The sequence below is a fragment of the Campylobacter portucalensis genome, assembly GCF_009690845.1.
Classification (GTDB): Bacteria; Campylobacterota; Campylobacteria; order Campylobacterales; family Campylobacteraceae; genus Campylobacter_B; species Campylobacter_B portucalensis.
This window is the reverse complement of record NZ_VWSJ01000006.1, coordinates 57,672-112,099: the sequence shown is the minus strand read 5'-3', so window position 1 is coordinate 112,099 and position 54,428 is coordinate 57,672. Positions and strand designations below refer to the sequence as shown.

The following is a 54,428-nucleotide window of genomic DNA, read 5'->3' as shown; positions in this document are numbered from 1 at the left end:
GGGTTGGATAAAGTGGATTTTTTGTAAATCTACTTTTTATTATTATTTTAAAAATTTTTCTATAAAAATTTATCATCTTTTACCTAAACGTAAGATATTTAATGAAGTTAAAAATTTATTCTAACTGCCAAAATTATATAACATCAACAAGCTTTATAAAATAATCTTACGTTCTGACTAATTTCATAAAAGCAAATATATGGTTTAATCCAACATTAAATTTTATAAACTATTTTTCTTACATTAAATAAAATTTCACTATTCTAATTTTATACTTCAATCTCATTTAAATTTAGTTTTTTAGTCATAAATAGAGAATAAATAAATTAAAAACTGTTTTACTGGTATTATTATACTTATCAATCATAAAAATTTTAATAAAATACTCTCTGCTTTAACAAAAATGCAGTTTCTATAATAATAAAATAATCTTACGGATGTATTTAAGACTAAGATAGCTTACAAAAAATGCTTTTGTGTAATTTTATTCCTTAAACGCATTATCAACTGCTTGACAAAGCGTGTGTTCTATTAAAATATGCATCTCTTGAATCCTAGCTGTATCATTTGATGGAACAACTAAATTAAAATCACACATCTCATTCATCGCTCCACCTCCTTTTCCACTTAGTCCAAGAGTTTTTATCTTAGCAGCTTTAGCATATTCTAAAGCTTTTAAAACATTTTTACTATTTCCACTAGTTGAAATGGCTATTAAAAGATCGCCTTTTTTAGCAAGACCCTCAAGTTGCCTAACAAAAACATACTCATACCCATAGTCATTACCAATAGCTGTTAAGGCTGAAGTATCAGTTGTAAGTGCAATTCCAGCAAGTGGCTTTCTTTCAGTTTTATATCTACCCGTTAGTTCAGCTGCAACGTGCTGAGCATCAGCTGCACTTCCACCATTTCCACATAAAAAAACAGTTTTACCATTTTTTAAGCACTCAACTACCATTTCGCAAGCTGTTTTTATATCATCAACCAACTCATTTTGAACTTTTAAAACTGTTTTTAAATGTTCATTTATCTCATTTTCTATCATATTTTTCATTTTGATTCCTTAATTTTATCTATTAAATTTGTTGTGCTAAATCCATCTTCAAACTCTATCAATCTAACATCTTTTACAACATCGCTTCCAACGACATCTTTACCTAAATAATCGGCCCCTTTTACCAAAATATCAGGATTTATTTTTTTAATTAATTCATAAGGTGTATCTTCATCAAAAATAACTACAAAATCAACAAAACTTAAAGCACTTAGCATTAAAGCTCTATTAATTTGTGAATTTATAGGGCGGCTTTTGCCTTTTAAGCGTTTAACCGAATCATCGCTATTTAACCCCACAACTAAGATATCGCCTAAATTTCTAGATTTTTTTAGATACTTAATATGTCCGATATGTAAAATATCAAAGCAGCCATTTGTAAAAACTACTTTTTTATCGCCATTTTGCAAAATTTGACTTAATTCATTAGAGGTTTTTATCTTGCACTCTAATTCATCATTTAAATGGATGTATTTTTCAATCTCTTCTAAACTAGCAGTTGCACTTCCTACTTTTCCTACAACCACAGCAGCTGCTTTATTTGCTAAGATAACTGCATCTTTTATATTAAGCCCTATTGATAAAGCATATCCTAAAGTCGCTAACACCGTATCTCCAGCACCTGTTACATCATAAACTTCTTTTGCGATAGCTGGAACTATCTCTAGCTTATCATCGTATAGAGCCATTCCTTTATCTGAAAGAGTTATGATAGAGTACTTTAGTAAAACTTCATCTTTTAGCTTTAAGATTGCTTTTTTTAAAGAGTTTTGATCATTTATTTCAATACCTGTTGCCAATGATGCCTCTTTTAAATTTGGTGTTAAAAGAGTTGCTCCTTTATATTTTAAAAAATTTTTTCCTTTTGGATCTACTAAAACAAATTTAGAGTTTTGATTTGCTATTTTAATGATTGAAGAGCAAAAGCTAGGCGTTAAAACTCCTTTTGCATAATCACTTAATAAAACAGCGTCATAGTTTTTTATAATCTCTTCTAGCTTTAAAACCAACTCTTCTTCGCTTTTTGATTTTATCTCTTCCTTGCTCTCTTTATCAAAGCGGATGATTTGCTGATGAACTGCCATAAGGCGAGATTTTTGAGCACTTTTTCTACCTACTTCACGAATTAATTTTTCTATTTTTATTTTATCTTTGCTAAGTAAAAAAGAGATCTCATCTGCTATCAAATCATCGCCTAAAACACTCATAACTCCAACTTCTGCACCAAGTGTTTTTAAATTTGCTATAACATTTCCAGCCCCACCAAGACGCTTTGTTTCTTCTTTAATATCAACTACTTGAACAGGTGCTTCAGGCGAAATTCTATCACACTCTCCCCATAAATAGTGATCTATCATCAAATCACCAATGACTAAAATATTAGGATTTTTACGCATTAAATTCACTCTCATAAACTCTTTTTATCTCAGGTAGATAATCTCTAATACCTTCTTCTAAGCTAAATTTTGGCTCATATCCTAAATCTTTTTGTGTTTGAGAGATATCAGCTTGAGTGAAGTATTGATACTGATTTGCAAAAGGATTTTTTATATAAATATTTTTATAATCTGTATTTAACTCTTTTTGTAAAATATCAGCTATATCTTGAAAACTTCTAGCTTTGCCTGTAGCTGCATTATAAACTCCGCTTTTTTTAGAAAAAAGTGCTAAATAGTTTGCATTAATAACATCTTTTATATAGACAAAATCTCTTTTAATCTCTTTACTTCCCTCAAATAGCTTTGGAGAATTTCCGCTTAAAATTTGAAGTCCAAACTGAAGAACCATAGAAGCGGTTTTTTCTTTAAAAAACTCATTTTTACCATAAACATTAAAGTATCTAAGTCCTATACAATGCACACTATCATAGTATTTTTTTGCAACTCTATCCATCATAAGCTTTGAAAAACCATAAACATTTCTAGGTTCTTCACACTCCCAAACTTTTTGTGGGCTTTTTGCATTACCATATGTTGCACCTGAGCTTGCATAAATCATTTTTGAGTTTATATCTTTAGAAATTTCTAGCAAATTTATAAAAGAGTTTAAATTGGTTTTTATCATTAAACTTTGATTGCTAGCTGTTGTATCTGAAATTGCAGCCTCGTGAAAAATAGCATAAGGTTTAAATTTTTTAATGTTTTTTAAAACTTTTTTATCATTTATATCGCCTTCTAAAATAAAGCCGTTAAAATCAAGTAAATTTTTATAATGCCCAAAGCTTTTTAAATTTCCATTTTCAAACCTATCTCCACTCCTAAAAATATCTATAACCAACACATTTGCACCCATTTCTTCAAAAAAAAGTGCTAAATTTGAGCCTATAAAGCCTGCTCCGCCAGTTACGACAATATTTTTACCTTCTATGCTTTGCATTAATTTTCCTTTACAAATTTTAGAATTTCTTTAATGTTTTTTATTGTATTATACTCTAAATTTTGATTTTTGCTTAATAAAAATAAATTTTTAATCCCAGCATTTTTTCCTGCTTGCATATCGCTAACCTTATCACCTATCAAAAATGAATTTTTTAAATCTAAATCAAAATCATCTTTTGCTTTTAAAATCATACCAGGATTTGGTTTTCTGCAACTGCATTTTTCATTATCAATATGAGGACAAAAATAGACGCGATTAATAACAACACTATTTTTTAAAAATTCATCTAACATAAAATTTGTGAGTTTTTCAAAATCTTTTTTAGTGTAATAACCTCTTGAAATTCCTGATTGATTGGTAATTATTATAAGTAAAAATCCTAAATTTTGAAGCTCTTTTAATGTTTCAAAAATACCATCTTTAAATTTAAATTTTGAAATTTCATAAACATAACCAAAATCTTCATTTATAACGCCATCTCTATCCAAAAAAATAGCTCTTTTTATATAATTTTTCATATTTTTATTATACAAATTTAGATTAAATAACTATAAATTTATTTTCCTAGACAAAACGATGAAAACATTGCATCTAAAATTTCTGCTCTTTCAAAAGGTCTTGTTATGCTTGAAATTTCATTTATGGCTAAATTTAATTCATAAGCAAATAATTCAAGCTCGCTTTCATTTAATAAATTTAAAGCTCTTAAAATACTATCTTTTGCACTATTTACAGCAAAAATTTGAGTATCGCAACTAAGCATCAATCCAGCATAATTTTTAGAATCTAAATATTTTTCAAGTTCTTGTAAAAGCTCTTTTAAACTAGTTTTTACAGAAATTTTTAACCATTTTTTTGTATCAAAGTCAAATTTCTGTCTCAAATCGCTTTTATTTAAAATATAAATAATATGCTTATCTTTATTTTGATTGCAAATTTCTAAAATTTTAGCATCTTCTTCATCAAATTTTCTAGATCCATCAAAAACAGCTAAAATAATATCAGCCTCTTTTGCTATTTTTATAGAATTTTGTATGCCTATATTTTCTATTTTTGAAGTGCCTTGTCTAATTCCGGCAGTATCAATTATTTTTACCAAATGTGTACCTATAGCCAAACTTTCTTCTATACTATCTCTAGTTGTGCCAGCCTCATCGCTTATAATTGCCCTATCATATCTAAGCAATGTATTTAAAATAGAGCTTTTTCCAACATTTGGTTTTCCAATAATGGCTACTTTAAAACCATCTATCAACCCTCTTCTTTGCTCGCTAATCTCTACAATATCGCTTAATTCTTTATGGTTTTGATTTAACATTTTTTTTGTATCATCTAAAATTTCACTAGGCAAATCATCTTCTGCGTAATCAATGCACGTTTCTACATAAGCTAAAGTTTTTATCAAAGATTGCCTTAAATTTAAAACAAATTCACTTAACTCACCACACATTTGCCTAGATAAAATTCTATGAGAATCAATAGATCTTGAAGTTATTAAATTTTGAATAGCTAATGCTTTTGAAAGATCCATTTTACCATTTAAAAATGCTCTTTTGCTAAATTCGCCTGGATTTGCAAGTCTAGCACCTAAATTAATTAATTCTTTTAAGATTAAATTTGAAATCAAAAAACCACCATGGGTTTGAAATTCGACTATATCTTCGCCTGTAAAACTACTAGGTGATTTAAAATAAATAATAATTCCTTCATCAATAAACTCTCCTTTTTGAGAGTAAATTTTAGCAAATTTTGCCTCTTTTGGATTTAAAATTTTAATTTTTAAAAGTTTTAAAGCTATACCTAAAGCCTTTTTACCACTCATTCTAACAACACTAATAGAGCCTATTCCATTAGGGGTTGCTATGGCTACTATAGTATCAATCATTTTTCTTACATTCTTTTATAACTATAAATTTACCATTTTTTGATGATTTAACCCCTATATATTTATTAGGAAATTCTGCTTTTAGTTGCTCAAGTGCAATATTAATTAAAATTCCATCAAGTAACTTGGTTTGAGCTCTAGAATGCTCTTTAACGCGAGGAATTATGTAGTCATTTAGATAATTTTTAATCATATTCTCTTGATTTTTTAAAAATTCAGCTATCTCAAGTCGAATGTTTAAGCCATATTTTATACTAATCCAATTATGAAGCAAACATAAAAAAGCTTTATATCTATGCCCTTCTTTTCCTATCAATAATGCAGAATCTTTTCCATCTAATTTAATATAAATCGTATCACTATTAAATTTACTAATCTCGACGATATCTATTTCAAAAAAATTAGATGCAAGCAAATTCTTTAATCCAGTCTCTACTTGATATAAAATATTGCTAAAATTCTCTATTTTCAACTCACTTTTTTTGCTATTGCTTTTATTTTTCACCTTTTGACTAATTGATATTTCTTTTTTAGCTTGATTTTCTTGTTTGTTTGGGGATAAATTTGGTAAATCTAAAATTTCTATAATTGCATCTTTTTTAAAAAAACCTAAAAATCCATTTTTTGGATTTTGAATAACTTTTATATTTAATTCAACAACGGAACGATTAAGCTCTCTTGAGGCTTTAAGATAAGCCTCTTCAAGAGTTTTTGCTATAATTTTCATTGCTTATTGCCTTCATTTAACGCTTTTTTGCTTTTAAAAATTCTATTTACGATATATTGCTGTATCACTGAAATTATATTATTAACACACCAATACAAAGTAAGTCCAGCTGGAAAGGTTACGAAGAAAAATACAAAAATCAAAGGTAAGAATTTCATAATTTTTTCTTGCATAGGATCTGCAAATGTTGTAGGGGTAATTTTTTGCTGAATAAACATAGAAAGCCCCATAATTGCTGGTAAAATAAAATATGGATCTTTAATAGCAAGATTATCTATCCATAAAATCCAAGCAGCACCCTGAAGCTCTATAGCATTTAAAAGCACTCTATACATCGCAAAAAATATTGGAATTTGCATTAAAATTGGCAAACATCCACCCATAGGATTTGCTCCATGTTTTTTATAAAGTTCCATGATATGAATTTGCATTTTGGCTTTATCGTCTTTGTATTTTTGCTGAATTTCTTTCATTTTTGGTGCTAAATCTTTGAGTCTATTCATAGATACCATACCTTTATATGTTGGATATGCTAAAATAATTTTTATCAATATCGTGAGTAAAACAATCGCCCAACCCCAATTGCCAACATAATTATAAATAGCACTCAAAAGCCAAAAAATAGGTTTAGCTATAAATGTAAACCATCCGTATTCTATTATATCTATCAACTCTTTATTTATGTCATTAAGAATTTTATGATTTTTTGGTCCAATATAGCCATAAATTTTAAAATCTCCATTTGCTTCAATAAAAGTTTGATTTATAGTTTTATTTTGTGATGTTAAAACTACATTAAAAGGCTTTTCAAAATTATAAAATAATGTTGCATAATATCTATCAAAAGCTGATGCTATATCTACATTATGATACCTTTTAGTTTCGTTTTTCAAATCAGAATCTTCTATAATTTCTAAACTTTTATCATTAAAATCTCTAAGCAAAACACCATGAACTGTATATCCATCCACTGCTACATTAGATCTAGCACCAGGAGTTATAAAATAACTCACTGGCTTACTTAATTTCACATCTAGCTCATAATTTCCAGTTGGATAAAATTTAATTATTTTAGTAATTGTTAGCTCACCTAAATTTTGAGTTAAAGTGATAGTTTTTGGCTTGCTCGTAACGTCTAACTCATCAACACTAGCTTCATACTTGGTCTTAAAAGCCAAATCATTTAACTTTGGATCACTAAAACGAATCTCAAGTGGCATTAAATTAAGTGTAGGATCTATTAAATTTGTAAATTCACCATCTTCGTTTTTATATATATTTTCTTTAAGCATAAAAGAACTAATTCTTCCAAATTCATCTATTTTTAAATCAAAAATATCTGATTTTACATTAGCTATAGTTATATTACTTCTTTCTTTTAATCTATCTTCTATAATAGGCTTAGTTTGTGAAGCCTCAACCGATGGAGCCTTATTCGTTTGAATAGTTTGATTTGTATCTCTAAATTTGGATAAATAAAAATGATCATATCCTAAAAAAAATATAAAAGCTAAGAGTATAGCTACGACTGCTCTTTTTTGTATGGATTTTTCATCTAACACTGCTGCTTCCTTTTTAAATCTTTTATAACATAAAATTTTCCATCTTTATAAGGTATAAACCAAAAAACAGGTGCAAAAATTTGGCTATTTTTATAGCTTATTATAAAATTTTTACTAACAATTGGATAGTCTATACCACCATTAAAAAGCTTATTGCATCTTAAAATTCTTAAAAAAGAAAACGCAAAAGCTTTTAAAAAAGTATTATTTTTAAACTGCCAAATAGCATATTCTGAACAGGTTGGATAATACCTGCAACTTTTTGGCAAAAGCGGAGATATAAAGAGCTGATAAAATTTTATCACTTTTAAGCAGATTTTTTTCATTTTAAAGCTTTTAATTTTTTAAAAGACCACTTAAAATTTCTATAAATATCAATAAATTTCATGCTATTTATATCTTTTTTGGCTATAAACACAAAACTACCAAATTTCAAATCATCTTCCATTTTCAAGAGAATCTCTCGCATAACTCTTTTTGCTCTATTTCTTTTAACTGCATTACCTACCTTTTTACTTGCAACAACAGCAAACCTGCATTTTCGATCTTCCAAAAAGTAAATCACAGCACATTCGCAATGCCATTTATTCGCCTTTTGGTAAATTTCATTAAAATCATTTTGATGTTTTAATGAAATTAAACCCCTTAAACTGCCAATCTTTTTCTACCTTTTGCACGTCTTGCATTAATTACTTTACGACCATTTTTAGTCTTCATTCTAACTCTAAAGCCGTGAGTTCTAGCTCTTGGAGTTTTATGTGGTTGGTATGTTCTTTTCATAATCTTCCTTTTAAATTTTTTGTAAAGTAGGATTTTAGCTAAAATTATCTTAAAAATAGATTTAAAATTTAAAAAATAGCCAAATATTTATCATACGAGTATAAAATTATACAATAATTTAAATTTTAAGGATTTGTATTATGTTAAAAGGTATTTATCTTTTTTTAATTGCAGTTTTAGTTGGAATTGAATTAAGTATAGGAATTTTAGTTGCTCCTACTATTTTTTATCCACAAAACATTATAGGAAACGAGATTTTAACGCATTTTCAAAGCGGACAATTAATGACAAATATTTTTATAAAATACAATAAATTTTTAATATTTGTAATGTTTATAAGTTTTGTTGTTGAAATTTTCAATCTAAAAAACAAAAACGAAAGTTTTAATTTAAAATTTTCTAATTTTATGCTCGCATTCATAGGTTTTGCTTTAGCTCTTGCTTTTGTATTTTATTTTACAGATTATATTTTAGAAGCTCAAAGTTTAGGTGAAGAGATAACAAAAACAAAAACTTTTGCACAATATCATTTAGCAAGTGAATGGTGTATGAAGCTTATGATTTTTTCGCAAAGTATTTTGTTCTTTTTAAAATTTTATAATTATAAAAGATGTATAAAATGAAAATTAGAATTTATTACGAAGATAGCGATGCTGCTGGAATAACATACCATGCAAACTATATAAAATATTGTGAAAGAGCAAGAAGTGAGATTTTTTTCAATCAAGGTTATAAATTTACTCAAAACAGACATTTTGTAGTTACAAAAATAGAAGCTAAATTTATAAAACCATCTTTTATTGGGGATTTGTTGGAGGTAAAGAGTAAAATTTTAGAACTTAAAAAAACTAGTCTTACACTAAAACAAGAGATTTTTAAAGATGATGAGTTGATATTTCAAGCAGACATTAAAGTAGGTTTTTTAGTAGATAAAAAACCTGCAAGAATGGATAAAAAGTTAATTGAAATTTTAAATAATTTTATTCAAAAATAGTTTAATTTGGATTATATTTTATAAATTTATATCTATTCGTCTGATAAATTTTAGATTCATAATCAATGCTAGAGCCAATTATATTCTCCTTAAAAATTCTAGTATGATTTGTATTTACAAAAACAGAATATAAGTAATCAAGACCTATTGCAGTTGAGTATGCAACCCAATCATAATTCATATCAACGCCAAACAAAAAGGAATTTAACAATACATTTTGAGGAATTTCATTTATAATATTTGCTATATATAAATTTTTTCTATAATCATATTTTGTTGATGATAAAAGCTTTGGAGAATAATTTATTTGAGTACTAAGAAGAGAAGCTGGTTTGATGTCATTTAACGCAAGCTCATTTATAACAAGAGATGTTTTTTGAAGTGGCAAATTTAAAAAAATCAAGCTATCATCTAAACTATTATCCACCATACCTAAAAGAGTTGTTTTTTCATCCGAAATAAAGATGGTAGAAAAAAGATCTAAATTGTATTGAGAAATATACCTATTTAATGTTTTTGCTAATTCTGAATTATCTGAAAAAATAACAATCTTATTTGATGAGGTATTTAATAATTTTAAAATTTGCTCTTGATAATTAATTCCGCCAAAAAATATATTTCCTTTACTGATTCCAACCATTTCATAACTTAAAGTTGGTATGAAAAACAGTATATTTTCATCAGCATTATTAGCGATAAATTTTGCTCCAGCGACAGTAACTGGTGCTATAACAACAGAGATTCCATCATTTTTAATATTATTTAAAACATTTTCTAAAGAGTATCTACTTTCATTTCCGCTTAGATAAAATTTAACTTCTATTTCTAAATTTTGCGATGTTATATAAGAAAAAATAGCATTGCTTACAACTTTTGCATAATTTCCAATTACATTTTGTGGAAGCAAAACGCCTATTTTATCAGATGAAGATAAATTATTAATAGCACTTAGTGTAGCAGTTTCATTATTGGCTATAGCATAAATTTTTCTTAAATTTTCATCACTAAATTCATCTTTATACATAGACAAAAAACTAAAAATTTTATTTTCATTAACTAAATTTACTAAACAAGCATTATCACAAATTCCTGGCTCAAAATTTAAATACTCGCATTTAGCAGGCATAATGTTAGATAATTTTTGAACTTTTGCATCTAAAATAAGAAAACTAAAAACTAAAAACAATATAATTTTTCTCATAGCAACTCTTTTATTTTTTTTAAATCTTCATTAAATATTTCAATTTTACTAGGATTTGACAAGATAAAATCAACATCAAAAAAAGGCAGTATAAAACGCTTATTTTCTCTAAAAATAGAGCCATGAGAAATTTCTAAATTTGGCAAATTTTTATCCTTTAAAATAGTTTTAGAGCAAATATCTCCCATTGTTATGATGATTTTGGGATTAATTTTTTCAATCTCATCAAAAGCATAAGGGCTACATTTATAAATAAAATCATCAACTACTTTGCTAGTACATAAGCATTTAACTAAATAACTAACATAGATTTCATCCTCACCTAAACAAGTGTATTGTAGCAATTTTTCCTTAAATTTACTATTTATATCTGCAACTTTTCCGCTTTTATCTTCAAATTTATTTGGATACAGCCTAATAATCATCAATTTTGCATTTAACTGTTTAGAAAAGACGGTATTGGTTCTGCTTTTTGATAAATTACATAATTCGCAAGTTTTTAAATTTAATCTTAAATCATCTAAGCTTTGAAAATAACTTTTTTTTTCTAAATTCAACAACTCATCATCAACAAATTCATATCCAAATGCCTTATAAGCTAAAAGTTGTTGAAATTTAGTCATCAAAAGTCCTATTTTTAGCTATAAAACCTCTATCAAAACCAGCTAAATCTTTATAAAAAATCGCTTCAAAATTACTATTTATCAACTCATTTTGCATTGAATTTTTTTGATCGTATCCTATTTCGCAAGCTAAAAATTTAGCTCTATTTTTAGCTAATTTTATAATATCCTTTAAAATTTCATCACCATTTTCTCCGCCAAATAAAGCCTCTTTTGGTTCATTTGCTACCCATTTATCAATTTTGTAAGAATTTTTAATATATGGAGGATTTGAAACTATAATATCAAAATTTCCACACACTCCATCCATTAATGAAGTATTTAAAAATTCAACCTCTAAGTCAAAATTTAAAGCATTTTTTTTTGCTATTTTTAAAGCTTTTTTAGATATATCAGTAGCTAAAATTTCACAATTTTTAAGATGTTTTTTTAAAGTAAGAGAGATGATACCGCTTCCAAATCCTATCTCGCAAATTTTTGGATTTTGAAAATTTTGTGCTATTTCTAAAACATTTTCAACTAAAATTTCTGTTTCAAATCTTGGTATTAAAACACCTTTTTCTATATAAAATTCATCTCCAAAAAATTCACATCTTTTAGTAATATATTCAAGCGGTTCGCCATTTTTATATCTCTTCAAAAGCTCTATAAAATCATCTTTAAAGCTCAATTTTTCGTCAAAATTTAGCAAAAAATTATTATCATCTAATTTAAGATGAAATTTCAAAAGCTCTTTTGCTATTATCTTAGAATCTAAAAAATTTATAGCAAATTTAAATGCCTCAAATACCTTCATTTAAGCTCACAAATTCTCTCATATAGACTTGGATGAGAGTGATAAAAAGACGAATAAATTTTACTTGATTTTGGAAAAGCTTTATTTTCATGACCAAGCTTTATAAGAGCATTTGACATTGAAATTTTATCTTTTACTAAAGCTCCAAATTTATCAGCCGCAAATTCTCTTTTTCTGCTTAAAAATGATTGTATAGGCGTTATGATAAAAGATATCAAACTAGATAAAATTGATATCATCACTATAATACTTCCGCCATTTTTGTCAATTCCAACAGCTTCAAAAACACTTAATGGCAAATTTCCTAAAATTAAAAAAACTAAAAAAATAATAATAAATGCAAAAATTAAGATTTTGATAATATCTTTATTTTTAAAATGACCAAGCTCATGCCCCAAAACTGCTAAAATTTCATCTTTAGTTAATTTTTGTATAATGGTATCAAAAAGCACTACCCTTTTTGCACTTCCTAAGCCGCCAAAATAGGCATTTAAGCGATTATCGCGCTTACTAGCATCTACCACAAAAACGCCATTGCTTTTAAATCCGCACTTTTGCAATAATTCGCAAATCGATCCGTTTAATTCAACATCTTCAAGTTTTGTAATTTTATTAAAAATAGGTGCAATTATCGTTGGATATATAAAATTCATAAATAAAATAATCATAAAAGATATAATAGAAGCCCAAAACCACCATAAATTACCTAAAAAATTAATGATAACCAACAGCAAATAAACAAATAATGAACCAAATACAAGCATCAAAAATAAACTTTTTAAAGTATCGAGTAAAAAAGTTTTAAAATCTAAATTTGAAAATCCAAATTTCTTATCTTTTACAAATTTAGAATAAATTTCAAGTGGTAAATTTATGAAAGAAGAGATGATAACAAAACTCATCACAAAAGTTAAATTTTCCAAAATACTGCCGTTTTTTACGATATATTCATATAAAAATTTAAGCCCAAAACTAAGCCAAATAATAATAAAAATAAGCTCATACAAAAGAGAAAAAATTTCAAATTTTCTGTTTATTATAGATATTTCTCCAGCCCTTATAAAGGCGTCTTTTTCCAAAATTACAGGCTCTTTTAAAAGCTCTGAGTTTATAAATTTTATCTCAATAAGTTCTAAAGTTACTTTTATCCCTGCGTAAACTACAAAAAAAGATATCAAAATTATCAACATAATAATTCTCCTAAAAATTTCTTGATTTTATACAAATTTAGTTTAAAATTTGATTAACTAAGCCAATACATATCAAAATTTAATAAAATTAAATTTAAATATAAGTTTTGTGATGATATACTTAAGGTTTTAATTTTAATAAAAGTTAGGTTGCTGATGAAAAAAATTGCTTTTTTATTTTTATGTTTGTTGCCGATGCTTCTTTTTGGCAATGATTTAGCTACTATAAATTCTGAAAAATTTGGAATTTTAACTCTCATACCACCAATTGTTGCTATTGCTTTAGCTTTTATAACAAAAGATGTTATTTTTTCTCTTTTTATAGGAGTTTTTAGTGGAACTTTTATGATTTGTATTGCAAATCATAGTTTTTTTGCTTCATTTTTAAAAGGTTTTGTAGAGTTAAGCAATAGGATAGTAAAATCAATGGCAGATCCTTGGAATGCAGGAATCATACTACAAGTTTTAGCTATTGGTGGCGTGGTTGCACTTGTAACAAGAATGGGTGGAACAAAAGCAGTAGCAAAGTGGCTTTCAAAAAAAGCAAAAAGCCATAAATCAGCTCAAATTTCTACTTGGTTTATGGGGCTTTTCGTATTTTTTGATGACTATGCAAATGCTCTAATAGTAGGTCCTGTAATGCGTCCTGTAACTGATAAATTTAAAGTTTCTAGAGAGAAGTTGGCATTTATTATAGATGCAACAGCAGCTCCTATTTCTGGTATAGCCATAATTTCTACTTGGATAGGATATGAACTTTCTGTAATCAAATCATCATATGAAATTATAGGAATGACAGATGTAAATGCTTTTGCAATATTTTTGGAGACAATTCCATACAGGTTTTACAATATTTTGATGATTATTTTTGTTTTTGCTACCGCTATAATGTCAAGAGAATTTGGACCAATGTATAAAGCAGAAATCAGAGCTAGAACAACTGGCGTTACTATATCTAAAAACGAAATAAAAATGGATGATATAGAAGATAAATCTCTGCTTCCAAAAGAAGGAGTAAAGTTATTAGTATCAAATGCTTTAATACCTATTTTAGCATTAATGATAAGCTCTATTATGGGCTTTTATATAAATGGCTATAATGCTTTAGAAGGTGAAATTTTAGAAAATGTAAAAAATGCTCCTTTTTCGCTTTTAGCACTTAGGGAGACTTTTGGCAATGCAGATGCTTCTGTTGTACTTTTTCAAGCTGCATTGTTTGCAACAATTATAGCGATTTTTATGGGTGCATATAGAAAAATATTTAGCATAAGTGAAGCAATTAACGTATGGTTGAAAGGTTGGAAAACTATGATTATAACTATAGTGATTTTGCTTCTTGCTTGGTCTTTGAGTTCTGTTATTAAAGATCTTGGCACATCTAAGTATTTGGTAAAAATGTTATCAAATAACATAAGCTATTGGGTGCTTCCTACTGTGATTTTTATTTTTGGCTCATTTATTTCTTTTTCCACTGGTACTAGTTATGGAACTATGGGAATTTTAATGCCACTAACCATTCCGCTTGCTTTTGCTATAGGAAATAATAGTGGATTTGACACTCAAATGCTTCATTCTTATGTGATTATGAATATCGGAGCTGTTTTAACTGGTGCAATTTTTGGAGATCATTGCTCTCCAATTTCTGATACAACAATCCTTTCATCAATGGGTTCTGGATGTAATCATATGGATCACGTTTCTACTCAGATGCCTTATGCACTTTTAATAGGTTTTATAAGTGTGATTTTTGGTTATATTCCTGTAGCATTTGGTTTCAATGTTTGGCTAAGTCTTACTGTAGCAATAGTAAGCATTTTTGTGATTTTAAGAGTAATAGGTAAAAAGGTGGAGTAAAATTTAAGTGTGTGATTTGCACTCTTAAATTTAGCTTTTAATATACAAATTTTTATTTGTTTATAAATGTTTTTTAAATTAAGTATTTCGCAAGCATGGGCTATTTGGCTAAATTTATGAAAATGTTAGATCGTAATTTTATTGATGAAAGTTTGAAAAATTTATTAAATTAAATTTAGCGGTAAAAGTGGATGAAAAGTATTGCAAACGAGTTGCTATGAATTTAAGAATATGAAGTAATCATTTTATTAAATTTAGTTATAAATTTAATATCAAAAGACTTAAATTTAGTTTTTCTTATTAAAATTTATTACCTATTTTTGCATTACTGTAAATTTGTTTTTAAATAAAAATAGAAAATTCTTTTTTAAAACACTTAAAATTTTAATAAAATAGTCAATCTGTAAAAGTCTTTTTTAAATATAACTAAGCTAATTTCATTCTAAAATATGATCAAAAATATTTTAATTAATTGGTTAGCCTAAGAATATATCAACAATTAATTTGGTCTATAATATTATAAATGGCCAATCTTTATTCTTTAAATTTTCTAAATCAAAAAATTCAATCAATGAGTAGTTTTATCAACTTTTTTTAAAAGTACAAATGTATGTTTGTTCGGTAAATGAAAATTTGCCATCAAATTTAATTTCTTAAAAAATTTTTGATAAATTTTGATATTTTATTTGGCTTAACAAAACAAAAATTAATTTTTATAGAATTTGATATAATTTTTTATTTGCCATCTAGTATAATACCAAATTAACACTTTAAAATACAAAAATTTTTCCTCTTTATTCCTCTAAATTTAGTCATTCTAGCCTTATGATATCTCTAAAATAATATTTTATTTACAAACTAATTTTTACTTTTAAAACCACCAAAAAAGATTATTGCCTTATAGTTAATTTTTAAAGTCAGAGCATTTTATTAAATTTAACAAGTTTTACTACGACCTTTTTACGCAAAAAGCAAAAATTTAGATTTTTATAAAATAACTCTCATCTATTTTTAGCACTAAATTTTACACTCTTTTAGCATTAGAATTTGAATTTGTTTAAAAATTTTATAGATTATTTTTCTAAATTTTTAGCAAATTTATGGCTTCCAAATGAAAACAGAAAATTTTTTTATAAATTTACTAGAGACAAAATACACTTATTTTCCTAAGTAAAATTATAACTTGGGGCTAATTTGTTGCAGTTTAGGTTTGTTAAGTTTAAATATTTATAGGTTTGTCACAAATTATAAAAAAAATATTTATTAGAGTTATTCTCATATATAAACAATCTTGATAAACATTTATTGTTTAATTATAAAAAGGCTTATTTTATAACATATTCTTCTAGTAATTTTTAATTGAAAATTTTTATCAAAATAAAATCGTATTTTAATTTAATAAATTTTAATTATTTTATTTGCTAGATATTTGTTGTTAAATTTTATTCGTTCAAAAATCCTATTATTTTTTAAATACAATATAATATTTATTATTTTTATATTTTTACAAAAATTGACTGAAGCTAATTAAAATATCACAATTATTTATGTATAAAAAATAATTGTCTAAAAAATACAAATTTCAGCCAATAAAATACAAAACAATCAATATAAAAAGAAAATTTACTACTAATATCTTAATATTTTATTTATAAAATCAAACAAATAATTTTATAAATCATATTTATCTAACATAAAAATTTTCAAAATTCTCAAATGAATTTTACAAATATTACAAATGTCAATTATTGGATAAACAAAATATAAAAGAGTATAAAACTCTTTTATTTTCTAAGTTCTTTTATTTTTGCGGCCTTACCTCTTCTATCTCTTAAATAGAATAGTTTTGCCCTCCTAACTCTACCATATCTAAGAACTTTAATCTCCTCTATGCTTTCGCTATAAATAGGAAAAATTCTCTCAACACCAACGCTATTAGCACCTATTTTTCTAATAATGAAAGTTTCTCCAGTCCCACTTCCTCTTCTAGCTATACAAATTCCTTCAAAATACTGAACTCTTGTTTTATCACCCTCTGTAATTCTAACAGCAACCCTTAAAGTATCTCCAGCACGAAATTCAGGAATGCTTTTGCTGTTGATTTCAGCATTTTCAAATGCTTCTATGTATTTATTTCTCATATTTTTCCTTTAAAATGTACAAATCAGGGCGAAAATACCTAGTTTTTAATTTCGCCATCTCATTTTTTAAAACCGATATTTTAGCATGATTTCCCTTTAAAAACTCTGAAATTACAAAAGAATTTCTAAAAATATTTGGCTTTGTAAAAGCTGGAGCTTCTAGCATTCCACACTCAAAACTCTCTATTTCTAGTGATTTATCATTTCCCAAAACGCCCTTTATATTCCTACTTATAGCATCACAAATACACAAAGCAGGAAGTTCTCCGCCAGTTAAAATAAAATCACCTATACAAAAAACTTCATTTGCATAATTCTCAACCACTCTTTCATCAATGCCTTCATATCTTCCACAAATAAAGGCTATATGATTAAATTTAGCTAATCTTTTTGCATCTTTTTGTTTAAATCTCTTTCCGGCAGGACTAATAAAAACAAAATGTGTATCCTTGTCTTGATTTGCAATATATTTTATCGCTTCTGATAGCGGCTCAACACTCATTAAAAGCCCAGCACCGCCACCTATAATATAGTCATCTACTTTTTTATATTTATTTTTACTAAAATCTCTTGGATTTATAAAATTTATATCAATCAAGCCATTTTCAAAAGCTCTTTTTAAAATAGAGTCATCAAAATATGGTTTAACTAAAGTTTCAAAAAGTGTAATAAAGCTAAATTTCATGATTCTTGCAGTATTAAAAAAGCGTGATTACTTTCTATTTTTTTATCTTCGAGACAAATTTTTTTTACGTATTTATCCACATATGGCACATAAAAGACTTTATTAAAACCATCTTTTACTAAATTTTCATCCGTCTTGATTTCAAACAAATAGCTACTTCCAACTTCAAAAATATCACTAACTTTTCCTAAAATTTTGCCATTTTCAATAATTTTCATACCAATTATATCAAAATAAAAAAATTCATCTTTTTTTAATTTACAAATTTTTTTGGTGTTTTCAATGCTTTGAAAAAGTTTTTCATTAACTAAATTTTTAGCTAAATCTATATCTTCATAATCCTTAAAAACTACTAAATTTTCTTTAAATTTCAAAATTTCAATAACGTTTCCATTTTTTAAAAAAAACTTAGCACCTTTTTTGAATTGGGATGGAAAATCACTTTTATTGTGCAATTTTAATGCACCTTTTAAGCCTACAGTTTTTCCTAAAATAGCCACTTCTAAAAGACTATTCATTATCTTCAATAGCCTTAACATTAACTTTATATGAAAAATTGGACTTCGATTTTGAACCTAAAATAACTGTTTTGATGGCATTAATAATTCTACCATCTTTTCCAATCAGCTTTCCAATATCAACCTTGTCGGCATAAATAATTAATTCCACCACACTATCTTTTAAACTTAGCTTTTTTACACTAATTTTTTCTGGCTTTTCGGCGATCAAAATCGCGTATTGTTTTAAAAATTCTTCTACCATCTATTTTGTAATTCTAGCTACTCTATCACTAAGCTTAGCACCTACGCCTTTCCAGTAAGCAAGTCTCTCTGCATCAAATTTAATAACTTCTGGTTCAACCATAGGATTATAATAACCAATACTTTCAATAAAACCACCATCTCTTCTTTTTCTACTATCTGTAACTACGATTCTATAAAAAGGTTGTTTCTTTCTACCCAATCTTGTTAATCTTATAACTGTTGCCATTTTTTTCTCCTTAAATTTAATATAAAACTTTATTAAAAATAAAAAATTTTACTCATAATAAAATTTTACCCAAATTTCCTATCTAGGAAAATTTGGATTTTGCATCATAGATGCTATATTTCTCATACTGCCTTTATTTGATAACTTTTTAGCTATTTTAGATGCATTACTAAATTGCTTTAAAAATTTATTAACCTCATTTTGACTAAGCCCTGATCCAAGAGCCAAGCGACGCTTTCTGGAATTGTTTAATAAATCAGGATTTTCTCTCTCTTTTGGTGTCATTGAACTAATCATTGCTTTAATGTGTATTATTTCTTTTGAATTTTCTAAATCTATATCTTTAATCTGATCTGAAATTTTGCCCATTCCAGGAAGCATAGATATTAAATTTTTCATATTTCCTAGTTTTTTAACGCTTTCAAGCTGATTGATAAAATCATTAAAAGTAAAATGACCTTTTTTAATCTTTTTACTTATCTCTTTTACATTTTTTTCATCAAAAATAACACTAGTTTTTTCAACTAAAGTTGCTAAATCGCCTTCACCCATGATTCTACCTACAATTCTATCTGGGATAAAACTTTCAATATCTGCAACCTTCTCACCAGTGCCTATAAATCTTAACGGAATCGAAATTTGCTGTGCTATGCCAATAGCTACTCCACCCTTAGTGTCTGCATCAAATTTACTTAAAATCACTCCAGTAATTCCTAAATTCTCATTAAAAGTAGCAGCGCTTCTAACTCCATCTTGACCACTCATAGCATCAGCTACATAAAAAATTTCATCTGGTTGAAGTAAATTTTTTATATCTTTTAGCTCGGACATTAAATTTTCATCTATAGCAAGCCTTCCAGCAGTATCTACCAAAAGGACATCATAAAGTTCTGCTTTTGCCTTATTTAAAGCCTTTTTTGCAACCTCTATAGCATTTTTTTCACCATCTATAAAAAATAAATCAAGCTCACTAGACACACAAAGTTGTCTAAGTTGCTCTACCGCTGCAAGTCTTTGTAAGTCGCAAGCTGCTATCAAAACTTTTCTTTTTCTTAACTTTAAATAATTTGCAAGTTTTACCGTTGTTGTTGTTTTTCCGCTTCCTTGAAGCCCAGCCATTAAAACAGTAGTTGGCGGTTTGCTAGCAAACACAAAACCTTGATTTCCAGGAGCAGTCAATATAGAAGTTAGATTATTTTTAATAGCATCCAAAAACTGCTTTTGACCTACGCCATTAATCCTCACATCACTTTCAATCAATCTCAGCAACTCTTTGGTAACTTTGTGATGAACATCGGCTTTTAAAAGTGCCTTTTTTAGAGTATCAATAGCATTTTTTAATGCTTTGTCATCATCAACAATTCTAAGCTTATTAACAGCGGTTCTAAAAGACTCACTTATTTGTTCAAACACGTTTTACCTCTCTTATTTTCATAATTAAAGGGTTTATTTTACTATATTTATTCTTAAATTTGATTAAAATTTCATATTTTTTGTAATTTCAAAACCAAAATTATTAAAACTTTCATCAAGATTAGCAATAAATTTATAATCCAGCAACTCTGTTTTGTATGAGTGTAAATACATTCTATTTGCTGATTTTTTTGAATATTTTTCATCGCCAATTATATGATGATCTATGCTTGATAAATGCACTCTAATTTGATGAGTGCGTCCTGTTTTAATGTCTATTTTTATTAAAGATTTCTTACCACTTATCATAAGTGGAGTTACAAAACTTACGGCTTGTTTTCCTTGTGATGAAATTTTAGAAAATGCTCCATTTTTGCCCTTTATAGTTAAAATTGGCTCATTTATTTCAATATCTTCACTTATAATACCACTCACAATAGCAATATAACTCTTTTTTACTCTTAAATTTTTAAACTCATTTATAGCTGTTTTTCTAAATTCATCACTCTTACTTAGCAAAACAACTCCGCTTGTTTCCCTATCGAGCCTGTTTAAAAGCCTAGCTTTATATATTTTTTCTAAACTTTCACTAATTATAAAATTTGGCTTATTAACGGCTATTATGTTCTTATCTTCAAAAATAATGCTTGGTTTTTTGATCTTTAAAACTCTAAATTTAGTATTACTATTAAGCTCTTGTCTGGCAATGTTTAAACGTTTATTTCCAATAAATACTAAATTATTGTCTATTAACTTTTTTGCTTCGTTGTTGGAAATATTTTCTTGCAAAGCCAAAATTTTATACGCCTTTTCTAGCATCATATTTGTTCCTTAATCAAATTTACAATCTCATCAAAATTACAACTATTTTTAATATAACTTCTCTCTAAATTTAGACTTAAAATATCATTTATATTAGATAAATCAGTAAATTTAATACCGCCAACTAAATCATATAGTGTTTTTTGATTGTAAAAAAATTTACCACTTATTATTGGTTTATTAAACTGTGCTATTTCTATTGGATTGTGTCCTCCTATACCATCAATAAAACTTCCGCACAAAATAACAACATCGCAAATTTTGTAAAAATTTATAAGCTCATTCATTGTATCAAGCAAAATAATATCAGATTTTAGACCTAAATTTGATGAAAATTTTTCAAATTTTAAAGAATTTCTTTTTGCAAAATCTTCACATATCTTAGATACTCTTTTAAACCTCTCAGGGTGTCTGGGTGCAATCAAAAATTTTTGATTTAATTTTGGTTTTATAGATTTTAAAATTAACTCTTCTTCTCCATCATGAGAGCTTGCCACAATAATCAATTTTTCCTTAAATTTAGGATAAATTTTAGAAACTTGCTTTAAATTTGCACTTTTTATATTTCCAACTACTTTTATATTTTTAGCACCAAGTTCTTTTAACCTTATCTCATCAATATTGCTTTGAGCTAACACTAAATCGATATTATTAAAAATTTGTTTATAATAAAATTTAAATTTCAAATATTTTTTATATGATTTATCGCTTATTCTAGCATTTAAAAGAATTACAAAAGCTCCATTTTTTTTTGCATATTTCACTAAATTTAGCCAAAGTTCAGCTTCAAAAATCACTAAAACTTTGCTTTTTGAAAGCCAAAATGGTAAAAACAACTCAAATGGTAAGAATTTAGAGTTATTATTGAATTTTAATGCTTTTTCAAGACCTGTTTGAGTGATAACTGAAAAAGATGAATTAAAATTTTTAGATAAAATCTCCAAACTATTGATCTCGCCAAAACTACAAGCATGAAAATGAACATCACTCTGTTTTAATGGCGAGTTTTTATACAAAAAAAATCTAGATGGTATGCTTAATCTATACTTCTTTTTAACGCTAAAAAACATTAAAAATGGCACACAAAAAAGCCATACCAAAAAGCAAAAAATATTATATATCACTCAGCAGCTTTATATAAAATTCTTCCACAATGAGGACAAGTTATTATCTCTTCACCTTTTATAACAGAACCATATGTTTTATCATTTATGTGCATAAAACAACCATAACAAGCCTGTTTTTTAACAGGAACAACAGTTGAGTTCTTAGCCCATTTTCTAATTTTTTGATAAAAAGATATCAGTTTTTGATCCATATTTTTAATTAAATTATCTTTTTTAATGCAAATTTCATCTCTTTGATTTTGCAAAATATCTTTATTCTTTTTAGCATCTTCGCTAATATTATCTAGTTGTGTTTGCAATTTTTTTAGATTCTCATTTATCTCTATAAGCTCATCTGATTTTTGAGAGTTTAACTTTTCTAGTTTATTTATCTCTTCGTTTAAGGCTTCTAAGCTATCTTTTGCTAAATCTTCTTCTACATCAAGTGCTTTTAACTCTTTATCTGTTTTGATATTATTTCTTTTTATTTGGATATTTTGAAGTTTAGTTGAAAATTCAGAAATTCTTATATTTGTTTTAGAAATTTGTGTCTTTAAAGCATCAATTTCTATTTCAAAATTACACTTTTTCTTTTCAAAATCTGAAATTTCTTCCAATTTTAAATTTATCTTTCTGTCTAAATTCTCGATTTTTGGAAAAAATTCATCTATTTTTTTATCAAAATCTGAAAGTTCTACTAATTGCTCTAAATTTTTGTTCATAAACTGTCCTTAAATATAACTAAATGGATTAACTGAGTTTGTAATTATAGCTTTTATTTTATTTTTTTGCAAATTTTTAGCCAAAGACTCTGCAAAATAGCACTCGCTCTCGTAATGATTAATATCTATCAAAGATAGTTTATTTTCTAAATTTTCTAATGCAGTATGATATTTCAAATCTCCAGTCAAAAAACAATCAACTTCAATTTTTCCTATCAAATCAGACCCGCTTCCAGTGCAAAGTGCTATATTTTTTATATAATTTTTTGATTTCACAACCCTTAAATTTTTTATGTTCAACTTAGTTTTTATATCAAAACAAAGCTTATCAAATTCCATATTAACCTCCATAAAAATCAAAAAATCTTGCTCATCTACTATTTTATACTTTAAAATTTCAGTTGCAACATATCTATTTAAAATGCATTTATCAAAATTTGTATGCATAGAGATAAGTTTTATATCTTTTTTTATCATTTTATAGATTAAATTTGATGGATATTTGGTAAAATCTATATTTTTTAATCCTTTAAAAATCAGCGGATGGTGAGTTATGACTAAAGAATTTTCATCTACCTTGTCAAGCATATCACTATCTATATCTAAACTTAAATAAATTTTATCAAATTCGCTTTGCATACTTCCTAATAAAATTCCAGAATTATCCCACGATTCTTGAAATTCAAAAGGAGCTATTTCATCCAAAATTTTATAAATTTCAGATATTTTCATCTAAACCACCACTATAAACTAAAGCACAACCCTTAGCTAGCTCTCTTATTTTTAGGATATATTCTTGTCTTTGAGTTACACTTATAACGCCCCTTGCATCTAAAACATTAAAAATATGTGCTGCTAACATACAATAATCATACGCAGGAAGTGCTAAATTTTTCTCAAGAATACTTTTGCATTCATTAGAAAATTTATCAAAAATATCAAAAAGCATATTTGTATCTGCAAATTCAAAGTTGTATTTAGAGAATTCATACTCACTTCTTTTATGAACATCACCATATGTTACAATATGTCCATTAAAATCATCCCAAACTATATCATACACATTATCTTTATTTTGTAAATACATAGCAAGTCGCTCTAGCCCATAAGTTATCTCTCCACTTATTAGCTCACAAACTATACCGCCAACTTGCTGAAAATATGTAAATTGAGTTACCTCCATACCATCAAGCCAAACTTCCCAACCTAACCCCCAAGCACCTAGAGTAGGACTCTCCCAATTATCTTCTACAAATCTAATATCGTGATTTTTAAGATCAAGACCTAATCTCTCAAGACTTTTTAAATATAATTCTTGTATATTATCAGGACTTGGCTTTAAGATTACTTGAAATTGATAATATGCCCCTAATCTATTTGGATTTTCTGCGTATCTGCCATCTGTTGGACGCCTTGATGGTGCAACATAAGCAGCTCTCCACGGATCTTTGCCTAAACTTCTTAAAAAAGTAGCATTATGATAAGTACCTGCACCAGCGGGCATATCATAAGGCTGAACTACCAAGCAACCATGTTCTTTCCAATACTCTTGAAGTGTTAAAATAATCTTTGAAAATGTCATTTTTGTCCCTTTAATAAAACTTCTATTTTTGCAGAATCCATTAAAACAGCCTTTTGCATATCTTCTCTATCCATTTTTAATTTAGATGCAAGTTCTGTATTGCTTAAAGCTAAAATTTCTATCGCCAAATATGCTGCATTTTTTGCACCCGCTTTGCCAATTGCTAAGGTTCCAACAGGAATTCCTCCAGGCATTTGAACGGTTGAGTAAAGAGCATCAACTCCATTTAAAGCCCCACCTCCTGCAGGAATTCCAAGCACAGGTTTGATAGTCTTAGAAGCCACAACTCCAGCCAAATGTGCTGCCATGCCAGCTACACATATGAATACACAAGCACCTTTTTGCTCCGCTTCTTTAATATAGTCAACAGTTCTTTGCGGACTTCGATGAGCTGAGCTAACTATCATTTCAAACAAAACACCAAATTTCTCCAACACTTTAACAGCCTCATTTGCTACATCATAATCGCTAGAACTGCCCATTATTATAGATACAAATTCCATTATATTTCCTTTCTTAAAAAGCTAAATTTAGGTAATTTTGTAGGAAGTAAAATTTCATTAATATTCCCACTATGAATTTCACTAAATTCTTTATTGTTTTTTGCTTTTAAAGTTTTAAATTTAACAAAAAATTTACCATCTTTTTTATAAATTTTACCTATTTCGTTATTTATTTCATTAATTACACCATCCATTGGTGTAAAAATTTCATAACTTTCATTTAAAATTATTTTAAATTTAGTTTTAAAACTTACTCCATCTTCGCTAATAGCACATACTTGATGAGTTCCTTCTTCGAGAGTTGAATCGAAATTTTGAGTATCTTTTTTTTCAAAAGGGCGACTAACCAAATATCCATCTGTAAAACCTCTGTTTTTTAACGTATGAAGCTCTTTTTGATAAATTTCAGGATTAAATTTATTATTTATAGTATCATCAATTGCCATTCTATAAGCATTTGTAGCACAGGCTACGTAATACTCGCTTTTTGTTCTACCCTCAATCTTAAAGCTATCAACTGCTCCGCTTTTAATGATTTTTTCAATATGAGAGGCTAAATTTAGATCTTTTGAATTCATTATATAAGTGCCATTTTCATCTTCATTTAGTCTAAATAAAGCTCCGCTTTCATCATTTTTAGCATAAATTTCATAATTAAACCTGCAATCATTAGCACAGCTTCCACGATTGCTAAAACGCCCACTTTGAAGGGCACTTATTAAACATCTTCCACTATAAGCAAAACACATTGAGCCGTGAATAAAAATTTCTATTTCTAAATTTGGCAATTCTTCTTTTATCTTAATAACATCTTTTAGCCCTATTTCTCGGGCCACTACAACTCTTTTCACGCCCATATCATAAAAAACCTTAGCATCTAAATAATTCATCACATTTGCTTGAGTTGAAAGATGAATTTCGATATCTGGTGCTATATTTTTAGCCAAATTTATAACACTTGGACTTGCAATTATAAAAGCATCAACTCCTATGCTTCCTAAAAATTCGATGTGTTTTTTTAAATTTTCAAGCTGTGCATTTGATGGAAAACCATTTATGGTGGCATAAAATTTCTTACCAAATTTATGAGTTAAACTAACACCTTCTTCAAAACTTTGCGGATTAAATTCCTTTGCACTTCTTTGCCTTAAAGAAAACGATCCCATACTTGCATAAACAGCATCTGCTCCGTAATTTAGAGCGATTTTAAGCTTAGTTAAATTTCCAGCTGGAGATAAAAGTTCAGGTTTGTTCAAATCTTTTCCTTAATTAAATTTATAAATGAAATTTCTAATTTTATATCAGTTTTTCTTAAAAGATACTTTTTTGGTTAAATTTTTATAAAAAATTACTAAATTTAACAAATTTTTATATGATTTGTTTAGTATAACCATATCTTAAATAATTTCAAAATAAACACAAAAATTAAAAAATTTATAAAATTATAAATTTAAATATGGTAAAATCAACACTTAAATTTTTAAGGAGAGATAATGGGTAAATTTGTAAAAAATAGCGATGATTTTTTTAAATTTTGCGATGAAAATGAGGTAGCATTTGTAGATTTTAGATTTACTGATTTAAAAGGCACTTGGCATCATATGACTTACAATTATAAAAGACTTGATAAAAATTTTATAGATGGAATTCCTTTTGATGGAAGCAGTGTTGAAGCGTGGCAACCTATAAATAAGTCAGATATGATTTTAAAACCAGACCTTCAAACAGCATTTTTAGATCCATTTACGGCCGATGTTACTGTAATTGTAATTTGTGATGTTTATGATATTTATAAAGGTCAAATGTACGAAAAATGTCCTCGCTCAATTGCTAAAAAAGCTGAAGAATTTCTTCAAAAAAGTGGAGTTGGCGATGTTTGTTATTTTGGACCTGAGAATGAGTTTTTTGTATTTGATGACGTTAAAATAATAGATTCTATGGATTGTGCTATGTATAAAATTGATAGCGAAGAAGGCGATTGGAATAGTGCAAAAGAGTATAAAGATGGCTATAATACAGGTCATCGAGGAGGAGCTAAGGGCTGTTATGCACCGATTGCACCGATTGATAGTATGGTAGATTTAAGGGCTGAAATGGTGCAGGTTTTAGAGCAAATAGGACTTGAGGTTTTTATAGCTCATCACGAAGTAGCGCAAGGTCAAGGCGAAATAGGAGTTAAATTTGGGACTTTAGTAGAAGCTGCTGACAACGTGCAAAAATATAAATACGTAGTAAAAATGGTTGCTCATTTAAACGGAAAAACCGCAACTTTTATGCCAAAACCGCTCTATGGTGATAATGGAAGTGGAATGCATGTACATCAAAGCATATGGAAAGATGGTGTAAATTTATTTTACAAAAACGGAACATATGGAAATTTAAGCGATACAGCAAGACACTATATTGGCGGAGTTTTGAAGCACGCTAGAAGCTTAACGGCCTTTACAAATCCTAGCACAAATTCATTTAAAAGATTAATTCCTGGTTTTGAAGCTCCGAGCATTTTAACCTACTCTTGTCAAAACCGCTCTGCTTCGATTAGAATTCCTTATGGAAGTAACGAAAAAAGCACTAGAGCTGAAATGAGATTTCCTGACTCTACTGCTTGTCCTTATTTGGCTTTTTCTGCTATGTTGCTAGCTGGAATTGATGGCATTAAAAATAAATATGAACCAGTTGGACCAATGGATATAAATTTATTTGAGCTAACTTTAGATGAAATTCGCGAGAAAGGCATAGAACAATTTCCTCACACATTAAGAGGGGGCTTAGAAGCTTTAATTAGAGATAATCAATATCTAAAACCTGTAATGAGTGATGAGTTTATACAGGCATATCAAAGATTTAAATTTGAAACTCAAGTTTGGCCATATGAAGCTAGACCAACTGCGTTTGAATTTAAAACTTGCTATTCTTGTTAAATTTGGGGCTTTAGCCTCAAATTTTTATTTTAATTAATAAATATTTTAAGACTAAATTAGAAAAATAATTAATTTTATAAAGGTTATAATGAAAAGAGTTGATATTTTTGAACTAACAAATTTTTTAGCAGATTATGCTGACTCTTTGATTGGAATGGGTGCTCACAATAGCAGAGTAATAAGATGCATAAAAAGAATAGCTCTAAGCTATGGCTATGAAGCATCTATTTTTGTGCTTTTAAAATTTATAAATATCAGTCTAAATGATATTTCAAATCCACACAACAAAACAACTCTCATAAAAGACGCTAAAAATTTAAATATAAATTTAGAAGTCGTTTCTGAACTTAGTGCACTGAGTTGGGCTATTAAAGACGAGAAATTAAGCCTTGAAGAAGCTATAAAAATTTATAATGCAATCATAAAGCCTAAAAAACAAAATCAACTCTTTGCAAATATTTTAATAAGTTTTAGCTTTGGGGCTTTTTGCGGACTTTTTCATGGTGATTTTTGGGCAATTTGTTTTGTGATAATTGGTACTTTTATGGGAATTTTACTTAAAAATTTTCTAACTAAACACAATGTTGATTTAAGAATTATATATATAATATCTGCTTTTATATCATCTTTTATAGCTTTTTTATCTTATGAATTTAACCTCAGTAGCACACCATCTGCATCCATTAGTGCTAGCATTTTATATCTATTTCCTGGGATAATTTTATTAAATTCAATGTTTGATATACTTGATGGAAATGTTTTGATTGGCTTAAGTAGGATAGTAAATACAGCAATTTTAGTTCTTTGTATGAGTATTGGAATCTATATCACTCTTACTATTGTAAATTTTGGTTTTATACAATGAGTGAATTTTTAATAAACGGTATATTTGCAGCTATTGCCGGACTTGGTTTTTCTTATGCAAATAAACCACCTAAGCAAATTTTAATCTTTTGTGCCTTGTTTGGCGGTTGCGGATTTATGCTTAGAGTTTTGATTTTAGCAAATACAATTAATTACGCACTTGCTACATTTCTAAGTGCTTTATGTGTTGGTCTTGTGTGTGTTTTTGTAGCACAAAAATTAAAAACGCCAATAGAAATTTTAGCTTTTCCATCGCTTCTACCGATGATTCCTGGGCTTTTTGCATACAAGACAGTTCTGGCTGTTTTTATGTTTATAAAAAGCGAAGATGAAGCTAAAAAGATCCACTATTTAGTAGAAATTTTTGATTATGGATTTACGACAATTTCTACAATGTTTGCGCTAGCTATTGGAATTTCTGTAGCACTTTTAGTGTTTTATGAAAAATCTTTTACAATGACTAGAAGAAAAAATTTTAGAAATAAATATATTAAAAAATAAGCATCTATTGATGCTTATTTAATTCTTTAAAAGAATTTGATGAGTATATTAAATTTTCTAAATCAAAAGCTATATTTGAAACATCAATTACATCTTTTAAAGTAATGCCATTGAGTAAATTTAAAGCCCTTTGTTTATTATAAATTTCTGTATCAAAAAGCAAAGCACCAGTAATTTCACTTAGCCAAAACGATGGCTCTTCATATGCTTTTTCAAGAGCTACTTTTTTTATAAGTTTTATATTATTTAACTCTTTTTCATCTTTAAATTTAGTTTTTAAAAACGAAATTCTATCTTTGACCATCTCTACTATTTTATCGCTATCTTTTGGCTCGCAAGTCCAAGAAATTTTTGTATAATTTTGATTAAAAGGTAGTTTTTCTAAATTTGAATAGGCATAAATTCCATAAGTTAAAGAGTGTTTTTCTCTAATCTCCTCTCTCATTAAAACATTTAAAATTTCAGTAGCAATACTTAAGCTCATATAATTTTTTGGTGTAAAATCCAGATTTTGCCCTTTTATAAAGATTGAAGATTTTGCTACATTTTCACTCAAATAAAATCTTTTAAAAGTAGCATTTTTATTCAATCCTCTAATATTGTCATCTAAAATTTTGGTTGAGTTTTTAAAGCCTTTTAAATTTCCAATATAATTTTTAGCTATTTTTATAAAATCTTGTGCTTTCATATCGCCCACAAAAACAAAATAATACTCTCCTGCATTCTTAAAATTTTCACTTAAAAAATTTCTTAATTTAGAAATTTCTATATTTTTAATATCATCTTGTGATGTAAATTTCATCTTTAAACTATTTTTATAGTAAAACTCATTAAATTCTTTAGCAAATTTATAATCTGGATTCTCTTCATTTTTTTTCAATGCATCAAGAGATAAAGTTTGATAATTCTTAAGATAATTTTCATCTATTTTTGGATTTTCAAAATCAACATAAAAAGCTTTAAAAAAATTTTCTAAATCCGAGCTTCTAACACTGCCAAAATATCCAAGAGAAATTCTATTTATAAATTTAGAAAAATTAAAAATTTCGCCAGCTGTTATAACTCCAACTTCATAATTATTAAATTCACCAATACCGCTTCCATTTGAGATATCAACGGCAAAATTTGGATTTTTTATATCTTGGAAATTTGTCAAACCACCCTTTTTAAAAGCTTTAAAAAATATCTCATCTTTTTTAGTTGCTACCTCTTTAAAAACAAGTTTTGCACCATTTTCAAATTCATAAAAATATATTTGATTTTTATCATCATAAAAACTGCTCTTAATATCTACATTTTTAAGCTCTTTATCAAGAAGTGAATTAGGAAGATTTTTTGAGAATTGATTATTAATTTTAGAATTTGAAATAATTTTCCTAAAATCATCTTTACTTAAAAAAACTGGATTTTTAGAAATTAAGCTGATCAAAACACCATCTGATTTTATCAAATTTCTAAATTTCTCTTCAAGCTCATTTAAAGTTACATTCTTAATAAATTTATCATTTATCAAATATCTATCTTTTTTGCTCAAAAAAATAGTTTTATTTTCAATTAAATTTAAAATATTAAATACTATTTCATCGCTTACTAACGTTTGATTTAGGATATTTAAATTCTCTTCTAAAAGCTGTTTTTTGATAGTTAAAAAATCATTTTTATTAAAACCATTTTCTTTTATATCTTTAATTAAAGATGAAATTTTATCTATACTGGCGTTAAAATCATTCCCTAAGACAGAAGCGCTAAAGGTGAAAAGAGTTTTTTGATTATAAAATTCAGATGGATAAAAATTTATATCAATAACGCTATTTGCATTAAATTTTTGTGCTTCATTTCTCATAAAAATAAGTCTTGAAATAAAATCATAAATAAAACTCTCTTTTAAATTTTCTAATGAATTTAAAGGCTTAGACTCGCTTTCAAACATCAAGCTAACAGAGTTATTGTTGATTTCTTTATCATGTGCATTAAAAATTACCAAATCATTAAAAAAACCAATTTTTTTATCAACAAAATTTATCTCGCTTTTATTTTTAAATTCATTAAAATTCTCTTTTATATACTTAATCATCATATCCTTATCAAAATCACCAACAACAACAAGGCTTGTATTTTGTGGTTGATAATATCTATCATAAAATCCCCTTAAAAGCTTAGGTGTTGCATTTAAAACAACATCCATTTTACCAATAGGAAGGCGATCTTTATAGATGCTATCTTTAAAATAATATTTTAAATTTTGTTCAGATATTCTAGTGTAAGCATTTCGTCTATTTTTTTCTTCTTGTGCTATAACTCCTTTTTCAGCTTCAACTTCATCTTCTGTAAATTTAGCCAAGAAGCCCATATTCGCTAAAACTTTTAAAGCTTTTTGTATATTTTCATCACTATTTTTAATATTTAATTTATATGTTGTCTCATTGAAACTTGTAGCAGCATTTAAATCGGCACCAAATTTAACACCCAAACTTTCAAGTGCTTTTATGAGATCATTTTTTTCAAAATCTCTAGTTCCATTAAATGCCATATGTTCCACAAAATGTGCTATTCCTTGTTCATCGTCTCTTTCATCACTAGAACCTGCTTTGATATGCATTATCATATTTATGCTATTTTTTGGAATTTCGTTTTTATAAAGATAATAAGTTATACCATTATCCAATTTGCCTATTGTTAAATTCTTATCTATATTAAGCCCAAAACAAATACTTAAAAAAACAAAACATAAAATAAATATACTTCTCATTATTTCATCCTTGATAATTTTTTATCTATAAAATTTGTAATGTAGTTAAAAATTAACTATTTTATCAAATATACCTTCAAATTTAGCTATTATAATGCCTTCTCTAAGACCATCATCAATAACTAAAAAATCACTATTTTCAAAATTTTTCAATAAAGATTTTAATAAAATTATTCCGCTAATCACCAAAAATGATCTATTTTTGCCGACCAACTCATCTGATTTTTGATCATCTAAATTTATTAGCAATTTCATAATATTATCAAAATCAATAAAATTAATAAAATTTCCATTTACTAAATTTGAATTATATTCATTATAATTTAACCCCATTTTTAAAGCTGCTATTGTCGTTGGAACTCCAGAAGTTAAAACTAAATTTGAAAATGATAAATTATTTATAAATTTCCTTGCATTTTTTGTAACAAAATTAGCTTGTTTTTGCATTAAAGATATATCTTTATACTCATTAAAAAATCTTATTATACCAAATTTAAAACTCTTATAATTATAATTAAATGATATTTCAGTACTTGCTCCGCCAAGATCTATGCAAAGCAAATTTGAAGTACTAAAACCTAAAATTTTAAGACGATTTTTAATGGCAATTTCTACAAATTTAGCCTCACTTATACCACTTATAATATAAAATTTTATACCAAATTTAGAGTAAATTGCATTAAAAAACAAATCGCTATCGCTGGCCATTCTAAAAGCTTCAGTAGCCACTGCTACCACTTCAAATTTAGAATAATCAAAAATTTTAGTTGATGCCTTTAGAGCTTTTAAAATTCGTTTTTTTGCAAATAAATCCAGCTTTGAACCTTGCTTTAAATTTCTAGCACTGCCTACGATAAATTCCTTTGATAGTAATATCTTGTAATTTTTATCCATTAAGGCAATGCGTAGAGTATTTGAGCCTAAATCAATTCCTATAACCATAAATCAGATAGTAGCATATCTTGCCCAAATGCAAGCTTCTACTGAATTTAATTTTTCAATAATATCTTTATCGACATATTCATCAACAAGAACAACCGCCAAAGCATTGCCTTCTTTTCCACGACCTAGTCTAAAATCTGCTATATTTATTTTAGAATCAGCCAAAATAGCACTAATATCTCGTATAAAACCCGGCACATCTCTATTTTTTAAAAATATCATTTTACCTTTTGGTTTAAAGTCTGTTTTAAATCCATTAATTTCTATAATTCTCTCTTCGCTTTCGCCAAAAACAGTTCCGCTAACTTCTGAAATTTCACTATCAGTGATGATTTTAACAGTTACTTTGCTTTTATAACCAGTGCCACTAACAGCAATAGCATCAGTTTTAATACCTCTTTCATCGGCCACAAATTTGGCATTTACATAATTAATCACATCACCTAATTGATCCCTTAAACATCCAACCAAAGCAAAAGTTAAAAGCGGCTTTAAATGCTCACTTATACTACCTGCAGCTTCCACTTTAATGGCTTTTATTTGAGATTTATTAATTTGACTAGCAAGATATGATATTTTTGAAATCAAATCTAAATATTTTTTTACCTTGAACGGTAAATTTTCTGTATTAATAGGTAAATTTAAAGCATTTGGATAATAGATTCCACGTAAAGAGCTAATAGCTGCTTCAGCGGCTTGTCTTGCAATATTTTGCTGAGATTCAATAGTATTTGCACCAAGATGTGGAGTAGCACAAACATTTTCAAAATTTAATAATTCATGATTTGTGGCTGGCTCTTTCATAAAAACATCTATGCCCAAATATGCTATCTTTCCACTTTTTAAACCAAATATTAAAGCGTCTTCATTCATCAAACCGCCTCTAGCACAATTTATCAATCTAACACCATCTTTCATTTTAGATATTTCATTATCGCTAATAATATCTGTTGTTTCTTTTGTTTTTGGGGTGTGAATAGTGATAAAATCGCATTTTAAAATTTCATCCAAATTAGAAGTATATAAAGCTCCTAAATCAACAACTTTTGATGGCTCAATATAAGGATCATAAGCAATTACTTTCATACCAAAAGATAACGCCCTAATACCAACCCTTGAACCTATATTTCCAAAACCAATTACACCAAGAGTTTTACCATAAAGCTCGCAACCGTACCACTTTTCTCTTTTCCAAATTCTATCTATTTTAAGATCATTACAAGAATTTACATATTTTCTTGCTGAATTTAGTAAATGGCACATAGTCATTTCAACTGCTGCTATAGTGTTTGCAGTAGGAACATTCATAACAACTATTCCTCTTTTTGAACAACTTTTTATATCAACATTATCAACACCAACACCAGCTCTTACTATAGCTTTTAGCTTTTTTCCTGCATTTAAAAAATTCTCATTGATTTCTGTAGGACTTCTGGTTATAGCAATATCAGCAGATTCTAATTTTTCTAATAGTTGATCTTTAGGCGTAGAAGATGCATCTATGATTTCAAAACCTTTTTCTTTTTTTAAAATTTCAAAGCCAACTTCGTTTATGGCATCGCATATTATAATTCTTTTCATGATATATCCTTTAAAAGAATTTAGCCCCAATGGGGCTTTAGAATTTTTAAGAAAGTTGTTCTTTTATGATGTCGCCTATAGTTAGCTTGTCACTATTTTCTTTATTGATTTCATTTAAAACAGCTCTTTCTTTTTGTCTAGCGAGCCTTTTTACACTTAATCTAATTTTATTTCTTTTTACATCAATATTGTCAATAGCTGCTTCAACTTCATCTCCAACATTTAAAGATTCTACATCTAAATTTCCACAATCTTCTTTTTTAATTAAAGCATCAACGCCGCTATCAAGCTCAACAAAAACACCAAAATCTTTTTTATCTTTTACCTTACCTTTAACGATATCGCCTTCTTTTTTATCTGTAACATATAAAGCAATAGGTCCATCAGTAAGCTCTTTATGGCTTAGTGAAACTTTTTCTTGTTGGGAATCTATTTTGATGATTTTTACTTCTATTTCAGTATCTTTTTTAAATAAATTGCTACATTTTGAATTTCTATCCCAAGATGCATCTTCGTTATGTAAAAGACCCTCAATACCACCTATTCTAACAAAAGCACCAAAATCAGTTATAGATGTAATTTTTCCAGTCACCACATCACCTTCTTTATATTTTTTCAAAAATATTTCAAAAGGTTTTTCTAATAATTTTTTAAGACTTACTCTCAGTCTTCTATCTTTTATATCTATTTCTATAATTTCAACATCTATATTTTGACCCTCTTTTATAAAATCGGATGGACTTTTTATGTTTTTATCCCAAGAAATTTCACTAATATGCAAAAATCCTTCTATATCATTTCCTAAATCAACAAAAGCACCGTATTTTTCAATATTATTTACGGTTACATTTATTACATCACCAACCTCTAAACCATTTTCTAAAATCTCATCCCAAGGATCTGGCATAGCTGACTTAATAGATAAAGAAAGATGTTTTTTATCATCATATTTTATAACTTTTACCGGAACTTTATCGCCTTCGTTGTAAATAGAGCCAGGATTTACAGGTCCTTTATAGCTGATTTCACTATAATGAACAAGTCCATCAACACCGCCAACATCTACAAACATACCATAAGTAGTTATTTTCTTAATCGTACCTTCTATAATGTCATCATTTTTAACTATTTGATTAATAATATCTCTTTTAGCCTTTCTATCTTCGTCTAAAAGTTTTTTTCTAGATACCAAAATACTGCCACTATCTACTTTGAATACTTTGACTTTATAAGTTTTACCAATGAAAGAATTAGAATCTTTTAATGCACTTTGAGATTTAGGCATAAAAAATTCAACACCATCGCTATTTAAACAAACATAACCACCTTTATTTTTAGATTTTATTTTAACTTCTATAATATTTTGATCATTTTCGTTATAATTTTCAATAAATTCAGCAACTTTTTGCATTTTTTTAACTTGTTTAAAAGACAAACTAGGTTTTCCTCTAGCACTGCCTGTCATTAAAACCTCTATATCATCACCCTCTTTAAAGATGATATTTCCATTCTCATCTTTTACTTCTTCAATATTTAAAACGCCTTCTATTTTTTTACCAACATCAACAAAAACCTGATCATCACTAATAGCCATTATCTTGCCTTTTATTATGCCACCATTTTCTTTTTGTTCTTTTTCATTAGAGTACTCTTCTAAAATAGTTGCAAAATCCATACCTTCAAGTTCTTGATCTTTTTGAACTTTTTCGTTCACCTCAGCCATTGTTTTCCCTTTTACATATTATTTTTATTCTATGAATAAATTTAGAGTAGATTTTATTTAAAATTTGCTTTATATTTTATTAAATTTAAAAAATTTTAGAAATTGTTTTATAAATTTGCAAAATTTGAATCATATTTTAAACTATTTTTTTTATTTTTTCTATAATTTTTTTTATAATCCAATCAGGAGTACTTGCTCCTGCACTAATTCCGCACAAATTTTTATCCAAAAACCACTCTTTTTTTAATTCATTTTCATTTTCTATATGGTAGCTGTCTTTACATAAAATTTTAGATATTATGTGGAGTTGTTTTGTATTGGATGAGTTTTTTCCGCCAACTATTATCATAACATCAGCCCTATTTGAAAGTTCTCTAACTGCTTCTTGATTTTCTAAAGTGGCATTACAAATAGTATTAAAAATTCTAACCTCTTTTACTCTTGTCATCAAATAGCCAACTAAATTTATATAATCTTCAATCTTTTTGGTAGTTTGAGAAATAACTGCTACTTTTTTACCTAATTTTTTATTTTCTAACTCTGCAGCACTTAAAACAACAAAAACATTTCCGACAGAATAGCTCATTACTCCTTTTACTTCTGGATGATTTATATCTCCAAAAATTACTACATCATATCCTTTTTCACTCATATTTTCAACAATACTTTGAGGCTTTGTTACAAAAGGGCAAGTTGCATCTATGATATTTTTATTTTGATCTTTTAAAATTTTAAGATCACTTTTTGTTATTCCATGGGTTCTTATAATAACTTTATTTTCATTTTTCATCTCATCAATAGTATTTAAGGTTTTGACATTAAAATTTTCTTTTAATCTTCTTATTTCTTCGCTATTATGGATAAGCTCTCCATAAGTAACACCATCTTTTGAATTTTCGGCTATTTTTATAGCTCTTTTTACACCAAAACAAAATCCATAACTACTAGCAAGCTCAATCTTCAACTATAACTCCAAGCATTTTTAAAATGTTTTTAAAATTTGGAAAAGATGTATTTATACACTCATCATCTTCTATTATCATTCCATTTTTTAAACCTAAAATAGCAAAACTCATAGCAATTCTATGATCTCCAAATGAGTCAATGATGGCTGGTTTTAGATTATTTGTTCCAACAACTTCAAATCCATCTTCAAATTCCTCTACAAAAACCCCGCATGCCTTAAGAGCTGCAACAGTTACTGAAATCCTATCACACTCTTTTACTCTCAATTCTTTAGCATTTCTTAAGCTACTTTTTCCTTTTGCACAAGCAAAAGCAACCGCTAAAGCCGGTGCTTCGTCTATCATCCACGAAATATTTTGACTAACTTCTACTCCGTTTAAATGTGCATATTCTACAATGATATCTCCAACTTCTTCATATTTATTTGAAGTTTGTTTAAACTCGATTTTTGCACCCATTTGTTTTAAAATTTTATAAGCTTCAATACGAGTTTTATTTAAAATCACATTTTTCAAAATAACTTTTGAATTTGGTGTAATTGAAGCTGCTACAGCAAAATAAAATGCAGAACTTGGATCGTTTGGAATTTCGATTTCAAGAGGATTTAAAGGCTCTTGTAAAGGCTTTATCTCTAAATTTAAACCATCTTTTTTTATGTTTGCACCCATCGCTAAAAGCATTTTTTCGCTATGATCTCTGCTTAATTCAGGTTCGCTAAATTTACAACCATTGCCTTTTAAAGCCGCCAAAATAAGAGCTGTTTTTACCTGAGCGGATGCGATTTTGCTATTATATTCAAAATAATCAAGCTTTTTGCCTCTAATACAAATAGGAGCTTTATCTCCATTTTCTCTACCATCAAATTTAGCACCGACTTTACTTAAAGGTTTTGATACTCTTCTCATCGGTCTTTGATTTAAATATTTATCACCATTTAAAACAAAAAATCCCTCTGTTCCAGCCAAAAGTCCCATAAAAATTCTCATTGCAGTGCCTGAATTTCCACAATCTAAAATTTGACTAGATTCTTGAATTGAACTTGGAGGAGTGATTAAAATTTCACTCCCATTTCTAATAACTTTTGCTCCTAAATTTTCTATTATTTGTAAAGTATGTATAGTATCTTGAGCTAAAAGATAGTTTTTTATAATAGAAGTCCTATCGCTAAAAAGAGAAAAAATAGCACTTCTGTGAGATATTGACTTATCAGATGCAATCTCGCAAATACTAACATCAAATTTCTTTTTTAAAGCATAAATTTTCATCTAAGTCCTATATTTAAATTTTCTTTTAAAGACGATAAAATAATATCAATCTGAGATGATATATCTCCATCTTCTAAAGTTTTGTTCATATCTTGAAAAATAAAATTTATAGTAATACTTTGATTTTCTTTTAATTTCTCATCACTATAAATATCAACTAGATTAAATGATTTTAAATTTGATATTTTTAAATCTAAAATACACTTTTTAATCTCATCAAAACGCATATTTTTTGGAGAGATAATACTTAAATCTCTACTTATGCTAGGAAATTTTGAATAAGGCTTGGCAACTATTTTATTAAATTTAAGTTTATTAAATTTAATCTCACAAACATAAGTTTTTCCTAAATCTTTTTCTTTTTCAATATTTAAATTTAACCTTCCTATATATCCAACAATAACACCATCAATTACAATATCTGCTTGTTCAAATTCACTTAAATATGGAATTTTTTCATCTCTAACTTTACAACTAAATTTACCTATAACACTGCTAATTTTACTAGCAAAAGATATAAAATCAAACTCTTTTGGCTTAGATGAATTTAACAAACTAGGTTCATTTTGCAAGCCGCTTGCTAAAAATGCAATATTATCACTTTGATTAGCATTTACATCAAATACAGCACCTATTTCAAAAAGTTTTATTGATTTTTTAGAATTTTTAAGATTTCTTTCACATGCTTTTAATAAATGATTTAAAAGAGTGGGTCTAAGCATATTTAACTCACTATTTATAGGATTTTCTAAATATACTTTACATTTTTTAAATCCTAAATTTAAAAGCTCTATTTCATTATCAAAAATATAAGATATGCACTCAAAAAATCCAGCAGATACTGATTTTATCTTAATTTGTTGTTTATTTTTGTAATCAAAATATGATTTATTTAATCTATTTTTCTCACTAAAATTTAATGGCTTTGATTCTATATTTTCAATACTAACTATCCTAACTATCTCTTCAGCAATATCATATATATTTTCTATATCATGTCTATAAGATGGCACTTTTGCACTAATAAATTCTTGCTCTACCACAATTTCAAAACCTAATTTTTTTAAAATTTTAACAGCATCATTTCTAATTATCTCCTTTCCGATAATAGAATTTATGCTATCAATATCAAAACTTATTATTTTTGGCTCAAAATTTTGAACTATTTGTTGAGAGCCACTATAAATAGCAACTCCTTGCATTTTTGATAAAATATTAAATAGATAGCTTTGTCCTAGTTCAAGTTTTGGCTCACTTCCTCTTGTGGATCTATAAGAGTGTTCATCTGGTGTTAAATTTTTATCTTCATTTATAGCTAATGATATGATTTTTGGATCTGTATAATTTGCTTCTACAATAATAATTTTAGTTTCATCTGAAATTTTAGCAAAATCCATCTGAGAAATCCCTGTTTTAGATAAACACTTATCATCTAAATAAACACAACTATAACCAAAAGCATCATCTTTTATATCTATAGTGATTTTTTCTTTATCTCCTAAAAGTTTTTGGGCATCATAAGCTCTTAATAAAACTCCAGTAGTGTGTGTTACATACGATAAAATGCTTTCAATACAAGATTTTTTTTCTATCTCAGCAAATTTAACTCTCAAATTTTTAATACTATCTAAAAATATAGGATTTTCAATGCTAAAAGCTTTATATTGAAAAGTACTTTTTATTTTATCGCTAGTATGAATTCCAATAAGCCTACCAATCCCTAAAAGACCATCTTTTTCTGAATAAATCAAAGGTTTTAAATTTAAATTTAGTGCCACACTAAGATCTCTTGCTACACCATAAACACTCAAACAATCCCCTCTGTTTGGTGTTAATTCTATTTCTATTATATCATCATTTATTGATTGATATTCTAGCAATTCTTTACCCAAAACAAGCTCACCAATGCTATCATCTAAGATCCAAATTCCATCATTTATTTTAGGAAGCCCAAGTTCAACGCTAGAACAAATCATCCCGTTGCTTTCTATATCTCTTAATTTTGTTGGCTTTATAATAAGTCCATTTGGTAATTTTGATCCAATTAAACTTACTGGCACATATTGACCAGCTTCTACATTTTTAGCACCACAAACTATTTGTAAAATTTCAGTCCCAACATCCACTTCGCAAATACTTAATTTATCGGAGTCTTCGTGTTTTGTCTTGCTTTTTACATAGCCAATTACCACGCCTTTTGGAATTCTAATCTCTTTATAGCTATCAACTTCAAGTCCTATAGAATTTAAAGTTTTCACAATCTCTTCTAAATTAATTTTTGAAATATCTATCCACTCATTTAACCAATTTCTAGTTACTATCATTTAAACTGCTCCAATAATCTTAAATCTCCCTCAAATAAACTTCTTAAATCAGGAACGCCATGTAAAAGCATAGCAAATCTTTCAACCCCTAGCCCAAAAGCATATCCACTAACATTTTTATAATTTACAAATTTAAATACATTTGGATCAACTACCCCGCTTCCTAAAACCTCAAGCCAACCCGTGTGAGAACAAATTCTACAACCACTACTTTTACAAAATATACAACTTATATCAACTTCAGTTGAAGGTTCCGTAAAAGGAAAAAAGCTTGGTCTAAATCTTACTTTTACATCTCCAAACATATATCTTAAAAAATCTTCTAAAATATACTTTAAATTTGCAAAACTTACTTTATCCTCCTCTTCTACAACAAGTCCCTCAACTTGATGAAACATAGGAGTGTGAGTTAAATCAAAATCCCTTCTAAAAACAGCCCCTGGAGCAATCATTCTAATAGGTGGCTTGAAATTTTGCATAGTTCTTATTTGAACTGGGCTTGTGTGAGTTCTAAGAAGCCTTTTATCATTCATATAAAATGTATCTTGCATATCGCGTGCTGGATGATATTTTGGTAAATTTAAGGCTTCAAAGTTATGAAAATCATCTTCTATCAAAGGGCCATTTTCAATACTAAAATTTTGAGCTATAAAATAATCTATAATCCTATCCATAGTTATGGTTACTGGATGTAAAGCACCAACACTTGGTATTTCATCAAACATAGTTACATCAATTGCTTCATCTTTCATTCTTTGGAGAAGCTCTAAATTCTCAAGCTCTGTTTTTTTTAAAGAAATAGCATTATTAAAAGCATCTTTTTTTTTGTTTAAATTATTTGCAAATTCCTTTTTTTCTTCATTTGCTATATCTTTTAATTTTGCAAATTCTGCAGTAATTAAGCCCTTTTTTCCAAAAATTTCAACTCTGATTTTATCAAGAGATTCTAAATTATCGGCTTTATTTATTCTAGAAATTAATTCATCCACTTATTATCCTTGAAAAAAATTTTTAACATTCTATAAAAAAAATGATAAAAATAAGGTAAAGTTTGAGTAAAATTTTCATTTTTTTGTAAAATAAATACAAATTTTAAATTTATGTAAATTTTTAAATCAACTTTGGGTATAATTACCAAAATTGAAGGAGTATTTTATGAAAAATGTGTTTGAAAGAATTGTCGATGGCGAAATTCCATCAAATAAAGTCTTAGAAAATGAGAATTTTTTAGCATTTCACGATATCAATCCAAAAGCACCAATCCACATTTTAATCATACCAAAAAAATGCTATAAAAATTTTCAAGAAGTAGATGCTGGCATTATGGAACAAATGACTAAATTTATAAAACAAGTTGCTATTAAAATGGGACTTGACAAAAAGGGCTATAGACTTATTAATAATTGTGGTGAAGATGGAGGGCAAGAGGTAATGCATTTACATTTTCATATGCTTGGTGGCACAAAACTTCCTTGGGAGCATGCAGCTGGACACAATGCAAAAGATGAGTTTTAATAAATCATAATAATCTTAAATTTAGCAACTAATAAATTCTGAAATTTTATCAAAATTTAGTAGCCTTAAATAAGATGATAAAGTTGTTGCTAAATAATATTTAAATTTAAAAAATCTTCCTTATGTCTAGCAATATATTTAAATTTACACTAACTTTTATAATAAAAATTGGTTGAATAAAAATAAAATACCAATTTTACGGTAGTTGAATTTAGATATTATGGCTATTAACTAAAGCTAATAAATTACAAAAAACTTAAGAAATTTAATTTATTAAATTTATATCACATTTCAAATTTCTCATAGTTTAATGTAGCAAATTTATATTTTGGTTAGTTTCAGTCCAACTTGATATAATGTTACCTAGCAAATTTAACCCTAAGTTTGGTTTAGGAGACTGAATATTTATCAATTAAATTTGCCAAATTTTTATTTGTAGCTGCTATTTGTAAATCTATTAAAAATTCTGTGCCTTTTGTATTTGGTCACTTTAGATCATCGGCTGTGAGATTTATCTTACTTTCATCTTTGAATTTTCGATTTATTGTATCGACACTAAAATTTAAATCAACCATTAAATTTAAAGTGCCGTCTGTTTTTTGTAAAGGTGCTTTGTAGGATTTGAGAATTTCTATTTCCTAAATCTTTGTTGATTTGGGTTGCGTTTAAATTTAGGCTTTCAATGTCAAATTCATTTAAAGTTTTTAGTTTATTGCTTTTTTAAAATTCCATTTGAGTTTATGTCTTGCCAGATTTGGAGTTTGTCTAAGTTTTTATCTAAATTTGAGATAATTTCGTCATTATTGCTATCAAATTTGCTCAAAGCGTTAAAGCCATCTTTTGCTAGATTTGAATTTGTTGTGTTATTTGAAAGTGGAGTAAAATTGCCAAATAGTTCGCTTCTGTTGTCGATATTTCCGTTTAAATTTCTATCAAATACTAGCATTTCATCATCTCTACCTATCAAAGATTTAAATGAAATTTTATCTAAGTTGTGGTCAAAATATACTCAATTATTTAAAGTAGTTGTTTTTATGCCATCACTATCTAAGATAAATAGATCGTAGATGATAGCAAAGGGATGGTTGAGGTAAGGTAACCAAAAGCCTTTTATCTCTTATAGCCACTTTGAGTCTTTGTCTTACCAATGAGAGTCAAAGGGATTTAAAAAATAAGAAAGTAAATCTAGTGTATAATTTGGCAGAATGTTTCCGGTAATGTATTCGCCAAATTTTCCGCACAATAAACCACCGCTAATAACACCATTATTCCGCCAGAAAATCCTAATTTTAAACCAACTTTACCACCAGCTAAAGCTCCAACCCAACTAAAAACTTCTTCAACTTCAAATTTTAAAAGTTCTTTTGCGGTATTATCTAAATTTACTGCTTTTATTGCATCGATAAGCATAAGGGGTTTATTTGCACCGCCAGTTGCTTTTGCAAAACTCTTACTAGCATCATCTAAATAGTCAATACCATCTATAGTTTTATCCAAAGTTGTGTTATATGCATCTAGTCCTATGCCAGCACCATTATTAAGAGTAAAGTATTCATTTTTGCTATTTTTTATTTTTTTCTGCAGAGTATTTATTGATATCATGATTGGATAGTTTTATTTCTTCTATTATATTGGTAATATTATCCTTAAATATTTTTGTTATTTTAGCATATATTGTGTATTTATCCCATTTTTTACACAAAATAATTTCTGTTAATTTAATTTCATTTAGATTATTTTTTGTTTTATTTATTAAAACTATATAATCATTCATTTTTTATTCTTTTTAAAAATATCATATGCATAATCAATCCATATAAATGGTAATTCTGCTAAGACAAACGCTAAAAATACTTGCCAAATAAGCATAATTATAAATGATCCAAATCTAGCTTAAAAAAGATTTGATATATTTATATGAAAAAGCCCACTGGCTAAAGAGTCATTATAAAAGTATAAGCCATAAATCATATATCCAATTAAAAGCGACATTAAAACAAAAACGCTAAGAATAGTATCAAGCTTTTTTGTATTTTTTTTGTTTTTGATTAAATTCCACCGTGATTTGGATATATTAAACATCCCAAACTCATAAACTCTATAATAAAAATGGTTGTATGCTATTCCAGAGATAGAGATAATGCTTATAATACTCATCAAACATACATAAAATACAATATTCTCTGGATATATAGGGTTTGCTCTTAAGATTTCTAAAAGTGGAATATCTTTAAAAGGTTTCCAAAAAAAGGGTAAAATTTCAAAGATATTGCCAGGATTTATAAATATACTAAACACATAAGCCAATACGTATAAAGATAGCCATAATATCTCTTTTTCTTTGAGATATGCTACAAGTTTTTTAAATTTAATCCTTTTACTTTCTGTTTTTTACGCTATAAATTTATAACTTCTAAAATTATAAATATTTTTTGTTAAATTTTGGTTAATTATTATTGAGTTTTTAAATTTGGGATTTGAGGGTATTAATTTCCACATTAAAGTGGAAATTAAATTAATTTTTACTTCCAAAAATTTTCTTCATCGCTTCAAAAAATAGCTTAGTCAAACCTTTGTATTCTGAAATTTTATCTATATAATCATTATATGATGTATGATTTAGCTCTAAAAAATTCTCTAAAAATTCACCACTAGCTCTAATGCCGCCATCTTTTTCTATCTCAATTAATTTTTGATAAATAGGCTCAATCTGTTCTATAGCTTTTCTTGGTGCTGCTCTTCTATATGCAGTGTGTGCGGTGATTCTATGAGTTAGCGCATCATAAGTTGGTTCAAAATCAGTCATAACCCAATAATATCTACCATCTTTAGCTAAATTTTTAACAATAGCTTTAATATTTTTGCCCTGATTTATCCTATCCCACATAACTTTAAAAACTATTTTTGGCATATCTGGATGACGAACTATATTATGAGGCTGACCGATAAGCTCTTCTTTAGAATATCCACAAACTTCCATAAAATAGTCATTTGCAAAAGTTATTACGCCTCTCGGATCCGTTTTTGATACAATATATCTTTTGGAATCTAATTGTATCTCTCTATTTAATGGTTGAGGTTTTTGCATATTAATCTCCTAAGTAATAAAATCTTTGCGGATTTTAGCATAAAACAACTTAAAATTTTATACAAAGATATTTTTTGTTAATTTTTATGATATAATTACTCAATATTTTAATATCAAGGAAGAGTTGTGAGCAAAACCAAAACTATCGATAGACTGAAAAAATGCATTGATGTACAGTCATTTATTATGATGAGAATTAAAAACTCATTAATCAAAGGCAGAGAAAAAGAAATAGCTGATTTATTAGGGCAAGAGGATAAATTTGCAGAGATGTTTTTTGATAAAAGCTTCAAATTTGAAGAGTTATTAGGAACCATTTTATATAATGGTATATCTACATATTATAATGACTGGAAGCTTCATTGTCAAAGAATTTTTTCGGTGTATGTAAAAGATATTTCTAATAAAAAGAAAGTAAAATTTAATAAAGTGACTGAAATGGATTTAGATATAGTTGGATGTTTTTATGATGATTTAGTTGTTTTAAATGACAAATTAAAAAGCCAATGCGAAACAGCACTTTTTAGACTACATGCATTAGGCGATGAGAAATTTTAATTTCTCATCGAATTTTATCTATCTTCTTCTTGATATGCTTTTAAGAAAGCGTAAATTTCATCTTTTATTTTTAATTTTTCTTGTTTTACAGAATGAATTTCCTCATCTTTAGCATAAGAATTTTGAAGATTTACAACTTTGTGATCTAGCTCATCATGCTTTGCCATAAGAGAATCAAATCTTGCATTTTTACCCTTTAACTCAGACATAAGATCTCTATACTCGTGAAACATTTGCACTCCTTAATAAAAATATGCAAAATTCTACTCAAATTTTGCTTAAATTACTATTTAATTGTATCTTTTTTAGACATATCTTAAATCTTGAGGTTTATATTTGCCATTTATCAATTTTCTTGTAAAATTTATACCCTCTGCAGTGCCTATAACTAATAATTTAGAACCCGTTCCTATCAATGCATCACCGCTAGGCATAGGTATAAACTTATCATTTTCATCACGTATTCCTACAATATCAGCACTTGTGATTTCCCTTAAACGAGTCTCTTTTAATCTCTTAAACCTTACCCAAGAATATTCTGGAACAATAATCTCCTCTATATCAATTAAAGAATCTTTTTGATATAAAAATCTATCTAAAATATTTTCCATATCTGGTCTAACACTAACAGCACTTAATCTTTGTGCGGCTAATTTTGAAGGAAGCACTACAGAATCAGCACCTAATTTTTTAAGCTTATCTGAGTCGCTATCATTGGCAGCTGTTGTCATTATAAAATATGGTTTAATAAGCTCTAATTCTTTTTCATAAAGTCTTGCAGTGGCTATTATGGCGATATTATCTGCTATATTTGGACTAAGAGCTATAATGCCTTTAGCACTTGATAGATGTGATTTTAATAAAGAGGACTCAGTGTGAGGTTCGCCAACTATAAAATAAGGATATCTCTCTTTTTTTGCTATATCTATTAAATTTGGCTGAGGATCTATAACTACAAAAGGGATGTGATTTTCTCTAAATTGTTTTACTAATTCTATCGTAAAATCATTATGATAACATATAACAAAATGATTTTTTAATCTTGCTATTTTATAAATCATATTTCTCTCTCTTATGATATTAAGTAGGGTGCCTTTTTTTAAAATTTCTATAAAAACACCAAAAGAAAACATACAAACTCCAAAACCAGCAAACATAAAAACAACAGCAAAAATTCTACCAGCAGGCGTAACATTAGAAGCTTCAGTAAAACCCACAGTTGTAAAAGTCATACCAGCTTGATAAAATCCATCAATTAATGAAAAATCACTAAAAAATATAAACCCTAAAGTGCCAATTAACATCATAAAAACCACTAAAATAAGCGGTAAACGAAATGGTTTTAGTTGTTCATAAAGCTCAGTATTGATATCTATATCTGGTTTTGAAGTTTTAGTCCAATTGAGGAATTTTTTAGCTTTATCGAGAGAAAGGCTCATTCCTCTATCCGTAAAAATACTATTTAGAAACTTTTTTCATAGTTCTTAAAGTAGAAGCTGCAACTTTTATTCTTTTTGTTGTGCCATCTTCCAATACTACACGAACACTTCTTAAATTCGGTAAAAATCTCTTTTTTGTTTTATTGTTTGCATGGCTAACATTATTTCCTACTAAAGCACCTTTGCCTGTTATCGCACATCTTCTTGCCATTTTCTATCCTTTTTAAAAAAATTAAAGAGCAATTATACCAAAAAAACTTCAAATTTCTCTTAAAAAACATATATTTTTAAATTTATATATTTTTATGGTAAAAATTGATAAAATGTCGGGATTAAAAATAAAGGAAAAATATGTATGTAGCACCCAGTATTTTATCGGCTGATTTTGGGAATTTAAGTAGTGAAATAAAAAAGGTATGTGAATGTGGAGCTGATTTGCTTCATATAGATGTAATGGATGGACATTTTGTTCCAAATTTAACAATTGGTCCTATTGTCGTAGAAGTTGCAAAAAAAGCTAGCACCATACCTCTTGATATACATTTGATGGTAGAAAATGTTGGATTTTTTGTGGATATGTTTTTACCCATAAAACCTAAATTTATAAGTTTTCATATAGAAGAAGAAAAACATCCTTTAAGATTAATAGATCACATTAGAAACAATGGCGTAAGTCCTGCTGTGGTGCTAAATCCTCATACACCTATAAATTCAATAAAACACATAATAAATAGCGTAGATATGGTGCTTTTGATGAGTGTAAATCCTGGTTTTGGTGGGCAAAAATTTATTCCTAGCGTATTAGATAAAATCAAAGAATTAAAAGAGCTGATATACAAAACAAATTCAATCTGTATGATAGAAGTAGATGGCGGTGTAAATGGGTTAAATGTGCGTGATTTAGATAGTGCTGGTGCTGATATTGTGGTAGCTGGTAGCTATATATTTTCATCAAATGATTATAAAGCTTCTATAAATTCTTTAAAAGTTTGATAGTGCAACAAAAAGATAAAAATTTAGATTATTTAATAAATTTATTGGCAAATAAATCGATAAATTACTATGATTTTATAAAAATTTCAAATCAAATTTTACAAATTACTGAACTTTTTGAACCAAAAAATTTAGATATGTGGAAAACTCTTGGGCTTGAAATTTTAAAACTCAAAAATGGAAAAGTTACATTAAAAACAGCCAATACAAAAATTCAAAATGAGATTTTTTGTGTAGTTGATATAGAAACAAATGGCGGTATAAATAGCGGACAAATTATAGAAATAGGAGCTATAAAGTGCCAAAATGGAGTCATTTTAGATAGATTCGAAAGTTTTATAAAAGCAAACGAAATCCCACAAAGTATTCAAGAATTAACAGGCATAACTATTGAAAATTTAGAAAAAGCACCAACGCTTAAGAATGTATTAGAAAAATTTAAAATCTTTTTAGGAAGTAGTGTTTTTGTGGCACATAATGTTAAATTTGATTACAATTTTATCAGTAAAAGTTTAGAAAATTTAGGTTATGGGATGCTTTTAAATAGGCATATTTGCACTATTGATTTAGCTAGAAAAACAATACCATCACAAAAATATGGTCTTGAGTTTTTAAAAGAGTTACTTTATATACAAAATACTCATCATAGAGCTTTAAGTGATGCCATAAGTGCATTTGAAATTTTTAAATACTGTTTAAACAAAATTCCTCCAAATATAAAAACAACTGAAAATTTAATAAAATTTTCAAAAACTGCAAAAAATCTTAAAATATCGACATTATAAGGATAAAAATGGAAAATATTTATACTTTAATAAATTTAGATAATTTTGAGCATAATTTTAAAAACATTAAATCTTTATTAAATGATGGTGTTAAATTTTGTGGCGTAGTAAAAGCTGATGCTTATGGGCATGGAAGCGTTATGATTTCTAAATTTTATGAAAAATTGGGGGCTGATTATTTAGCAGTTTCAAGACTCAATGAAGGTGTTGAATTGAGAAAAAATGGAATAAAACTTCCAATTTTGCTTCTTGGATTTTGTGAAAATATAAAGGCTTGTTTAAAATACAATTTAGAACTTCCTATTTATAATTTAGAAATGGCAAAAGTAGCAAATAAAATCGCAAAAAAAAACTCAAAAATTTTAAAAATTCATATTGCAATTGATACAGGAATGTCAAGAATTGGGTTTTTACTAGATGATATCTTAAAAACAAAAGATGAAATTTTAGAGATTTCAAAGCTTTCAAATTTAGAGATTTTGGGTATTTTTAGCCACTTTTCAAATTCAGATTCAAGCGATCATAAATTTACGAACTTGCAAAATGAAAAATTTACTCAAATCATAAATTTATTAGAACAAAACTCACTTTTTATAAATTTAAAACATATATCAAACTCAGCAGCTACTATAAATTTTAAAAATTTTCAATTTAATATGGTAAGGGTTGGATTGGCAAATTACGGCTATTATCCATCAAACCATACACGCCATAAACTAAATTTAAAGCCCGTTATGAGTCTAAAAGCAAAAATAATAAATATAAAAATTCTACCAAAAGATAAATTTATAAGCTACTCACTAACTTACAAAACTAAAAATTTAGAAAAAATTGCTACTGTAAATATCGGATACGCAGATGGTTTTGCAAGGATTCAAAACTCACCTGAAATTTTAATAAAAGGCGTTAAATGTCCTGTTGTAGGTAGAATTTGTATGGATCAATGTATGGTAAAAATACCACTTAATATGGATGTTAAGATAGGAGAATTTGCTACTATTTTTGATGAAAATTTAACAGCAGATGAAGTGGCAAAAAGATCAAATACCATAAGCTATGAAGTGCTTTGTTCGATGCAAAGAAGAATTCCTAGAGTTTATGTAAAAAATGATAAAATCATAGAAAAAATAAACTATTTAGATATTTAATTTGCAAATTTAAAAGATAGTTTTAAATAATATTTTTAATTTATTTATAGTGTATTTTTAGAAAAAATATAAAATACCTCATTTTAAATATTGGAGACAAAAATGAACTACGATTTTGCAATAATTGGTTTTGGAAAGGCTGGAAAAACTTTAGCAATTAAAATGGCAAATATCGGAAAAAAGGTTGCTTTGATTGAAAAATCTAAAAATATGTATGGCGGAACTTGCATAAATATCGGCTGCATTCCTACAAAAAAATTATTAAATTTATCAAAAGAAGCAAGATTTTATGAAGATAAAAAAGAGTATTTTAAAAGTGCTATGAAACAAAAAAATGAGCTAATAACTACTTTAAGAGCAAAAAATTATGCAATGCTAAATGATAATAAAAATATAGATATTATAGATGGCGTTGCAAATTTTTTAGATGAAAATCACATAAATATAGCACAAGATAATGGTAAAAATATAACCATAAGTGCCAATAAATTTATCATAAATACTGGCTCTTATGATAAAATTCCATCTATAAAGATAGATTCTAATCAAGTTTATACTAGCAAAGAGATTTTAGATATAGAAAATTTACCTGATCATTTAGTGGTTATAGGTAGCGGTTTTATAGGTCTTGAATTTGCCTCGATGTTTGCAAATTTTGGCTCAAAAGTTAGTATATTAATAAGAAAAGATGAATTTCTTCCAAATGAGGATGAAGATGTAAAAAACAGCGTAAAAAATGAATTAGAAGCTCAAGGTATAGAAATTTTGCTTGAAGCAAAACCTCTATCAATCAATAATGACACAATTATTTATAAAAGCAAAGATAGTGAAATCTCTTTAAAAGCAGATGCATTTTTGCTTGCAACAGGAAGAGTTGCAAATACAAAATCACTAAATTTAGAATCTGCAAATGTAAAACTAAATAGCGATGAAAGTATAGTTGTAAATGAATTTTTACAGACTACAAATCCAAATATTTACGCAGTTGGTGATGCAAAAGGCGGTGAGTTTTTCACATATATATCTCTTGATGATTATAGAATAATTTTTTCACATCTCTTTGGAGATAAAAAAAGAACTACAAATAATCGCCCAATTCATGCAAATGTATTATTTACAAATACGCCTCTAGCAAAAATTGGTTTAAAAGAAAAAGATGTATTGGATAATGACTCTATAAATATCTTAAAACTCCCTCTTGCCAACATTCCAAATGCAAAAATTTTAGGAAAAGAGAGTGGATTTTTAAAAGCTATAGTTGATACAAAAAACAAAAAAATCTTAGGTGCTACTTTTCATTGCATAGATGCCCATGAACTTATAAACGAAATAGCTCTTATTATGCAACTAGATGCAGATATAAGTATTTTTAAAAATCAAATTTTCACACATCCTAGCATAAGTGAAGCACTAAATGATTTATTTGCAAATGCATAAAGTGTCCATTTTAAATTATAATCGAGTAAATAAATTTTTATCGACTATTTTATAGGGCTTTAATGCAAGCTTAAATTTTTATGTTTTAGATAAATTTAGAGATTTAAATCTCTAAATTTATAACTAGTCTGATATTAAAAGAGGTAAGCGTTTTCTGGTTTCAAATTTATTACCGTAATTTTTAGCAAGATAGCTTATTATTGTATTTTCCATCTCTGGATCTAACTCCCAAAGCCCTTCACTTCTTTGCATCCATCTTATGATATCTAACCATCCTTGTTTTGTTGCTTTTTGATTTGTTATTAAATTTGCACTATGGCACGCTATACAATTTGCTGCTACTATATCCCAGCCATCATCAATCTTTAATCCGCTTTCTAAATCTATTTCGTTTGCAAAAATAACACTAAAAATAGCAAACATAAAAAATATTTTTTTCATATAATCTCCGTTTATACAAATTTCGCTAACTATAAATTTAGAGCCTAACTAACAAAAACAGCAACTCTATGACAAGAGTTATTTAAATATCCTTTTGGATTCCACGCTCCTAAGACCATCGGTTGAGATACGCCGTTATTATCGGTTGCTCTAGCCCAAACTTCATAATAGCCCTCTTCTTTAAATTTTATCTCGCCGACAAATTTTTGCCATGCAAGGCGATTTAGCGGTTTTTCTAATTTTGCTTTTATCCAAGTAGCACCAAAATCAATGCTTATCTCAACTTTACTTACTTCTAGCTCACCTGCCCACGCTTTTCCACGAATTTCTAGTTTATCATTCTTAGAGATTTTTATTTTGTTTTGTGGATAAGTTATTACAGATTTTATTGGCATTGATTCTATTATGCACATATCAACACCTTTTGCATCGCTTCCTGGAGCTACTGGATGGCAAGGTACTTGATATGAACCCATCATCTTTTCTCCATCGTGAATTTTATTTCTAATGCTAATTTTTTTAAGCCATTTTCCAGAAGCAGATGCTGGATATCCACCACAAACCAATCTAAGAGGATAGCCATTCATTAAAGGAATATCTTTTCCTTCGTATGCAAAAGCTACCAAAGTCTCATCACTCATCGCTTTAGAAATCGGAACACCGCGACTTATTGGATTTTTCGATGTATCACCATTTAAAGGTATATCAACGCCATAATATCCAACATAAATTGCATCATCTTTTATCCCGCAACTTTTTAAGATATCGCCAAGTCTAACGCCAGTCCAGCGACCACAATAAACAGCACCAACGCCCCACTGAGTCCCCATAGTACCTGGCACAACTTCTCCTCTTCCATTGCCACCACATTCAAGAGTTAATGCATAAGTGTAGTGTTTAAATTTGGTTTTTAACTCATCAAGAGTAAAAATTTTTGGATTTAAACAGCTCTCTCCTGTAATTTCTAAAGTCCATTTTTTTGGATCAAGTACGCTTTTTTCAGGTGGAAGTCCATTATTTCTTACAAAAACATACTCAGGTTTTGTAAAATCATCATCAAGCAAATGTGCTGGCGTTTCGCCTGTTATTGGTCTATCATTATGAAAAATAAGATCCGATTTTCCTTCTAATTGAAAATTTTCTAATTTTTCAGCTGCTGCTGGAACTAAAAAATTTGGAAAATTATCGCCAAAAGGAACCTTAGTACCTATTATTGAAGCAAAAGCCATAAGAGATGTATTTTTTAAAAAACTTCTTCTTTTTTGATAATATTTTTTATCTTTAATCATTTTTAAACCTTTCATAAAATTTTAAAATGATTGTATTTTAAAAGCTATAAATTATCAATAAATTAAAATTTTAAATATTCTTTTTAATTTAAAAATTATTTATAAAATGAAATTTAAATGAATTTAATTTTAGATAAAATTTCTCTTCCTTCTGAGCTTAAATTTAGACCCTTAAAATGCAAATTTGCAAACTCATAAGCTAAAATTTGATACGCACAAAAAAACTCATTTTCGCTTTTAAAATCGTAAAAATTTTTATCAAATCTAAAGCATTCTATCCACTCTTTTGCTTCAAAATAGCTATCAAATTCGAAATTTAAACATTTTAATATCTTAAGCATAGATGAACTAACTGCCATATTTTTTTTGCATAAAACAAAAGAAAAAATTTCATCAACACTAACCAAACTAACACCCCTATTTTGGATCAACCAATCTCTATCTGCATTACTTTTAAAATACTCAAAATCTCCAAATTCACTAATCAAATTTTGACAAAAATTAATTATAATTTCTGATTTTTTTATAGATTTTGACTTTAAAATTTTAGATAATTTTAAAGGATTTAAATTTATAAAATCTTCTAAATTTAAAAAAGGCTTTAAGTCTAAAAGAGCCTGTTTTGATAGACTTAAACTTCTATCTTTTAATAAAAAAACTAAAATCAAAGCCTCAAATTTACCTAAGATTTGCAAAAAATAATCATCAAATTTTATATTTTTATAAAGTGCATTAAAAATATCTGCTGAATTCATAAAGCACTCTTATAAATTTCATAAAATTGCCTAGCAACCCTTCCGCTTCTACTAGTTCTTAACATAGCAAATTTTTTAGCTTCTTCGTGCATTTTTTCCCTATCTAAATTAAAATTTTTAAAATACTCATCAACT

Annotated in this window: 59 protein-coding genes (1 of these 59 only partly in view); 12 read left to right on the top strand and 47 right to left on the bottom strand. The window is 27.5% G+C overall.

Annotated features, from left to right (window positions below):
• Positions 1 to 484: 484 nt before the first annotated feature.
• From gmhA to rpmH, 10 genes are read right to left on the bottom strand one after another with little or no spacing between them, the layout of a single operon-like run.
• The gene (gene gmhA, locus F1B92_RS02740) at positions 485 to 1,054 is read right to left on the bottom strand and encodes a D-sedoheptulose 7-phosphate isomerase (protein WP_154570378.1); all 570 of its coding nucleotides are present in this window, start codon (positions 1,052 to 1,054) and stop codon (positions 485 to 487) included.
• A complete protein-coding gene (gene rfaE1 / locus F1B92_RS02735; RefSeq protein WP_154570377.1) occupies positions 1,051 to 2,451 on the bottom strand; it encodes a D-glycero-beta-D-manno-heptose-7-phosphate kinase in 1,401 nt (466 codons plus the stop codon). Before rfaE1 ends, gmhA begins: the two co-directional genes overlap by 4 nt.
• Positions 2,444 to 3,430 carry an ADP-glyceromanno-heptose 6-epimerase gene (rfaD, locus tag F1B92_RS02730; protein ID WP_154570376.1) on the bottom strand — a complete coding sequence of 329 codons (987 nt, stop codon included), beginning with the start codon at positions 3,428 to 3,430 and terminating at the stop codon, positions 2,444 to 2,446. The genes rfaE1 and rfaD overlap by 8 nt, the downstream gene beginning before the upstream one ends.
• Positions 3,430 to 3,951, bottom strand: a complete 522-nt coding sequence (gmhB, locus tag F1B92_RS02725; RefSeq protein ID WP_154570375.1) for a D-glycero-beta-D-manno-heptose 1,7-bisphosphate 7-phosphatase — start codon at positions 3,949 to 3,951, stop codon at positions 3,430 to 3,432. Before gmhB ends, rfaD begins: the two co-directional genes overlap by 1 nt.
• Before the next feature lie 38 nt (positions 3,952 to 3,989).
• Positions 3,990 to 5,318: a tRNA uridine-5-carboxymethylaminomethyl(34) synthesis GTPase MnmE gene (gene mnmE, locus F1B92_RS02720; RefSeq protein WP_154570374.1), complete on the bottom strand. Its 1,329-nt coding sequence runs from the start codon at positions 5,316 to 5,318 to the stop codon at positions 3,990 to 3,992.
• A complete protein-coding gene (locus F1B92_RS02715) occupies positions 5,311 to 6,045 on the bottom strand; it encodes a Jag N-terminal domain-containing protein (protein ID WP_154570373.1) in 735 nt (244 codons plus the stop codon). Before F1B92_RS02715 ends, mnmE begins: the two co-directional genes overlap by 8 nt.
• Positions 6,042 to 7,607, bottom strand: coding sequence for a membrane protein insertase YidC (gene yidC, locus F1B92_RS02710; protein WP_326833076.1), 1,566 nt, complete (start codon positions 7,605 to 7,607; stop codon positions 6,042 to 6,044). The genes F1B92_RS02715 and yidC overlap by 4 nt, the downstream gene beginning before the upstream one ends.
• Positions 7,601 to 7,933: a membrane protein insertion efficiency factor YidD gene (gene yidD / locus F1B92_RS02705; RefSeq protein ID WP_154570372.1), complete on the bottom strand. Its 333-nt coding sequence runs from the start codon at positions 7,931 to 7,933 to the stop codon at positions 7,601 to 7,603. The genes yidC and yidD overlap by 7 nt, the downstream gene beginning before the upstream one ends.
• A complete protein-coding gene (gene rnpA / locus F1B92_RS02700; RefSeq protein ID WP_326833078.1) occupies positions 7,930 to 8,211 on the bottom strand; it encodes a ribonuclease P protein component in 282 nt (93 codons plus the stop codon). Before rnpA ends, yidD begins: the two co-directional genes overlap by 4 nt.
• 41 nt (positions 8,212 to 8,252) lie before the next feature.
• Positions 8,253 to 8,387, bottom strand: a complete 135-nt coding sequence (gene rpmH / locus F1B92_RS02695) for a 50S ribosomal protein L34 (RefSeq protein ID WP_154570371.1) — start codon at positions 8,385 to 8,387, stop codon at positions 8,253 to 8,255.
• A gap of 140 nt (positions 8,388 to 8,527) precedes the next feature.
• Between rpmH and F1B92_RS02690 the strand changes: the two genes are divergently transcribed.
• Both F1B92_RS02690 and F1B92_RS02685 read left to right on the top strand, forming a co-directional pair.
• The gene (locus F1B92_RS02690) at positions 8,528 to 9,010 is read left to right on the top strand and encodes a DUF4149 domain-containing protein (RefSeq protein ID WP_154570370.1); all 483 of its coding nucleotides are present in this window, start codon (positions 8,528 to 8,530) and stop codon (positions 9,008 to 9,010) included.
• A complete protein-coding gene (locus F1B92_RS02685) occupies positions 9,007 to 9,381 on the top strand; it encodes a YbgC/FadM family acyl-CoA thioesterase (RefSeq protein ID WP_154570369.1) in 375 nt (124 codons plus the stop codon). Before F1B92_RS02690 ends, F1B92_RS02685 begins: the two co-directional genes overlap by 4 nt.
• Before the next feature lies 1 nt (position 9,382).
• On the opposite strand, the gene F1B92_RS02680 is transcribed toward F1B92_RS02685, so the two are convergent.
• Genes F1B92_RS02680 through F1B92_RS02665 form a run of 4 tightly spaced genes read right to left on the bottom strand, consistent with a single transcriptional unit; the run spans position 9,383 to position 13,191 of the window.
• Positions 9,383 to 10,582 carry a type 1 periplasmic-binding domain-containing protein gene (locus F1B92_RS02680; protein ID WP_154570368.1) on the bottom strand — a complete coding sequence of 400 codons (1,200 nt, stop codon included), beginning with the start codon at positions 10,580 to 10,582 and terminating at the stop codon, positions 9,383 to 9,385.
• Positions 10,579 to 11,205 carry a uracil-DNA glycosylase family protein gene (locus tag F1B92_RS02675; protein ID WP_154570367.1) on the bottom strand — a complete coding sequence of 209 codons (627 nt, stop codon included), beginning with the start codon at positions 11,203 to 11,205 and terminating at the stop codon, positions 10,579 to 10,581. Before F1B92_RS02675 ends, F1B92_RS02680 begins: the two co-directional genes overlap by 4 nt.
• A complete protein-coding gene (gene prmC / locus F1B92_RS02670; protein WP_154570366.1) occupies positions 11,198 to 12,001 on the bottom strand; it encodes a peptide chain release factor N(5)-glutamine methyltransferase in 804 nt (267 codons plus the stop codon). Before prmC ends, F1B92_RS02675 begins: the two co-directional genes overlap by 8 nt.
• On the bottom strand, positions 11,998 to 13,191 hold the full coding sequence (locus F1B92_RS02665) for a M48 family metallopeptidase (protein ID WP_154570365.1): 1,194 nt from the start codon (positions 13,189 to 13,191) through the stop codon (positions 11,998 to 12,000). Before F1B92_RS02665 ends, prmC begins: the two co-directional genes overlap by 4 nt.
• A gap of 156 nt (positions 13,192 to 13,347) precedes the next feature.
• Between F1B92_RS02665 and F1B92_RS02660 the strand changes: the two genes are divergently transcribed.
• Positions 13,348 to 15,045, top strand: a complete 1,698-nt coding sequence (locus F1B92_RS02660; RefSeq protein ID WP_195836273.1) for a Na+/H+ antiporter NhaC family protein — start codon at positions 13,348 to 13,350, stop codon at positions 15,043 to 15,045.
• Between the two features lie 1,784 nt (positions 15,046 to 16,829).
• Here the strand turns inward: F1B92_RS02660 and rplS are convergent.
• The 13 genes from rplS to F1B92_RS02595 all read right to left on the bottom strand — a co-directional run bounded on the left by rplS (position 16,830) and on the right by F1B92_RS02595 (position 26,265).
• The gene (gene rplS / locus F1B92_RS02655) at positions 16,830 to 17,186 is read right to left on the bottom strand and encodes a 50S ribosomal protein L19 (protein ID WP_154570364.1); all 357 of its coding nucleotides are present in this window, start codon (positions 17,184 to 17,186) and stop codon (positions 16,830 to 16,832) included.
• Positions 17,176 to 17,871, bottom strand: a complete 696-nt coding sequence (gene trmD / locus F1B92_RS02650; protein ID WP_154570363.1) for a tRNA (guanosine(37)-N1)-methyltransferase TrmD — start codon at positions 17,869 to 17,871, stop codon at positions 17,176 to 17,178. The genes rplS and trmD overlap by 11 nt, the downstream gene beginning before the upstream one ends.
• Positions 17,868 to 18,389, bottom strand: a complete 522-nt coding sequence (gene rimM, locus F1B92_RS02645) for a ribosome maturation factor RimM (protein ID WP_154570362.1) — start codon at positions 18,387 to 18,389, stop codon at positions 17,868 to 17,870. Before rimM ends, trmD begins: the two co-directional genes overlap by 4 nt.
• Positions 18,382 to 18,633, bottom strand: a complete 252-nt coding sequence (locus F1B92_RS02640; RefSeq protein WP_154570361.1) for a KH domain-containing protein — start codon at positions 18,631 to 18,633, stop codon at positions 18,382 to 18,384. Before F1B92_RS02640 ends, rimM begins: the two co-directional genes overlap by 8 nt.
• Positions 18,634 to 18,861: a 30S ribosomal protein S16 gene (rpsP, locus tag F1B92_RS02635; protein ID WP_154570360.1), complete on the bottom strand. Its 228-nt coding sequence runs from the start codon at positions 18,859 to 18,861 to the stop codon at positions 18,634 to 18,636.
• A gap of 78 nt (positions 18,862 to 18,939) precedes the next feature.
• Complete coding sequence (gene ffh, locus F1B92_RS02630) at positions 18,940 to 20,274, bottom strand: signal recognition particle protein (RefSeq protein WP_326833075.1); 1,335 nt, start codon at positions 20,272 to 20,274, stop codon at positions 18,940 to 18,942.
• 63 nt (positions 20,275 to 20,337) lie between these two features.
• Positions 20,338 to 21,093, bottom strand: coding sequence for a pseudouridine synthase family protein (locus F1B92_RS02625; protein WP_195836275.1), 756 nt, complete (start codon positions 21,091 to 21,093; stop codon positions 20,338 to 20,340).
• A complete protein-coding gene (gene waaA / locus F1B92_RS02620; protein ID WP_407643622.1) occupies positions 21,093 to 22,220 on the bottom strand; it encodes a lipid IV(A) 3-deoxy-D-manno-octulosonic acid transferase in 1,128 nt (375 codons plus the stop codon). Before waaA ends, F1B92_RS02625 begins: the two co-directional genes overlap by 1 nt.
• Positions 22,217 to 22,924 carry a zinc ribbon domain-containing protein gene (locus tag F1B92_RS02615; RefSeq protein WP_154570357.1) on the bottom strand — a complete coding sequence of 236 codons (708 nt, stop codon included), beginning with the start codon at positions 22,922 to 22,924 and terminating at the stop codon, positions 22,217 to 22,219. The genes waaA and F1B92_RS02615 overlap by 4 nt, the downstream gene beginning before the upstream one ends.
• A 9-nt stretch (positions 22,925 to 22,933) precedes the next feature.
• Positions 22,934 to 23,656, bottom strand: coding sequence for a Nif3-like dinuclear metal center hexameric protein (locus tag F1B92_RS02610; RefSeq protein ID WP_154570356.1), 723 nt, complete (start codon positions 23,654 to 23,656; stop codon positions 22,934 to 22,936).
• Positions 23,643 to 24,506, bottom strand: coding sequence for a glycine--tRNA ligase subunit alpha (gene glyQ, locus F1B92_RS02605; protein ID WP_154570355.1), 864 nt, complete (start codon positions 24,504 to 24,506; stop codon positions 23,643 to 23,645). Before glyQ ends, F1B92_RS02610 begins: the two co-directional genes overlap by 14 nt.
• Positions 24,503 to 25,009: a 5-(carboxyamino)imidazole ribonucleotide mutase gene (gene purE, locus F1B92_RS02600; RefSeq protein ID WP_154570354.1), complete on the bottom strand. Its 507-nt coding sequence runs from the start codon at positions 25,007 to 25,009 to the stop codon at positions 24,503 to 24,505. Before purE ends, glyQ begins: the two co-directional genes overlap by 4 nt.
• Entirely contained in the window at positions 25,009 to 26,265 is a 1,257-nt protein-coding gene (locus tag F1B92_RS02595) for a peptidase U32 family protein (RefSeq protein WP_154570353.1), read from the bottom strand. Before F1B92_RS02595 ends, purE begins: the two co-directional genes overlap by 1 nt.
• A 237-nt stretch (positions 26,266 to 26,502) precedes the next feature.
• Between F1B92_RS02595 and glnA the strand changes: the two genes are divergently transcribed.
• From glnA to F1B92_RS02580, 3 genes are all read left to right on the top strand, one after another.
• Positions 26,503 to 27,930 (top strand): type I glutamate--ammonia ligase, encoded by a 1,428-nt coding sequence (glnA, locus tag F1B92_RS02590; protein ID WP_154570352.1) that lies wholly within the window; start codon positions 26,503 to 26,505, stop codon positions 27,928 to 27,930.
• 88 nt (positions 27,931 to 28,018) lie between these two features.
• Positions 28,019 to 28,795 (top strand): threonine/serine exporter family protein, encoded by a 777-nt coding sequence (locus F1B92_RS02585; RefSeq protein ID WP_154570351.1) that lies wholly within the window; start codon positions 28,019 to 28,021, stop codon positions 28,793 to 28,795.
• Positions 28,792 to 29,295, top strand: a complete 504-nt coding sequence (locus F1B92_RS02580; RefSeq protein ID WP_154570350.1) for a threonine/serine exporter family protein — start codon at positions 28,792 to 28,794, stop codon at positions 29,293 to 29,295. The genes F1B92_RS02585 and F1B92_RS02580 overlap by 4 nt, the downstream gene beginning before the upstream one ends.
• A 4-nt stretch (positions 29,296 to 29,299) precedes the next feature.
• Here F1B92_RS02580 and F1B92_RS02575 read toward each other — a convergent pair whose 3' ends face one another.
• The 8 genes from F1B92_RS02575 to pheS all read right to left on the bottom strand — a co-directional run bounded on the left by F1B92_RS02575 (position 29,300) and on the right by pheS (position 41,834).
• Positions 29,300 to 32,044, bottom strand: coding sequence for a M16 family metallopeptidase (locus F1B92_RS02575; RefSeq protein WP_154570349.1), 2,745 nt, complete (start codon positions 32,042 to 32,044; stop codon positions 29,300 to 29,302).
• Between the two features lie 45 nt (positions 32,045 to 32,089).
• Positions 32,090 to 32,986, bottom strand: a complete 897-nt coding sequence (locus F1B92_RS02570; protein WP_154570348.1) for a Ppx/GppA phosphatase family protein — start codon at positions 32,984 to 32,986, stop codon at positions 32,090 to 32,092.
• Positions 32,987 to 32,989: 3 nt separating this feature from the next.
• Entirely contained in the window at positions 32,990 to 34,570 is a 1,581-nt protein-coding gene (gene serA / locus F1B92_RS02565; RefSeq protein WP_326833077.1) for a phosphoglycerate dehydrogenase, read from the bottom strand.
• 43 nt (positions 34,571 to 34,613) lie between these two features.
• Positions 34,614 to 36,290 carry a 30S ribosomal protein S1 gene (locus tag F1B92_RS02560; RefSeq protein WP_154570346.1) on the bottom strand — a complete coding sequence of 559 codons (1,677 nt, stop codon included), beginning with the start codon at positions 36,288 to 36,290 and terminating at the stop codon, positions 34,614 to 34,616.
• A 136-nt stretch (positions 36,291 to 36,426) separates the two neighbouring features.
• Positions 36,427 to 37,254, bottom strand: coding sequence for a 4-hydroxy-3-methylbut-2-enyl diphosphate reductase (locus F1B92_RS02555; RefSeq protein WP_154570345.1), 828 nt, complete (start codon positions 37,252 to 37,254; stop codon positions 36,427 to 36,429).
• A complete protein-coding gene (gene aroA / locus F1B92_RS02550) occupies positions 37,244 to 38,521 on the bottom strand; it encodes a 3-phosphoshikimate 1-carboxyvinyltransferase (protein WP_154570344.1) in 1,278 nt (425 codons plus the stop codon). The genes F1B92_RS02555 and aroA overlap by 11 nt, the downstream gene beginning before the upstream one ends.
• Positions 38,518 to 40,845, bottom strand: a complete 2,328-nt coding sequence (gene pheT / locus F1B92_RS02545; protein ID WP_154570343.1) for a phenylalanine--tRNA ligase subunit beta — start codon at positions 40,843 to 40,845, stop codon at positions 38,518 to 38,520. The genes aroA and pheT overlap by 4 nt, the downstream gene beginning before the upstream one ends.
• Positions 40,842 to 41,834: a phenylalanine--tRNA ligase subunit alpha gene (gene pheS / locus F1B92_RS02540; RefSeq protein WP_326833073.1), complete on the bottom strand. Its 993-nt coding sequence runs from the start codon at positions 41,832 to 41,834 to the stop codon at positions 40,842 to 40,844. Before pheS ends, pheT begins: the two co-directional genes overlap by 4 nt.
• 166 nt (positions 41,835 to 42,000) lie before the next feature.
• Here pheS and F1B92_RS02535 point away from each other — a divergent pair, with 166 nt between their 5' ends.
• Positions 42,001 to 42,360 (top strand): histidine triad nucleotide-binding protein, encoded by a 360-nt coding sequence (locus F1B92_RS02535; protein ID WP_154570342.1) that lies wholly within the window; start codon positions 42,001 to 42,003, stop codon positions 42,358 to 42,360.
• 709 nt (positions 42,361 to 43,069) lie between these two features.
• Here F1B92_RS02535 and F1B92_RS02530 read toward each other — a convergent pair.
• The 5 genes from F1B92_RS02530 to F1B92_RS02510 all read right to left on the bottom strand — a co-directional run bounded on the left by F1B92_RS02530 (position 43,070) and on the right by F1B92_RS02510 (position 45,448).
• Complete coding sequence (locus tag F1B92_RS02530; protein WP_229770887.1) at positions 43,070 to 43,306, bottom strand: hypothetical protein; 237 nt, start codon at positions 43,304 to 43,306, stop codon at positions 43,070 to 43,072.
• A 239-nt stretch (positions 43,307 to 43,545) separates the two neighbouring features.
• Positions 43,546 to 43,962 (bottom strand): hypothetical protein, encoded by a 417-nt coding sequence (locus F1B92_RS02525; protein WP_154570340.1) that lies wholly within the window; start codon positions 43,960 to 43,962, stop codon positions 43,546 to 43,548.
• Positions 43,922 to 44,134: a hypothetical protein gene (locus tag F1B92_RS02520; RefSeq protein WP_154570339.1), complete on the bottom strand. Its 213-nt coding sequence runs from the start codon at positions 44,132 to 44,134 to the stop codon at positions 43,922 to 43,924. The genes F1B92_RS02525 and F1B92_RS02520 overlap by 41 nt, the downstream gene beginning before the upstream one ends.
• Positions 44,135 to 44,253: 119 nt before the next feature.
• Positions 44,254 to 44,658, bottom strand: a complete 405-nt coding sequence (locus F1B92_RS02515; RefSeq protein ID WP_154570338.1) for a hypothetical protein — start codon at positions 44,656 to 44,658, stop codon at positions 44,254 to 44,256.
• A 217-nt stretch (positions 44,659 to 44,875) separates the two neighbouring features.
• Positions 44,876 to 45,448, bottom strand: a complete 573-nt coding sequence (locus F1B92_RS02510) for a PAS domain-containing protein (protein ID WP_154570337.1) — start codon at positions 45,446 to 45,448, stop codon at positions 44,876 to 44,878.
• A 126-nt stretch (positions 45,449 to 45,574) separates the two neighbouring features.
• On the opposite strand from F1B92_RS02510, the gene F1B92_RS02505 reads away from it, so the two are divergent.
• Entirely contained in the window at positions 45,575 to 46,006 is a 432-nt protein-coding gene (locus F1B92_RS02505) for a hypothetical protein (protein ID WP_154570336.1), read from the top strand.
• Between the two features lie 14 nt (positions 46,007 to 46,020).
• Here F1B92_RS02505 and F1B92_RS02500 read toward each other — a convergent pair whose 3' ends face one another.
• The 3 genes from F1B92_RS02500 to rpmB all read right to left on the bottom strand — a co-directional run bounded on the left by F1B92_RS02500 (position 46,021) and on the right by rpmB (position 47,656).
• Positions 46,021 to 46,239: a YdcH family protein gene (locus F1B92_RS02500; protein WP_154570335.1), complete on the bottom strand. Its 219-nt coding sequence runs from the start codon at positions 46,237 to 46,239 to the stop codon at positions 46,021 to 46,023.
• A gap of 72 nt (positions 46,240 to 46,311) precedes the next feature.
• Positions 46,312 to 47,445: a potassium channel family protein gene (locus tag F1B92_RS02495; protein ID WP_154570334.1), complete on the bottom strand. Its 1,134-nt coding sequence runs from the start codon at positions 47,443 to 47,445 to the stop codon at positions 46,312 to 46,314.
• A gap of 19 nt (positions 47,446 to 47,464) precedes the next feature.
• Complete coding sequence (gene rpmB, locus F1B92_RS02490; protein WP_154570333.1) at positions 47,465 to 47,656, bottom strand: 50S ribosomal protein L28; 192 nt, start codon at positions 47,654 to 47,656, stop codon at positions 47,465 to 47,467.
• 140 nt (positions 47,657 to 47,796) lie between these two features.
• Here rpmB and rpe point away from each other — a divergent pair, with 140 nt between their 5' ends.
• The 4 genes from rpe to F1B92_RS02470 all read left to right on the top strand — a co-directional run bounded on the left by rpe (position 47,797) and on the right by F1B92_RS02470 (position 51,808).
• Positions 47,797 to 48,438 (top strand): ribulose-phosphate 3-epimerase, encoded by a 642-nt coding sequence (rpe, locus tag F1B92_RS02485; RefSeq protein ID WP_154570332.1) that lies wholly within the window; start codon positions 47,797 to 47,799, stop codon positions 48,436 to 48,438.
• Positions 48,439 to 48,440: 2 nt separating this feature from the next.
• The gene (locus tag F1B92_RS02480) at positions 48,441 to 49,223 is read left to right on the top strand and encodes a 3'-5' exonuclease (RefSeq protein ID WP_326833072.1); all 783 of its coding nucleotides are present in this window, start codon (positions 48,441 to 48,443) and stop codon (positions 49,221 to 49,223) included.
• 8 nt (positions 49,224 to 49,231) lie between these two features.
• Positions 49,232 to 50,371 (top strand): alanine racemase, encoded by a 1,140-nt coding sequence (gene alr, locus F1B92_RS02475; RefSeq protein WP_154570330.1) that lies wholly within the window; start codon positions 49,232 to 49,234, stop codon positions 50,369 to 50,371.
• A gap of 102 nt (positions 50,372 to 50,473) precedes the next feature.
• A complete protein-coding gene (locus F1B92_RS02470; protein ID WP_154570329.1) occupies positions 50,474 to 51,808 on the top strand; it encodes a dihydrolipoyl dehydrogenase family protein in 1,335 nt (444 codons plus the stop codon).
• Positions 51,809 to 51,931: 123 nt separating this feature from the next.
• Here F1B92_RS02470 and F1B92_RS02465 read toward each other — a convergent pair whose 3' ends face one another.
• The 4 genes from F1B92_RS02465 to F1B92_RS02450 form a co-directional block, all read right to left on the bottom strand.
• On the bottom strand, positions 51,932 to 52,249 hold the full coding sequence (locus F1B92_RS02465) for a cytochrome C (RefSeq protein ID WP_154570328.1): 318 nt from the start codon (positions 52,247 to 52,249) through the stop codon (positions 51,932 to 51,934).
• 44 nt (positions 52,250 to 52,293) lie between these two features.
• On the bottom strand, positions 52,294 to 53,535 hold the full coding sequence (locus tag F1B92_RS02460; RefSeq protein WP_407643623.1) for a sulfite oxidase: 1,242 nt from the start codon (positions 53,533 to 53,535) through the stop codon (positions 52,294 to 52,296).
• A gap of 116 nt (positions 53,536 to 53,651) precedes the next feature.
• Positions 53,652 to 54,293: a hypothetical protein gene (locus F1B92_RS02455; RefSeq protein ID WP_154570327.1), complete on the bottom strand. Its 642-nt coding sequence runs from the start codon at positions 54,291 to 54,293 to the stop codon at positions 53,652 to 53,654.
• On the bottom strand, positions 54,290 to 54,428 hold the end of the coding sequence (locus F1B92_RS02450) for an ATP-binding protein (protein WP_154570326.1). Its footprint extends 623 nt past the window's final position; the window shows 139 of its 762 coding nt (coding positions 624-762); its start codon lies beyond the right edge, outside the window; the stop codon is at positions 54,290 to 54,292. Before F1B92_RS02450 ends, F1B92_RS02455 begins: the two co-directional genes overlap by 4 nt.

Bases quoted from the DNA above. Each gene is read 5' to 3' on its own strand.
- F1B92_RS02470 (WP_154570329.1), top strand. From the start codon at position 50,474: ATGAACTACGATTTTGCAATAATTGGTTTTGGAAAGGCTGGAAAAACT.
- F1B92_RS02675 (WP_154570367.1), bottom strand. From the start codon at position 11,205: ATGACTAAATTTCAACAACTTTTAGCTTATAAGGCATTTGGATATGAA.
- rfaE1 (WP_154570377.1), bottom strand. From the start codon at position 2,451: ATGCGTAAAAATCCTAATATTTTAGTCATTGGTGATTTGATGATAGAT.
- F1B92_RS02455 (WP_154570327.1), bottom strand. From the start codon at position 54,293: ATGAATTCAGCAGATATTTTTAATGCACTTTATAAAAATATAAAATTT.
- F1B92_RS02585 (WP_154570351.1), top strand. From the start codon at position 28,019: ATGAAAAGAGTTGATATTTTTGAACTAACAAATTTTTTAGCAGATTAT.
- F1B92_RS02535 (WP_154570342.1), top strand. From the start codon at position 42,001: ATGAAAAATGTGTTTGAAAGAATTGTCGATGGCGAAATTCCATCAAAT.
- trmD (WP_154570363.1), bottom strand. From the start codon at position 17,871: ATGAAATTTAGCTTTATTACACTTTTTGAAACTTTAGTTAAACCATAT.
- purE (WP_154570354.1), bottom strand. From the start codon at position 25,009: ATGGAATTTGTATCTATAATAATGGGCAGTTCTAGCGATTATGATGTA.
- F1B92_RS02580 (WP_154570350.1), top strand. From the start codon at position 28,792: ATGAGTGAATTTTTAATAAACGGTATATTTGCAGCTATTGCCGGACTT.
- F1B92_RS02680 (WP_154570368.1), bottom strand. From the start codon at position 10,582: ATGAGAAAAATTATATTGTTTTTAGTTTTTAGTTTTCTTATTTTAGAT.
- F1B92_RS02690 (WP_154570370.1), top strand. From the start codon at position 8,528: ATGTTAAAAGGTATTTATCTTTTTTTAATTGCAGTTTTAGTTGGAATT.
- gmhB (WP_154570375.1), bottom strand. From the start codon at position 3,951: ATGAAAAATTATATAAAAAGAGCTATTTTTTTGGATAGAGATGGCGTT.
- F1B92_RS02520 (WP_154570339.1), bottom strand. From the start codon at position 44,134: ATGAATGATTATATAGTTTTAATAAATAAAACAAAAAATAATCTAAAT.
- mnmE (WP_154570374.1), bottom strand. From the start codon at position 5,318: ATGATTGATACTATAGTAGCCATAGCAACCCCTAATGGAATAGGCTCT.
- F1B92_RS02625 (WP_195836275.1), bottom strand. From the start codon at position 21,093: ATGCTAGAAAAGGCGTATAAAATTTTGGCTTTGCAAGAAAATATTTCC.
- rpmH (WP_154570371.1), bottom strand. From the start codon at position 8,387: ATGAAAAGAACATACCAACCACATAAAACTCCAAGAGCTAGAACTCAC.
- yidD (WP_154570372.1), bottom strand. From the start codon at position 7,933: ATGAAAAAAATCTGCTTAAAAGTGATAAAATTTTATCAGCTCTTTATA.
- rpsP (WP_154570360.1), bottom strand. From the start codon at position 18,861: ATGGCAACAGTTATAAGATTAACAAGATTGGGTAGAAAGAAACAACCT.
- F1B92_RS02640 (WP_154570361.1), bottom strand. From the start codon at position 18,633: ATGGTAGAAGAATTTTTAAAACAATACGCGATTTTGATCGCCGAAAAG.
- F1B92_RS02665 (WP_154570365.1), bottom strand. From the start codon at position 13,191: ATGTTGATAATTTTGATATCTTTTTTTGTAGTTTACGCAGGGATAAAA.
- gmhA (WP_154570378.1), bottom strand. From the start codon at position 1,054: ATGAAAAATATGATAGAAAATGAGATAAATGAACATTTAAAAACAGTT.
- aroA (WP_154570344.1), bottom strand. From the start codon at position 38,521: ATGAAAATTTATGCTTTAAAAAAGAAATTTGATGTTAGTATTTGCGAG.
- F1B92_RS02465 (WP_154570328.1), bottom strand. From the start codon at position 52,249: ATGAAAAAAATATTTTTTATGTTTGCTATTTTTAGTGTTATTTTTGCA.
- F1B92_RS02715 (WP_154570373.1), bottom strand. From the start codon at position 6,045: ATGAAAATTATAGCAAAAACTCTTGAAGAGGCTTATCTTAAAGCCTCA.
- rimM (WP_154570362.1), bottom strand. From the start codon at position 18,389: ATGAATAGTCTTTTAGAAGTGGCTATTTTAGGAAAAACTGTAGGCTTA.
- glnA (WP_154570352.1), top strand. From the start codon at position 26,503: ATGGGTAAATTTGTAAAAAATAGCGATGATTTTTTTAAATTTTGCGAT.
- F1B92_RS02570 (WP_154570348.1), bottom strand. From the start codon at position 32,986: ATGGTTATAGGAATTGATTTAGGCTCAAATACTCTACGCATTGCCTTA.
- F1B92_RS02610 (WP_154570356.1), bottom strand. From the start codon at position 23,656: ATGAAAATATCTGAAATTTATAAAATTTTGGATGAAATAGCTCCTTTT.
- F1B92_RS02615 (WP_154570357.1), bottom strand. From the start codon at position 22,924: ATGAACAAAAATTTAGAGCAATTAGTAGAACTTTCAGATTTTGATAAA.
- prmC (WP_154570366.1), bottom strand. From the start codon at position 12,001: ATGAAGGTATTTGAGGCATTTAAATTTGCTATAAATTTTTTAGATTCT.
- rpmB (WP_154570333.1), bottom strand. From the start codon at position 47,656: ATGGCAAGAAGATGTGCGATAACAGGCAAAGGTGCTTTAGTAGGAAAT.
- F1B92_RS02495 (WP_154570334.1), bottom strand. From the start codon at position 47,445: ATGAGCCTTTCTCTCGATAAAGCTAAAAAATTCCTCAATTGGACTAAA.
- F1B92_RS02560 (WP_154570346.1), bottom strand. From the start codon at position 36,290: ATGGCTGAGGTGAACGAAAAAGTTCAAAAAGATCAAGAACTTGAAGGT.
- F1B92_RS02575 (WP_154570349.1), bottom strand. From the start codon at position 32,044: ATGAGAAGTATATTTATTTTATGTTTTGTTTTTTTAAGTATTTGTTTT.
- F1B92_RS02525 (WP_154570340.1), bottom strand. From the start codon at position 43,962: ATGATATCAATAAATACTCTGCAGAAAAAAATAAAAAATAGCAAAAAT.
- rplS (WP_154570364.1), bottom strand. From the start codon at position 17,186: ATGAGAAATAAATACATAGAAGCATTTGAAAATGCTGAAATCAACAGC.
- pheT (WP_154570343.1), bottom strand. From the start codon at position 40,845: ATGATAGTAACTAGAAATTGGTTAAATGAGTGGATAGATATTTCAAAA.
- F1B92_RS02510 (WP_154570337.1), bottom strand. From the start codon at position 45,448: ATGCAAAAACCTCAACCATTAAATAGAGAGATACAATTAGATTCCAAA.
- rpe (WP_154570332.1), top strand. From the start codon at position 47,797: ATGTATGTAGCACCCAGTATTTTATCGGCTGATTTTGGGAATTTAAGT.
- F1B92_RS02660 (WP_195836273.1), top strand. From the start codon at position 13,348: ATGAAAAAAATTGCTTTTTTATTTTTATGTTTGTTGCCGATGCTTCTT.
- glyQ (WP_154570355.1), bottom strand. From the start codon at position 24,506: ATGACATTTTCAAAGATTATTTTAACACTTCAAGAGTATTGGAAAGAA.
- rfaD (WP_154570376.1), bottom strand. From the start codon at position 3,430: ATGCAAAGCATAGAAGGTAAAAATATTGTCGTAACTGGCGGAGCAGGC.
- F1B92_RS02500 (WP_154570335.1), bottom strand. From the start codon at position 46,239: ATGTTTCACGAGTATAGAGATCTTATGTCTGAGTTAAAGGGTAAAAAT.
- F1B92_RS02685 (WP_154570369.1), top strand. From the start codon at position 9,007: ATGAAAATTAGAATTTATTACGAAGATAGCGATGCTGCTGGAATAACA.
- F1B92_RS02530 (WP_229770887.1), bottom strand. From the start codon at position 43,306: ATGCTAGTATTTGATAGAAATTTAAACGGAAATATCGACAACAGAAGC.
- alr (WP_154570330.1), top strand. From the start codon at position 49,232: ATGGAAAATATTTATACTTTAATAAATTTAGATAATTTTGAGCATAAT.